This window comes from Streptomyces sp. GbtcB7 (assembly GCF_019091445.1).
Classification (GTDB): Bacteria; Actinomycetota; Actinomycetes; order Streptomycetales; family Streptomycetaceae; genus Streptomyces; species Streptomyces mirabilis.
In genome coordinates this window covers 56,924-114,058 of the sequence record NZ_JAGXJM010000005.1, presented here as the reverse complement: position 1 = coordinate 114,058, position 57,135 = coordinate 56,924, and the positions used below count along the sequence as shown (strand labels likewise).

General features: G+C 69.8%; 48 protein-coding genes and 2 pseudogenes (2 of these 50 only partly in view). 22 read left to right on the top strand and 28 right to left on the bottom strand.

Annotated elements, in window-relative coordinates; genetic code table 11:
* The 11 genes from KVT44_RS10825 to KVT44_RS10775 all read right to left on the bottom strand — a co-directional run.
* On the bottom strand, positions 1-653 hold the 5' end (the start) of the coding sequence (locus KVT44_RS10825; RefSeq protein ID WP_217566861.1) for an aldehyde dehydrogenase family protein. 787 nt of this gene lie to the left of the window's left edge; the window shows 653 of its 1,440 coding nt (coding positions 1-653); the start codon lies at positions 651-653; the stop codon falls past the left edge of the window.
* Between the two features lie 2 nt (positions 654-655).
* The gene (locus KVT44_RS10820) at positions 656-2,359 is read right to left on the bottom strand and encodes a thiamine pyrophosphate-binding protein (protein WP_217566860.1); all 1,704 of its coding nucleotides are present in this window, start codon (positions 2,357-2,359) and stop codon (positions 656-658) included.
* Entirely contained in the window at positions 2,356-3,282 is a 927-nt protein-coding gene (locus tag KVT44_RS10815; protein ID WP_217566859.1) for an SDR family NAD(P)-dependent oxidoreductase, read from the bottom strand. The genes KVT44_RS10820 and KVT44_RS10815 overlap by 4 nt, the downstream gene beginning before the upstream one ends.
* Before the next feature lie 44 nt (positions 3,283-3,326).
* Positions 3,327-5,153: an NAD(P)/FAD-dependent oxidoreductase gene (locus KVT44_RS10810; RefSeq protein WP_217566858.1), complete on the bottom strand. Its 1,827-nt coding sequence runs from the start codon at positions 5,151-5,153 to the stop codon at positions 3,327-3,329.
* Between the two features lie 63 nt (positions 5,154-5,216).
* The gene (locus KVT44_RS10805; RefSeq protein ID WP_217566857.1) at positions 5,217-6,572 is read right to left on the bottom strand and encodes an SRPBCC family protein; all 1,356 of its coding nucleotides are present in this window, start codon (positions 6,570-6,572) and stop codon (positions 5,217-5,219) included.
* 18 nt (positions 6,573-6,590) lie between these two features.
* Positions 6,591-7,436, bottom strand: a complete 846-nt coding sequence (locus tag KVT44_RS10800; protein ID WP_217566856.1) for an SDR family NAD(P)-dependent oxidoreductase — start codon at positions 7,434-7,436, stop codon at positions 6,591-6,593.
* On the bottom strand, positions 7,433-9,043 hold the full coding sequence (locus KVT44_RS10795; protein WP_217566855.1) for an SMP-30/gluconolactonase/LRE family protein: 1,611 nt from the start codon (positions 9,041-9,043) through the stop codon (positions 7,433-7,435). The genes KVT44_RS10800 and KVT44_RS10795 overlap by 4 nt, the downstream gene beginning before the upstream one ends.
* 109 nt (positions 9,044-9,152) lie before the next feature.
* The gene (locus KVT44_RS10790; protein ID WP_217566854.1) at positions 9,153-10,256 is read right to left on the bottom strand and encodes an acyl-CoA dehydrogenase family protein; all 1,104 of its coding nucleotides are present in this window, start codon (positions 10,254-10,256) and stop codon (positions 9,153-9,155) included.
* A complete protein-coding gene (locus KVT44_RS10785) occupies positions 10,256-11,509 on the bottom strand; it encodes an acyl-CoA dehydrogenase family protein (RefSeq protein WP_217566853.1) in 1,254 nt (417 codons plus the stop codon). Before KVT44_RS10785 ends, KVT44_RS10790 begins: the two co-directional genes overlap by 1 nt.
* A gap of 46 nt (positions 11,510-11,555) precedes the next feature.
* Positions 11,556-12,518 carry an acyl-CoA dehydrogenase family protein gene (locus KVT44_RS59995; protein WP_217566852.1) on the bottom strand — a complete coding sequence of 321 codons (963 nt, stop codon included), beginning with the start codon at positions 12,516-12,518 and terminating at the stop codon, positions 11,556-11,558.
* The gene (locus KVT44_RS10775; RefSeq protein WP_217566851.1) at positions 12,515-13,663 is read right to left on the bottom strand and encodes an acyl-CoA dehydrogenase family protein; all 1,149 of its coding nucleotides are present in this window, start codon (positions 13,661-13,663) and stop codon (positions 12,515-12,517) included. Before KVT44_RS10775 ends, KVT44_RS59995 begins: the two co-directional genes overlap by 4 nt.
* Before the next feature lie 192 nt (positions 13,664-13,855).
* Here KVT44_RS10775 and KVT44_RS10770 point away from each other — a divergent pair, with 192 nt between their 5' ends.
* The 3 genes from KVT44_RS10770 to KVT44_RS10760 are packed head-to-tail and all read left to right on the top strand — an operon-like array spanning position 13,856 to position 17,850.
* Positions 13,856-14,839: an MDR family oxidoreductase gene (locus KVT44_RS10770; RefSeq protein ID WP_217566850.1), complete on the top strand. Its 984-nt coding sequence runs from the start codon at positions 13,856-13,858 to the stop codon at positions 14,837-14,839.
* A 54-nt stretch (positions 14,840-14,893) separates the two neighbouring features.
* Positions 14,894-16,090 carry a MaoC family dehydratase N-terminal domain-containing protein gene (locus tag KVT44_RS10765; RefSeq protein ID WP_217566849.1) on the top strand — a complete coding sequence of 399 codons (1,197 nt, stop codon included), beginning with the start codon at positions 14,894-14,896 and terminating at the stop codon, positions 16,088-16,090.
* Positions 16,091-16,119: 29 nt separating this feature from the next.
* Entirely contained in the window at positions 16,120-17,850 is a 1,731-nt protein-coding gene (locus KVT44_RS10760; RefSeq protein WP_217566848.1) for a class I adenylate-forming enzyme family protein, read from the top strand.
* A 56-nt stretch (positions 17,851-17,906) separates the two neighbouring features.
* Here the strand turns inward: KVT44_RS10760 and KVT44_RS10755 are convergent, their stop codons facing one another.
* Genes KVT44_RS10755 through KVT44_RS10745 form a run of 3 tightly spaced genes read right to left on the bottom strand, consistent with a single transcriptional unit; the run spans position 17,907 to position 21,267 of the window.
* Positions 17,907-19,178, bottom strand: a complete 1,272-nt coding sequence (locus KVT44_RS10755) for an acetyl-CoA hydrolase/transferase family protein (RefSeq protein ID WP_217566847.1) — start codon at positions 19,176-19,178, stop codon at positions 17,907-17,909.
* The gene (locus KVT44_RS10750; RefSeq protein WP_217566846.1) at positions 19,175-20,068 is read right to left on the bottom strand and encodes a CoA ester lyase; all 894 of its coding nucleotides are present in this window, start codon (positions 20,066-20,068) and stop codon (positions 19,175-19,177) included. The genes KVT44_RS10755 and KVT44_RS10750 overlap by 4 nt, the downstream gene beginning before the upstream one ends.
* 20 nt (positions 20,069-20,088) lie before the next feature.
* Positions 20,089-21,267: a CaiB/BaiF CoA-transferase family protein gene (locus KVT44_RS10745; protein ID WP_217566845.1), complete on the bottom strand. Its 1,179-nt coding sequence runs from the start codon at positions 21,265-21,267 to the stop codon at positions 20,089-20,091.
* An 87-nt stretch (positions 21,268-21,354) separates the two neighbouring features.
* On the opposite strand from KVT44_RS10745, the gene KVT44_RS10740 reads away from it, so the two are divergent.
* The 4 genes from KVT44_RS10740 (at position 21,355) to KVT44_RS10725 (ending at position 25,303) form a co-directional block, all read left to right on the top strand.
* On the top strand, positions 21,355-22,929 hold the full coding sequence (locus KVT44_RS10740; RefSeq protein WP_217566844.1) for a class I adenylate-forming enzyme family protein: 1,575 nt from the start codon (positions 21,355-21,357) through the stop codon (positions 22,927-22,929).
* 34 nt (positions 22,930-22,963) lie between these two features.
* Positions 22,964-23,767, top strand: a complete 804-nt coding sequence (locus tag KVT44_RS10735; RefSeq protein ID WP_060899584.1) for a FadR/GntR family transcriptional regulator — start codon at positions 22,964-22,966, stop codon at positions 23,765-23,767.
* Positions 23,768-23,910: 143 nt separating this feature from the next.
* Positions 23,911-24,687, top strand: coding sequence for an SDR family NAD(P)-dependent oxidoreductase (locus KVT44_RS10730; protein WP_217566843.1), 777 nt, complete (start codon positions 23,911-23,913; stop codon positions 24,685-24,687).
* Positions 24,688-24,730: 43 nt separating this feature from the next.
* Complete coding sequence (locus KVT44_RS10725) at positions 24,731-25,303, top strand: TetR/AcrR family transcriptional regulator (RefSeq protein ID WP_054232974.1); 573 nt, start codon at positions 24,731-24,733, stop codon at positions 25,301-25,303.
* On the opposite strand, the gene KVT44_RS10720 is transcribed toward KVT44_RS10725, so the two are convergent.
* On the bottom strand, positions 25,278-26,444 hold the full coding sequence (locus KVT44_RS10720) for a CaiB/BaiF CoA-transferase family protein (RefSeq protein WP_217566842.1): 1,167 nt from the start codon (positions 26,442-26,444) through the stop codon (positions 25,278-25,280). The two genes, KVT44_RS10725 and KVT44_RS10720, sit on opposite strands and share 26 nt — an antisense overlap.
* A gap of 75 nt (positions 26,445-26,519) precedes the next feature.
* Here KVT44_RS10720 and KVT44_RS10715 point away from each other — a divergent pair, with 75 nt between their 5' ends.
* The gene (locus KVT44_RS10715; RefSeq protein WP_054232976.1) at positions 26,520-27,692 is read left to right on the top strand and encodes an acyl-CoA dehydrogenase family protein; all 1,173 of its coding nucleotides are present in this window, start codon (positions 26,520-26,522) and stop codon (positions 27,690-27,692) included.
* A gap of 12 nt (positions 27,693-27,704) precedes the next feature.
* Here KVT44_RS10715 and KVT44_RS10710 read toward each other — a convergent pair whose 3' ends face one another.
* Entirely contained in the window at positions 27,705-28,169 is a 465-nt protein-coding gene (locus KVT44_RS10710; RefSeq protein ID WP_190173326.1) for an HIT family protein, read from the bottom strand.
* Between the two features lie 159 nt (positions 28,170-28,328).
* Here KVT44_RS10710 and KVT44_RS10705 point away from each other — a divergent pair, with 159 nt between their 5' ends.
* Positions 28,329-30,545, top strand: coding sequence for an MMPL family transporter (locus tag KVT44_RS10705; RefSeq protein ID WP_217566841.1), 2,217 nt, complete (start codon positions 28,329-28,331; stop codon positions 30,543-30,545).
* A 60-nt stretch (positions 30,546-30,605) separates the two neighbouring features.
* Positions 30,606-31,232 (top strand): NAD(P)-dependent oxidoreductase, encoded by a 627-nt coding sequence (locus KVT44_RS10700; protein ID WP_217566840.1) that lies wholly within the window; start codon positions 30,606-30,608, stop codon positions 31,230-31,232.
* Between the two features lie 86 nt (positions 31,233-31,318).
* Here the strand turns inward: KVT44_RS10700 and KVT44_RS10695 are convergent, their stop codons facing one another.
* Complete coding sequence (locus tag KVT44_RS10695) at positions 31,319-31,543, bottom strand: hypothetical protein (RefSeq protein ID WP_217566839.1); 225 nt, start codon at positions 31,541-31,543, stop codon at positions 31,319-31,321.
* A gap of 192 nt (positions 31,544-31,735) precedes the next feature.
* On the opposite strand from KVT44_RS10695, the gene KVT44_RS10690 reads away from it, so the two are divergent.
* Together KVT44_RS10690 and KVT44_RS10685 are read left to right on the top strand one after the other, a co-directional pair.
* On the top strand, positions 31,736-32,521 hold the full coding sequence (locus KVT44_RS10690) for an MBL fold metallo-hydrolase (RefSeq protein WP_217566838.1): 786 nt from the start codon (positions 31,736-31,738) through the stop codon (positions 32,519-32,521).
* Between the two features lie 100 nt (positions 32,522-32,621).
* Positions 32,622-33,638, top strand: a complete 1,017-nt coding sequence (locus KVT44_RS10685) for a zinc-binding dehydrogenase (protein ID WP_217566837.1) — start codon at positions 32,622-32,624, stop codon at positions 33,636-33,638.
* Positions 33,639-33,688: 50 nt separating this feature from the next.
* Here KVT44_RS10685 and KVT44_RS10680 read toward each other — a convergent pair whose 3' ends face one another.
* From KVT44_RS10680 to KVT44_RS10665, 4 genes are all read right to left on the bottom strand, one after another.
* Positions 33,689-34,273, bottom strand: coding sequence for a TetR/AcrR family transcriptional regulator (locus KVT44_RS10680; RefSeq protein ID WP_217566836.1), 585 nt, complete (start codon positions 34,271-34,273; stop codon positions 33,689-33,691).
* Between the two features lie 53 nt (positions 34,274-34,326).
* Complete coding sequence (gene lpdA, locus KVT44_RS10675; protein ID WP_217566835.1) at positions 34,327-35,730, bottom strand: dihydrolipoyl dehydrogenase; 1,404 nt, start codon at positions 35,728-35,730, stop codon at positions 34,327-34,329.
* A 70-nt stretch (positions 35,731-35,800) separates the two neighbouring features.
* Positions 35,801-36,424, bottom strand: a complete 624-nt coding sequence (locus tag KVT44_RS10670; protein WP_099924432.1) for an isochorismatase family cysteine hydrolase — start codon at positions 36,422-36,424, stop codon at positions 35,801-35,803.
* A gap of 44 nt (positions 36,425-36,468) precedes the next feature.
* On the bottom strand, positions 36,469-36,954 hold the full coding sequence (locus KVT44_RS10665) for a PaaI family thioesterase (protein WP_067377836.1): 486 nt from the start codon (positions 36,952-36,954) through the stop codon (positions 36,469-36,471).
* A gap of 89 nt (positions 36,955-37,043) precedes the next feature.
* On the opposite strand from KVT44_RS10665, the gene KVT44_RS10660 reads away from it, so the two are divergent.
* The 4 genes and pseudogenes from KVT44_RS10660 (at position 37,044) to KVT44_RS61025 (ending at position 39,953) form a co-directional block, all read left to right on the top strand.
* Positions 37,044-37,523, top strand: coding sequence for a helix-turn-helix domain-containing protein (locus tag KVT44_RS10660; protein ID WP_217566834.1), 480 nt, complete (start codon positions 37,044-37,046; stop codon positions 37,521-37,523).
* A 465-nt stretch (positions 37,524-37,988) separates the two neighbouring features.
* Positions 37,989-38,179 (top strand): annotated as a pseudogene (locus KVT44_RS57955) (transposase); the annotation flags it as partial.
* Positions 38,180-38,708: 529 nt separating this feature from the next.
* Positions 38,709-39,764, top strand: coding sequence for a LacI family DNA-binding transcriptional regulator (locus KVT44_RS10650; protein ID WP_099924428.1), 1,056 nt, complete (start codon positions 38,709-38,711; stop codon positions 39,762-39,764).
* A gap of 30 nt (positions 39,765-39,794) precedes the next feature.
* Positions 39,795-39,953 carry a hypothetical protein gene (locus tag KVT44_RS61025; RefSeq protein ID WP_368857587.1) on the top strand — a complete coding sequence of 53 codons (159 nt, stop codon included), beginning with the start codon at positions 39,795-39,797 and terminating at the stop codon, positions 39,951-39,953.
* Between the two features lie 148 nt (positions 39,954-40,101).
* Here the strand turns inward: KVT44_RS61025 and KVT44_RS10645 are convergent.
* From KVT44_RS10645 to KVT44_RS10615, 7 genes and pseudogenes are all read right to left on the bottom strand, one after another.
* A pseudogene (locus KVT44_RS10645) lies at positions 40,102-41,049 on the bottom strand (carboxylesterase family protein); the annotation flags it as partial.
* Between the two features lie 255 nt (positions 41,050-41,304).
* Positions 41,305-42,561, bottom strand: a complete 1,257-nt coding sequence (locus KVT44_RS10640; protein ID WP_217566832.1) for an alginate lyase family protein — start codon at positions 42,559-42,561, stop codon at positions 41,305-41,307.
* 28 nt (positions 42,562-42,589) lie between these two features.
* Positions 42,590-45,931, bottom strand: coding sequence for an alginate lyase family protein (locus KVT44_RS10635; RefSeq protein ID WP_217566831.1), 3,342 nt, complete (start codon positions 45,929-45,931; stop codon positions 42,590-42,592).
* Positions 45,928-47,454, bottom strand: a complete 1,527-nt coding sequence (locus tag KVT44_RS10630) for a glycosyl hydrolase family 28 protein (protein ID WP_217566830.1) — start codon at positions 47,452-47,454, stop codon at positions 45,928-45,930. The genes KVT44_RS10635 and KVT44_RS10630 overlap by 4 nt, the downstream gene beginning before the upstream one ends.
* A gap of 75 nt (positions 47,455-47,529) precedes the next feature.
* Positions 47,530-48,387, bottom strand: a complete 858-nt coding sequence (locus tag KVT44_RS10625; RefSeq protein WP_217566829.1) for a carbohydrate ABC transporter permease — start codon at positions 48,385-48,387, stop codon at positions 47,530-47,532.
* Complete coding sequence (locus KVT44_RS10620) at positions 48,384-49,382, bottom strand: carbohydrate ABC transporter permease (RefSeq protein ID WP_217566828.1); 999 nt, start codon at positions 49,380-49,382, stop codon at positions 48,384-48,386. The genes KVT44_RS10625 and KVT44_RS10620 overlap by 4 nt, the downstream gene beginning before the upstream one ends.
* Entirely contained in the window at positions 49,379-50,728 is a 1,350-nt protein-coding gene (locus tag KVT44_RS10615; protein WP_217566827.1) for an extracellular solute-binding protein, read from the bottom strand. Before KVT44_RS10615 ends, KVT44_RS10620 begins: the two co-directional genes overlap by 4 nt.
* Before the next feature lie 344 nt (positions 50,729-51,072).
* Between KVT44_RS10615 and KVT44_RS10610 the strand changes: the two genes are divergently transcribed.
* From KVT44_RS10610 to KVT44_RS10585, 6 genes are all read left to right on the top strand, one after another.
* Positions 51,073-52,086 carry a hydroxyacid dehydrogenase gene (locus KVT44_RS10610; RefSeq protein ID WP_217566826.1) on the top strand — a complete coding sequence of 338 codons (1,014 nt, stop codon included), beginning with the start codon at positions 51,073-51,075 and terminating at the stop codon, positions 52,084-52,086.
* Between the two features lie 194 nt (positions 52,087-52,280).
* On the top strand, positions 52,281-53,369 hold the full coding sequence (locus tag KVT44_RS10605; protein ID WP_217566825.1) for a LacI family DNA-binding transcriptional regulator: 1,089 nt from the start codon (positions 52,281-52,283) through the stop codon (positions 53,367-53,369).
* Between the two features lie 307 nt (positions 53,370-53,676).
* Positions 53,677-55,011, top strand: a complete 1,335-nt coding sequence (locus KVT44_RS10600; protein WP_217566824.1) for an ABC transporter substrate-binding protein — start codon at positions 53,677-53,679, stop codon at positions 55,009-55,011.
* Positions 55,012-55,031: 20 nt separating this feature from the next.
* A complete protein-coding gene (locus KVT44_RS10595) occupies positions 55,032-55,919 on the top strand; it encodes a carbohydrate ABC transporter permease (RefSeq protein ID WP_217566823.1) in 888 nt (295 codons plus the stop codon).
* Positions 55,916-56,821 (top strand): carbohydrate ABC transporter permease, encoded by a 906-nt coding sequence (locus tag KVT44_RS10590; protein WP_190173309.1) that lies wholly within the window; start codon positions 55,916-55,918, stop codon positions 56,819-56,821. The genes KVT44_RS10595 and KVT44_RS10590 overlap by 4 nt, the downstream gene beginning before the upstream one ends.
* A gap of 30 nt (positions 56,822-56,851) precedes the next feature.
* Positions 56,852-57,135, top strand: the beginning of a protein-coding gene (locus KVT44_RS10585) for a family 43 glycosylhydrolase (RefSeq protein WP_217566822.1). The gene runs 1,297 nt beyond the window's last position; only the first 284 of its 1,581 coding nucleotides appear in the window; the start codon lies at positions 56,852-56,854; its stop codon lies off the right edge, out of view.

The window sequence follows — 57,135 nt, the reverse complement described above, 5'->3', positions numbered from 1 at the left end:
ATGTCGACGTCCGCGTGACCGGCGAGCGGCACCCCCACGCCGGGGCCGTCACCCTGGACGAGGTTGAACACACCGGCCGGAACACCCGCGGCATCCAGGATCTCGGCGAAGACCTGCCCGGTGAAGGGCGACTTCTCCGACGGCTTGAGCACCATGGTGCAGCCGGTCGCCAGCGCCGGGAACACCTTCACGGCTATCTGGTTCATGGGCCAGTTCCACGGGGTGATCAGACCGCAGACGCCGATCGGCTCCTTGACGACCAGCGTGGCGCCGCGTTGCTCCTCGAACACGAAGTCCTTCAGCACCGCGATCGCCGTGCTCAAGTGCCCGGCTCCGAGGCCCACTTGGAAACCGCCCGCGAGTACGGCCGGCGCGCCCATCTCCTCGGTCAGCGCCGCGGCGAGGTCACCGGCCCGCTTCTGGTACACGTCGAGGACGTTCTGGAGTACCTCGACCCGCTCCTCGCCCGTGGTCGTCGACCAGCCGGGGAAGGCCCGCCGGGCCGCCGCGACCGCCCGGTCGACGTCGGCCGACGAACCGAGGGCCACCTTGCCGCAGACCTCCTCGGTCGCGGGATTCACGACCACGAAGGTCCCTGCCCCGGCCGGATCGGTCCACTGGCCGTCGATGTAGAACTTCACGTACTCCCGCATGGTCACTGCGTCCCTTCCGCGTACCAGGTCCGGAACTCGTCGTAGCTCGGCATCTCTTCCGAATTCGCCTTGGGGTCGACCGCGACGTGCACGACTCCCGGCTTGCCACTGGCGTAGGCGCGCTTGATGGCGGGGGCGATGTCCTCGTCGCGTTCGACGTACTCGCCGTGGCAGCCGAAGCCTTCGGCGACCTTGTCCAGGCGCGTGTTCTTGCTCCAGTGCACGCCCGTCTCCAGCGATCCCTGGCCGAAGGCGCGCTTGTAGACGCCCACTTCGAGGCCCCAGGCGTAGTCGACGCCGACGACGCACACGAGCGGCAGGTTCAGACGTGCGGCCGTCTCCAGTTCGGCGATGTGGAACTGGAACGACGAGTCCCCGGTGATCAGCATCAGGGGCCGCCTGCCGCCCTCCGCCACCGAGGCGCCGATCGCGTAGGGAAGTCCCGTGCCCAGGTGGCCGAAGTTCTGGTTCCACATCACGTCATGGGGCTTGGCCTGCGAATACGTCCAGCCGAAGATGGTCGTGGCGCCGCCGTCGCGGACCATGATGCCGTCCTTCGGGAAGACCTTGGTCGCCTCGACGATCAGTCGTGCGGGATGCACGGGTGACATGCCGGAAGGGGCCGTCTCCGCGAGCTCCGCCAACTGGGCCGCGTCCTGTTTGATCCAGCCCGCGAGCTCCGGGGACGCGGTGCGCGGTGTGGCCTCAAGCGCGTCGACGAGCTGCGGGACGACCGCCCGCAGGTCGCCCACCAGCGGGACGTCGACCGAGCGGTTCACGCCGATGGCCTGGGGATCCTGCTCGACGAGGATCCACCTGCGGTTCGCCTCGTTCGCGACCCAGTGGCGCCCGCGTCCGTAGTGGACCGGCTCGCCGAGTTCGGTGCCGATGGCCAGACACAGGTCGGACTTCACCACCGCGTCGATCGCCGCCGCCGAGAAGCCGTAGGGGAACGTACGGTCCTCGAGCCCCGCGATGTACGAGGTGCCGCCCGACGTCTGGATGACGGGGCAGGCCATCGCCTCGGCGAGCGCCCTGACCGACTCCCCCGCACGGGAGGTGTGAACTCCGTGCCCCACGAGCAGAATCGGCTGCTTGGCCGCGCGGATGAACGCGACGGCCTCGGCGACCTTGTCCGGGCCGGCCGTCTGGCCCACCAGGCGATAGGCCTCGGGCGGCAACGCCGGGGGGACGTCGAGGTCTTCCTGGATCACATGGGAGGGGTACTCGATGTAGACCGGGCCCGGTGTCCCCGACAGTGCCTTGCGCAGGCCCTCGCGGATCACCTCGTCGGTCTGGTCGGCGTACTCGATGCTGGCGGAGTACTTGACCGAGGGTTCGAACAGGGCGGCCTGCTTGACGAACTGGATGCGGCCGCGGCGCACCCGTTGTTCCGTGATCCGGGCGCGCTGGCCGCCCAGGAAGACGACCGGTGAGTTCTCGACCTTGGCGCACATCACGGCGCCGGCCAGGTTGGCGACCCCCGGGCCCAGCGTGCCGATGCACACCGCGGCCTTTCCGGTCATGCGCGAGACCGCCTCCGCCATGAAGCCGGCGGACTCCTCGTGATGGGGGGCGACCACGTTCCAGCCGCGTTCCTCGGCAAGGTGGAACATGTGAACGAAGTTCGGGTCGGGTATGCCGAAGATGGTGTTGATGCCCTCGGCCTCGAAGAGCTCGAGAATGCGTGCGAAGACTTTCGTCAACGTGTTACCCCTTCACTGTGCCTGGCCATCGCGAAGCTGTTGCGGATGTGGTCGACATGGGCCGAGGGGACGACCGGCAGGATCCAGGGCTCTTTCGTGTCGCGGATGCCGGCGAGTTCCTCGCCGACCTGCTCGATCGACCACGAGGGCCGGTACACGCCCGGGGTCTCGGCGACGAAGGCCCGCGCCACCCGGCCGGCGATCGACACCAGCATCTCCCCGGTGATCGAGCAGGACTCGTGGGCCAGCCAGCCCACGACAGGAGCCGTCAACTCCGGTCCCATCGGCGGATAGGCCGAGGTGTCGATGCCCTCGGCCATCCTCGTCACGGCGCCGGGGACGATGACGTTGCACTTCACGCCCTCGGCGGCGCCCTCCAGGGCGACCACGTTGGACAGCCCGATCATCCCCGCCTTGGCCGTGCCGTAGTTGGCGACGCGGTGGTTGCCGTACAGGCCGCCGATCGACGAGGTCAGCACGACGCGGCCGTAGCCCGCCTCGCGCATCAGCGGGAACGCGGGCCGTACGACATGGAAGGCGCCCCGCAGATGGACGTCGAGGACGGCGTCGAAGTCCTCGTACGTCATCTCGGTCAGCGGCGCCGAGCGGACGATGCCCGCGTTGTGGACGAGGACGTCGATCCGGCCGTAGTGGTCGAGCGCCGACTCGACGATCGCCCGGCCGCCCTCGGCCGTCGCCACCGACTCGGTGCACGCGACGGCCTCACCACCGGCCGCCGTGATCTCCCGGACCACCTCGTCCGCGGGACCGGTGTCGCCGCCGTCCCCGGTCAGACTCCCGCCGGGGTCGTTGACGACGACCTTCGCTCCCTTCGCGCCGAGCAGCAGGGCGTAGGCGCGCCCCAGCCCCCGGCCGGCGCCGGTGATCACGGCTACGCGATCGTCGAATCTGAGTTCGGGCATGAGGTGTTCCTCTCGCGGGGCGCGCGGTGCGGGACGGGGGCTCGTCAGTCGTTCAGGACGAGGCCCCGCATCTCGCCCGTGTCGCGCCATGCCTGGAGCAGGTCCTCCAGGGCGTAGAAGCCGGGCCAGTAGGGCTCGCCCAGGTGCGAGCGGATCTGCTGCTCGCCCTCGTTGTTGTAGTAGCCGGGCGTGCACTCCCTCTGGAAGTTGGTGTTGTCGACCGCGGTCTCCCGGACGGTCGCGCACCACTGGTCCTGCGCTTCCTCGGTGGGCTCCACGGTCGAGGCGCCGCGCGCCAGGGTCTCCTTGATGATGTAGGCGATGTGCTGGGCCTGCTGTTCGAACATCGCCGTCGTGCTCGCGGTCACGCCGCCCTGGAGGAAGCCGGTGAAGAACTGGTTGGGGAAGCCGTGGCTCATGACGCCGTGCAGGGTGCGATAGCCCTTGGCCCAGTGGTCGTAGAGCGACAGCCCGTCCCGCCCGGCGAACGGCCGGATGCCGAGCCGCCGGTCGAGGTCGGTGGTGATCTCGAAGCCACTGGCGAAGATGACGCAGTCCACCTCGTGCTCGACGCCGTGGGCGATGATGCCCTTCTCGGTGATGCGTTCGACGCCCTTGGTGTCCGACACATCGACGAGGGTGACGTTCGGGCGGTTGAAGGTGGGCAGGTACTCGTCGTTGAAGCAGGGCCGCTTGCACAGGAAGCGGTAGTAGGGCTTCAGCGCCTGGGCCGTCCTCTCGTCCTCGACGACGGTGTCGACGCGGTCGCGCAGGCGCTGCATCGCCCGGTAGTCCTGGATCTCCCTGAGCTCCATGAACTTCTCCGGATCCGCCAGCGCGGCCCAGCCGTCCGTGGCGTCCAGGTGAGCGGCCAGATTGCGGCTGACCTCGGTCCAGCCGTCGCAGACCAGGTCCGGCTGGCCCGGCGCGAAGGCCTCGAACGCCGCGGTGTGGAAGTTGCGTTGCCGCTCCTTCTGCCAGCCCGGCTCCAGCGTCTTCACCCATTCCGGGTCGGTCGGTACGTTGCCGCGCTCGTCGATGTACGAGGGCGTGCGCTGGAACACGTAGAGATGCCGGGCGGAGCGGGCGAGGTGCGGGACCACCTGGATGCCGCTGGCTCCCGTGCCGATGACGGCGACCCGCTTGTCGGAGAGCTTGTCGAGCCCGCCGCTCATGTCGCCGCCGGTGTACGCGTAGTCCCAGCGCGCCGTGTGGAAGGTGTGCCCCCGGAAGTCCGTGATACCGGGGATTCCGGGGAGCTTCGGCCGGTTGAACGGGCCTTGGCACATGACGACGAAACGGGCGCGGATGTCGTCGCCCCGGTTGGTGCCGATCCGCCAGCGCCTGGTCGGCTCGTCCCACTCCATCGAGCGGATCAGGGTGCTGAAGATCGCGTGGTCGTAGAGCCCGAAGTGCTTCCCGATGCGCTGACAGTGCTCGAAGACCTCGTCCCCGAAGGAGTACTTCTGCTTCGGGATGTAGCCGACCTCTTCGAGCATCGGCAGATAGCAGTAGCAGTCCGTGTCGCACTGGATACCCGGGTAGCGGTTCCAGTACCAGGCGCCGCCGAAGTCGCCGCCGAGCTCGATGACCCGGAAGCCGGCGACGCCGGCCTGCTTGAGTCGCGCCGCGGTGATCAGGCCCGAGAGGCCGCCGCCGAGGACCGCCACATCGATGTCCTGGGAGATCGGGGGCCGGGGCACGACGGGCGTGTACGGATCGGCCTCGTAGTACTCCTCGAACTCGCCCTCGGCCTCCAGGTACTGCTTCTGCCCCTCGCCGCGCAACCGCTTGTCGCGCTCCAGCAGGTACTTCGCCCTGAGGGCCGCGTGGTCTGTCTGAGGCGTCTGTGTCGGTGCGCATTTCGGCATGCGAAGTCCTCGGCTCGGGCGGTCACTCGGGTCGTTCGTCCTCAGGACATACGGGGGCGGGATTCAGGCGAGGTCGCGGGGCTCGCCGGTACCCATGTAGGTCGCCAGGTTGTGGTGCAGGTTCACGATGCTGCGCTCGCGGTACGGGTTGGGCTTCGGGCCCGAGAAGCCGCGGGCCTTCATGCCCTTCTGGACGGCGGCCATGTTGGTGAAGTCCTGCGGCAGGACCGTGCGCCAGTCCGGGTCGTCCTGCGGCGTGTACACCCACTCGGTCTCCGGCTCCTCGCCGGGCGGGTACACCTCGTACACGGCCACCTCGAAGACGCACTTGTCGGGGTCGTAGCCATGGGGCCGGGCGCCGTAGCACAGCATGTTGTTCAGCGCGTGCCCGATCTGGAAGTTCGGGAAGATCTGCCAGGCGGTGCCGCTCTTCGCGACGTGCGCGGGTTCCACGGTCGGCCAGCTCACACCGCGCTCGGCGTCGGTGCGCCGGGCCGTGTCCAGCCAGTGCCTGAGCACGTCGGCGGCCGTGGCGTCCTTGGGCACTTCCTCGATCAGCCGGTTCGCCGCGTCGACCAGGGTCTGCGTGGTGTTGGTGTTCGCGTTCGCCCAGGTGAAGTTCTGCAGTTCGGCCGTGGACTCGCGGGGGTCGGTGCCCCCGCCGAGCCGTAGCTTCGCCTGGTTCTCGTCCAGGCCCTTGGGCGCGTCGTAGCCGATGTTGCTGTGCTTGCCCTGGGCCCTGGACCAGCCGAGGAAACTGCCGAACTTCATGAACTCCGGGTGGGTGTACGGCACATGGTAGGTCTCCATGAACGCCTCAAGGGCGGTCTTCCAGTTGCAGTCGAAGACGAGCCAGCGACGCCACCGGTAGCGCATGTTCTCCAGCTGGAAGGGGTCGAGCAGGGTGGCCGCGGGCTCCAGGTAGTCGCGCAGGGGTTCGCACTCCGGGTCCATGTTGATCCAGATCCAGCCGCCCCAGGTGTCGACCTCGACCCCGGTCAGGCCGGTGTTCCCGGCGGACAGCCCGCACGGCCAGTCCTCCCGTTCGGGCACATGGGTGCACCGGCCGTCCAGGTTGTACCGCCACCCGTGGAACCCGCAGACGAACTGCCTGCCGCGGCCGCGGGCGTCCCGCTTGCCCGGCGGGGTGTCGAGGAGGCGGCGCCCCCGGTGCGAGCAGACGTTGTGGTAGGCGTGGAGCGTGTCCGGCGCCGTGCGTACGACGATGATCGAGTCGTCGAGGATCTCGTAGGTGAGGTAGTCACCGACGTCGGGGAGTTCCTCGACACGCCCGACCTGTTGCCACACCTTGGTCCACAGCCTGTCCCGCTCGGCCCGGGCGTACTCCTGCGAGATGTACGCCTCCACACCGATCGTCAGCGGCTGCGACAGGGCTTCGTTCTCGGCGGTTTCGCTCATGACATTCTCCAGCCCGTGTCAGCGCGTCATTGCGGCTCGGAACGACTCGTCCTTGAGGAAGAGAGAGGTGTTGTCGGCGGCCAGGTGGGTCCATTTGAGGTTGAGGCCGCCGTCGACCAGCAGGGTCTGACCGGTGATGTACGTCGACAGGTCGGAGAGCAGGAAGAGGATGGCCCCCGCCTGTTCCTCGGGTCGGCCGCGTCGTCCCATCGCGATGGCGCGGCGGTCCCGCTCGGCGTCCTCGTCGACGTACGTCCCCGAGGCCGGGGTCTCGGTGACACCGGGCGCGATGGCGTTCACCCGGATGCCGTCCCCGGCCAGTTCGACAGCCATCGTGCGGGTCGCCGCGACCAGCGCCGCCTTGGCCGTGCCGTAACCGATGTGCAGGGGCGCCGAGTTCATGCCGCTGATGGAGGAGACCGAGACGATCGACCCCGGCCGGCCCTGCGACGTGAGCTCGGCGGCGACCGCCTGGCTCATGAAGAACATCGTCTCGAGATTCTGGGTGAACAGCGCGCGCCAGTCCGCCCGGGTCACCCGGGTCGAGGGCATCCAGGTCGAGGGTGCGGCGCCGCCGGCGACGTTCACGAGGCCGTGCAGGTCGCCGGCCCTCCGGCCGACCTCCTTCATCACGAGCGCGATGCCGTCGTCGGTGGAGGCGTCGGCCGCGACCGGCACGACCGACAGGCCCTCCGCCGCCAGCGGCGCGACATGCTTCTCCAGGTTCTCCGGAGAGCGGCTCACCGCGACGACGGTCGCCCCGGCTCGGGCCACCATGCGCGTCACCGAGGTGCCGATGCCCCCGCCCGCCGCGCCGCTGACGATGACGACGCGTCCGTCGAGGCCCAGGAACTCCTGCGTCATCGTGCGGTTCCTCCTGTCTCGCGCAGGGCCAGCACACTGCCGTCGGCGTCGGCGGAGACATAGAGCGTGCCGTCCGGTCCGGCGGCGATGCCGGCGAAGGGGCCCTGGGGCCCGGAGAACGGCGGCAGTCCCCGCAGCGGCTTGGGGGTCACGCCGGGCGGGGGGCCCACCGGCAGATCACGGGCGATGGTGTGCCGGGCCTTGCTCTCGAGATCGACGCCGATCACCGCCTTGGCACCGGTGTCGACGATGTAGAGCCGTCCGCCGCGCACCAGGATCCCCTGGGGTCGCTCCAGGCCGTCCACCACCGTGTCCACACCGGCACCGGTGACCGCGACGATCCGTCCGGCGCCCGATTCGGAGACGAGGCAGCTGCCGTCGGGCCCGAACGCCACACCGAGCGGCTGGTTCAGGCCGGAGGCGAGTTCCTCGACCTGGCCGGACCGGATGGACAGCACACGGCCGGTGCCGAACTCGGCGGTCACCACGGCCCCGTTCGGAGCGACCACCACGCCGTAGAGCTGGTCGAGGTCCTGGGCCAGTACCTCGCTCTCCCTGTTCCCGGGCGAGTAGCGCGCGACCTGGCCGCCCGAGGTGGTGACGATGAACTCGCCCCCACCGACGGCGGTCACCCCGCGGACGAAGCCCGGATAGCCGGGAGTGAAGAGCATCCCGAGCGTCTGCGGCTCACCGCCCGGGCGCAGGGCGTAGAAGAAGGTCCCGTCGGCCACGTAGAGGGTGCCGTCGTCGCCCACGGTCAGGTCCAGCGGCCAGTTGAGCCCGCCGGGCAGCGTGGTCCGGGTCTCGCCGCCGCCCAGGATCTCCGTGATCTCGCCGGTGAAGTTCGAGACGAACAGCCGGTCGCCGACGAAAGTGCAGTTGTCGAGACCGGGGTTCAGGGAGGCCAGCACCGTGCGCGCGCCGCTGCGCGGATCGATGCGCAGCACCTCGCCGGTCGCCACCTGGGTGGAGACGATGTAGCCCTCGGAGTCGAACTTCACGGAGTCGGGGACTCCGAGGTCCCCCACGATCCGTTCGGGCTCGCCGCCGTCCGGATGGATCCGCCAGATGTCGTTGGTGCCCATCACCGGGTAGTAGAGGAGGCCGTCGGGGCCGACCTCCATGGCGTTGGGCATCGCCACGTTCTCGAGCATCACGCGGGGTGCGCCGCCGTTCGGGTCGAGCTCCAACAGGCGCCCGCCGATGCGGCATTCGCCGATGAACAGGCGGCCCTGGTGCACCGTGATGCCGTTCGCGCTGGGGAGGTCGTCGCGCAGGACGCGGGTACGGCCGTCGGCTCCGCGCACGCTCACCCGGCCGTCCATGACCTCGGTGGCGTAGAGGTCGCCCTGCGGGCCGAAGGCCACGTCGTCCGGCGCGATGATGTCGCCGCCCTTGGCGCTGATGGTCTCCAGGTGGCCCGTGTCGACGTCGATCGCGCTGATCTGACTGCCGGTCACCTGCGCCACGTAGACGCGGCCGTCCGGACCGGTGCGCAGGCCATTGGCGCCGAACAGGCGGCTGGGTGGGGTGAGTCGTTCCAGACTCCAGCCCTCGGCGAGGCTTGTCGATGTGGCGCTGGTGTAGCGCGCTCCTGGCAGCAACATGGTGACGGACTCCCGGAGACCTCGTCGTTGAGGTGAATAAGCTTCTCCATATGGAGAATCTCACTCTCATTTCAATCTAGCGTTTGTTAGGGGCGCAGGCAATGGAAAGTCATCGGTACCGCCGGGCCAGCCGTCGGCGGTGGGCGGCCGGTGAGCCGAACAGCGACCGGTTGAGCGTGGCGCGCTTGAGGTGCACGTGGATTCCGCTCTCCCACGTGTAGCCCATGCCGCCGTGCAGTTGCATCGCCTTGCCGACGACGTCGACCGCGGCGGCGCAGACGTACGACTTCGCCATCGAGGCCGCGACTCCCGCCTCGACGTGGTCCGCGGCGATCAGGCGCACGGCCTCGGACACCAGGTGCCGGGAGACCGAGAGCCGTACCACCATGTCCGCGCAGGCGTGCTTCACGGCCTGGAAGGATCCGACCGGCCGCCCGAACTGCTCTCGGCCGCGGGTGTGTGCGACCGTCGCCTGCAGCATGGCCTCGGCGAGACCGAGGCTGTCGCAGGCCGTCGCGACGGCGGCCCGGTCGAGCAACCGGGCCACGGCGCGCCGCGGTTCGCCATAGAAGCGCAGCACGCATCCCGCGTCCGGGGCCACCGCCTCGGCACGCACCCGCGCGAACCGGCGGGTGGCGTCCAGGACCGGCTGCCCGGTCACCGTCAGCCCCTTGGCCCCTGGGGCGAGGAGGACGACGACCGGTGTGCCGGCCGGGTCGAGCGCCAGGAGCAGCAGCCGGTCGGCCTCGGCTGCGTCGGGCACGAAGCCCGCGTGACCGCTCAGCCGCGGTCCCGCCGGGGAGTCCTCGATCCGGAAGGGCACATCCGTGTCGTCGAAGGTGCCGGCGACCAGGCTGTCGTCGGTGGCGTCCACCAGGGCGGCGGTCAGGGCCTCCGTCCCGCTCGCCGTCCGGCGCAGCAACGCGTCCCGCTCGGCGGTGGGTTGGAGCGCGGTCAGTGTCCCGGCGGCCAGCACGGTCGTTCCGAAGTACCCGGTGCGGGCGGCCGCCCGGCCGAGCTCCTCCAGCACCACCGCCGTCTCCGCGAAGGTCACCCCCGCGCCGTCCAGCTCCTCGGGGACCTCCAGGCCGAGCCACCCGGCCTCGGCCAGTCGCCGCCGGGGCACCCCTTCGGACGCCTGCCCCTTCGCGAGCAACTCGCGGACGACTGCGCGCAGTTCGTCGCGCACCTCGGTCTCCGGCGCGGCGGCCATCAGGCGCCCACCGGCTCTCGGGGCAGTCCGAGACCGCGCTCGCCGATGATGGTGCGCTGGATCTCGCTCGTCCCGCCCGGGATGGTCCACTCCCACGAGCCGATGAAGTCGAGCAGCCAGGCGCCGGACTCCCAGCCGCCGGAGGCCGGCTTCGCCAGCACCGTGTGCCCGGCCGGTCCCGCGATCTCGACGCCGAAGTCCATGGTGCGCTGGAGCAGTTCGCTGTAGTAGAGCTTGACGATCGAGGCGTCGGCCGGGCCCACGGCGCCGACGGCGTGCCGCTCCACCAGGTCCCGGCACAGCGCCCGCAGGCCGGTGATCTCGGTCTCCAGGGCCGCCAACCGGTCGGCCACGCAGGGGTCGTCGAGGGGCCGCCGCCCGTGCGGACCGGTCCTCGCGCACGCCTCCACCAGCCACCGGAACCCGGCGTTGCCCAAGCGCTCTGCCAGTTCCAGCATCGTCGTGCCGCGCTCGGCGCCCAGCGTCCGCTGCGCGACCCGCCACCCTTCGTTCACGCGCCCGACCAGGTTGGCCGCGGGTACGACGACGTCGTCGAGGAAGATCTCGCAGAAGTGGGCGCCACCGGTGGCCTGACGGATCGGCCGTACGTCGATGCCCGGGCTGCGCATGTCCAGCAGGAAGTACGAGATGCCGTGCCGTTTCGGTGCCTGCGGGTCGGTCCGCGCGAGCAGCAGACACCAGTCGGCGTGCAGCGCGCCGCTCGCCCACAGCTTCTGGCCGTTGACGACGTAGCCCTCGCCCTGCCTGCTGGCCGTCGTGCGCAGGGCGGCGAGATCGGACCCGGCCTCCGGCTCGGAGAAGCCCTGGACCCAGATCTCGCCGTCCAGGATCGCCGGGAGGTGGCGTCGGCGCTGCGCGTCGGTGCCCGCGACGAGCAGCGTGGAGGCGGCGTGGTGGATCGCGACGAAGGCCAGGACCAGTCTGGGTGCGTCCCGCGCGGCCAACTCCTGGTAGAGCACGATCTGGTGGGTGACCGGCATCCCGCCGCCCCACTCCCGCGGCCAGTGCGGGACGGCCAGTCCGGCCCCCCGGAGCCGCTGGAACCACTCCTTCTGGAACGCGACGAACTCCGCCTCCGGCACGCCGGTCTGGCTCCGCCGCCACTGCGCGGGCACGTGCTCCCGACACCACTCCCGCACGGCGGCACGGAACTCGCCGAGGTCGTCCGGCCAGGAGGGGACGGTCGAGGACAGCCCAGGCCGGGAATCGGGTGAAGCCGACCGGTGTGCCATGGTCACCGCCCCTTCCGGAGCACCGCGAGCAGCCGCTGGTCGTACGTCACCATGTCGGCCGTCCGTGTGGGTCATCGGCGTCGTTGAACAGCCCGGTCAGGCCCCGCCGTCCCACCAGCCCGGCCAGCTGGTCGCGGGTGGCGGACAGGCCGAGCGGCAGTCGGCGTACCGGCTGGCTGTAGCGCGACAGCCAGGACAGGAACGCCTCGTCGCAGAATCCGGTGGCGCCCTGCAACTGATGGGCGACGCGGAACACGGTCTGGGCCGCCTCCAGCGCCGCCAGTCGGAGTGCGAGCGCGTCCGCGAGCGCGTCCGCGGGGCTGTCCCGCAGGCTCCACAGCGCGTACTTGGCCAGCATCTCGACGCCGCCGCGCTCGACTTCGGCGTCGGTGAGCTGGAACTGGACCGCCTGGAAGGCCGACAGCGGCCGGCCGAACTGGGTGCGGACGACCACGTGTGCGCGGGTGAGGTCGATCGCCCGGTCGAGCATCCCGAGCAGCGTCCAGCAGGGCAGGACCAGTCCGAGCACGGCGTCCGCCGCCCCGCCGCCGTCGATCCGTGTCAGATCGAGGTCGGCGACGAAGGCCGAGTGGCGGGGCGGCGAACTCCGCGGCAGGGCGAGGGCGTGGCTGCGCTCGCCGTCCAGAGTCACGGCCACCCAGCGCAGGTCGAGGTCGGCCACCGCACCGGCGGGGGCGTTGTCGCCGACGACGAGCAGCCCGTCGGCGTCGAGGTCGGCGGGCCGGGAGAGGCGCTCGGCCACCGGGTAGGCCAGGGCCCGGTAGCCGGCGGCCCGGCAGACCGCGGCCGCCGCCTCCAACTCGTCGGCGCTGCCCCGTACGTCCAGCTCCCACGCACCGAGCTCGGCCAGGACCGGCGCCACGAGTTTCTCGCGACGGTCCGGCTCCTCCTCGGCCTGCTGTACGAGCCGGTCGCCTCCGGCCGCCTCCAGGGCCCGCAGCACCTGACGGCCGTACTCCGTCGCCTCCCTGCTCAGGTCGATGTTCACGCGCCCGCCAGCAGGGCCCGGGCCAGCAGGATGCGCTGCATCTCGATGCTTCCCGACGCGACGGTGGACGCCTGCGCGTACCGCCAGTGGTCCTGGACCGCGCGCCGGAAACGGCGCCCGTCCGCATCGGCGAGCCGACCGTGCCCGACGATCTCCATGAGCACCTCGGCGCTGTCCTGGTCGAGTTGGGTGACCGCGATCCGGTAGGCGGCGGTGTCGGCCGGACTGACCCTTCCTTCGAGTTGGAGCGACAGCACGCGGTAGGCCAGCAGCCGGGCCCGCCGGCAGTGCACCAGCATCCCCGCCCATCGGCCCCGCAATTCCCCCGGCAGGGTGTCCCATTGCTCTGCGAGGGCGGTGGGTGCGGACCGCAGGAGGCGCTCGCAGCGCGCGTACCGGGCGATGCCCACCCGCTCGAACGCGAGTACCTCCCGTACGACCTTCCAGCCGTCGTCCACGGTGCCCAGGACGTCGGCCGGGCCGACCCGGACCTCGTCGAGGAAGACCTCGTTGAGGTGGTGCGGGCCGATCATGGAGCGGATGGGCCGGACCTCGATGCCCGCCCGTTCCATCGGCACGAGGAAGATGGTCAGCCCGTGCTGCTTCTTGGCCCCCCGCGAGGTGCGGGCGAGCAGGAAGCACCACTGGGCCATGGTGGCGTACGAGGTCCAGATCTTCTGGCCGGAGACCTGCCAGCCGTCCCCGTCCGGGCGGGCCGCCGTGCGCAGGGACGCCAGGTCGGATCCGGCGTCCGGCTCGCTGAAGCCCTGGCACCAGATCACCTCACCGCGTGCGATCGGGGGCAGGTGCCGGCGCTGCTGTTCGGGGGTGCCGTGCCGCATGATCGCGGGTCCCACCCAGTTGACGCCCATGTACTGCGCTCCCCGGGGCTCGTGGTGTGCCCACATCTCCTCGCGGACGACCGTCTGCTCCCACACCGAGGCGCCCCGGCCGCCGAACTCCTCGGGCCAGGCCAGGCACAGCAGTCCCCGGTCGGCCAGCAGCCGGCAGAAGCGCTGGGCGACCTCCAGATCGGCCGGGTCCTCGGTGAACGCGCCCAAGAAGTCGGCCGGGACGTGCTCGCGCACCATGCCGCGCAGCTGTGCCCGCAGCCTGGTGGCGCCCTCCCCCATCCTGAAGTCCATGCTGCCACCGTATTTCAATCCTTGTAATGATTGCTAGCCTTGCGAACGAACCAACCGAGGGCCTCCCAGCCGGTTGACGCCGACACGCCACCGTGCAAACATCATCCGCACATATGGAGAATGCCATTCTCAATCGCGAGATTGTGGTATGCATCAACATCTGAGGCGGCCGAGGTGAGGACGAGTTCTGCGATGTTTTCGGCACTCCTGATCGAGAAGGGCGAGACGGGTCAGACGGTCTCGCTCACGCGGCTGGACGAGGCGGATCTGCCCGACGGCGACGTCGGCATCGAGGTGGAGTATTCGACGCTGAACTACAAGGACGGCCTCGCCATCACGGGCGCCTCACCCGTGGTCCGCAGCTTCCCGATGGTGCCCGGCATCGATCTCGCGGGCGTCGTCACCGACAGCGCGCACAGGGACTGGCACAAGGGCGACCACGTCGTACTCAACGGCTGGGGCGTCGGCGAGAACCACTGGGGCGGCCTCGCCCAGCGCGCCCGCCTCGACGGCGACTGGCTCGTGCCCCTGCCCCCCGCCTTCACCGCCCGGCAGGCGATGGCCATCGGCACGGCGGGCTACACGGCGAGTCTGTGCGTGGGCGCCCTGCTGGAGCACGGGGTCCGCCCGGAGCAGGGCGAGATCCTGGTGACGGGGGCGACGGGCGGCGTCGGCGGCGTCGCGATCGCGCTCCTGACGAAGGCCGGCTTCAAGGTGGCCGCCGCGACCGGCAAGGCGTCGGAGGCCGAGTACCTCCAACGGCTCGGCGCCGTGACCGTGTTGGACCGCGCCGAACTCGCCGAGGCCGGCCGGCCTCTGCAGAAGGAGCGCTGGGCGGGTGTCGTCGACTCCGTCGGCAGCCACACCCTGGCCAACGCCTGTGCCCGGACGCGCTACGGCGGCACGGTCGCCGCCTGCGGCCTGGCCCAGGGCATGGACTTCCCCGCGTCGGTCGCCCCGTTCATTCTGCGCGGGGTGTCCCTGCTCGGGATCGACAGCGTGCGGGCACCGCGCACGGCACGGACGGCCGCCTGGGACCGGCTCGCGCGCGACCTGGACGTGGACGCGCTGGAGGCGATCGCCCAGGAGGTCGGCCTGAGCGACGCGATCGCCGCGGCGGGCCGGCTCATGGAGGGCGAGGTGCGCGGCCGCGTCGTCGTCGACGTCAATCGATAAACCGTTCAGTCGTTGAGCCGTTCAGCCGTTCAGCCGGGAGCATCGGGAGCAGGCGTGAGCAAGAAGTCCACGGAAGCAGAGATCACCGAACTCGACCTCTCCGACGTCGACCACCGCGTGGGCAAACCGGTCGGCGGCGGGCAGTTGTGGGACCCGTGCAGCACCTCCGACATCCGCCGCTGGGTGATGGCGATGGACTATCCCAACCCGCTCCACTGGGACGAGGAGTTCGCCCGCGACTCCAGGTTCGGCGGCCTCGTCGCACCGCAGTCCATCGCGGTCGGCCTGGACTACGGGCACGGCGCCCAGCCCGCCTGCGTGGGATACATCCCCGGCAGCCACCTGATCTTCGGCGGCGAGGAATGGTGGTTCTACGGCTGCCCCGTACGGGCCGGGGACAAGCTCTTCCAGGAACGGCGCTTCCACGACTACAAGGTGGTCGAGACGAAGTTCGCCGGACCCACGATGTTCTCGCGCGGCGACACCACCCACACCAACCAGCACGGCACGCTCGTGGCGCGCGAGCGCTCCACCGCGATCCGCTATCTCGCCCTCGAAGCGGAGAAGCGCGGCATGTACCAGGACCAGAGTCTGGTGGTGAAGCGCTGGAGCGACACCGAGCTGAACGAGATCGAGAAGCTGCGCCACGAGTGGCTCCTGTCGAACCGGCTGGGCGTCTCACCGCACTTCGAGGAGGTGCGCGTCGGCGACAAGCTGCCCCGGCGTGTCATCGGTCCGCACAGCATCGCCAGCTTCACCACCGAGTACCGCGCCTTCCTCTTCAACATCTGGGGCACGTTCCACTGGGTGGCGCCGCCCGGCGTCAAGGACCCCTGGATCAACCAGGATCCCGGCTGGGTGGACGGCTTCGGCTTCGACGAGGAGGGCGCCAAGATCGACCCGCGCAAGCGCGACGGGCTCTATGTCGGACCCTCGCGCGGCCACATCGACAGCGACAAGGCGAGCGAGATCGGCATGGGGCGCGCCTACGGCTACGGCGCCACGCTGGGCGCCTGGTGCACCGACTACCTCTCCTACTGGGCCGGCCACGACGGCATGGTGCGCCATTCCAGGGCCAACTTCCGCGGCCCCGCATTCGAGGGTGACGTGACCTATTTCGACGCCGAGGTCGTCGGCAAGGAGACGGAATCGACGTGGGGCGTGCCGCTCGTGCAGGTGAAACTGCGGCTCAGCGACCAGAACGGCGGCCTGCTGGTGGACTGCACGGCCGAGGTCGAGCTGCCGTACTAGCGCGACGAGGAGCTGTGGGGCGGAGAGCGATGGGCACTGAGACGAACGCCGAATCCGTACGGACCCTTTCGATCGTGTCGGGGCCGCCGCTGAGCGCCGAACCGGGGCTCGGGGAGCTCACGTTGCCCGGCTTCCTGCGCGAGGTGACGGCGCTGTACGGCGAGCGCGAGGCGCTGGTGATGCGTACGGCGGAGGGCACCACCCGCTGGACGTACACCGAACTCTGGGAGCGCGCCGTCGAGGTGGCGCGCGCCCTGCGGGCGTGCGGCGTGGGCAAGGACAGCCGTGTGGGCGTCCTGATGACGAACCGCGCCGAATGGATCGCCGCGGTGTTCGGCACCTCGCTGGCGGGCGGGGTGGCCGTCACGCTCAGCACGTTCTCGACACCGCCCGAGCTGGAGCATCTGCTCCAAGTGTCCTGTTTTTCCGTGCTGTTGTTCGAGCGAAGGGTGCTGAAGAAGGATCTCGCCGCCGTTCTCACCGAGTTGGAGCCGGAGATCGGCAAGGCGTCGCCCGGAACCCTGCGGTCGGCGAAGTTCCCGTTCCTGCGGCGGCTCGCCATGGTCGGGGACGCCCTGCCGGACGAGACGATCGACACCTGGGACGCCTTCCTGGCGCGCGGACACGAGGAGTCGCGTGAGCTGGTCGAGGCGACAGCCGAGGCGGTGCGGCCGAGCGACGCGGCCGTGCTCTTCTTCTCCTCGGGCTCGACGAGCAGGCCGAAGGGGATCCTGAGCGCACACCGCGGTGTCGCCATCCAGCTGTGGCGTTTCCGGCGCATGTACGGATTCGTCCCGCAGGACGACATCCGCTGCTGGACGGCCAACGGCTTCTTCTGGTCGGGGAACTTCGCGATGGGCCTCGGTACGACCTTGGCCAGCGGCGGGTCCCTGGTACTGCAGTCGACCTTCGCCGCCACCGAGGCGCTCGAGCTGATGCAGGCGGAGCGGGTGAACTTCCCCCTCGCCTGGCCGCACCAGTGGGCCCAGCTCGAAAGCGCGCCCAACTGGAGCCAGGTGGATCTGAGCAGCGTACGGTTCGCGGATTTCAGGACCCCGATCGCCCAGCACCCCACGGTGTCGGGCCAGTGGCACGAACCGGGAAGCGCCTACGGCAACACGGAGACCTTCACGATCACGACGTGCTTCCCGGCCAACACCCCGCCGGAAGTGACCGCGGGCAGCAGCGGCGAGCCGCTGCCGGGCGTGGCGGTCAAGATCATCGATCCCCTCACGGGCGCCGTCGTCGAACGTGGCGAGCGAGGCGAGATATGCGTCAAGAGCCCCACTCTGATGCTGAGTTACCTCGGCACACCGCTCGACGAGACGCTCGACGCCGAAGGCTTCTTCCCCACCGGCGACGGCGGGCACCTCGACGAGAGGGGCCGGCTCTTCTGGGAGGGCAGGCTCACCGACATCATCAAGACGGGCGGCGCGAACGTCTCGCCGCTCGAGGTGGACGAGGCACTCTCCGCCTGTCCGGGCGTCAAGGTGGCCCGCACCGTGGGCGTCGCGCACGAGACACTCGGCGAGGTCGTCGTCGCCTGCGTCGTCCCGCGCGAGGGGGCGGGCCTCGAACCCGGGGAGATCCTCGCCTTCCTGCGGGAACGTCTGGCGAGCTACAAAGTGCCGCGCCATGTGCTCTTCTTCCGCGACGAGGAGATCACCCTCACGGGCAGCGCGAAGATCAAGTCAAGCGATCTCCGCGAACTGGCCGCCGGTCGGCTGCGCGGACAGCCACCCACGCGGCGGTCCGGGTAGCCGTACGGCACGGCCCCTCTCCACCGCACGGCCCTCTCCACGGCAAGCTCTCGTGCTCAGAAGCCTCGCCGCTGGATGGTGTGGGCCGCCCGCGCCAGCTCTTCCTGGAAATCGGGGTGCGCGACGGCGATCAGACGCCGGGTGCGCTCGGCCAGGGTCTGCCCCCTGAGCTCGGCCGCGCCGAATTCGGTGACGATCACATCCACGTCGCTACGGGCCGTGGTGACCGGTCCCGACAGATCGGCGGTGATCCTGCTGACGGTGCCGCCCTTGGCGGTGGCGGGCAGCGCGATGATGGCGTGCCCCCCGGGCGAGCGGGCGCCGGCGCGAACGAAGTCCACCTGCCCGCCGGTGCCGCCGAGATAGGCCGGGCCGCTCTGTTCGGCGTTCACCTGACCGGTCAGATCGACCTCCATGGCCGAGTTGATGGTGACCAGTCGGTCCAACCGGGCGAGCACGGCGGCATCGTGGGTGTACGAGGTGGCGCACATGCGGATCCGCGGATTGCGGTGGGCGAATTCGTAGAGGCGCTTCGTGCCGATCAGGGCGCCGTTGACCGAGACCCCGCGGTCGATGCGTTTGCGCGCGTTGGTGACGACGCCCGCCTCCACCAGCTCGACCAGGCCGTCGCCCAGCATGCCGGAGTGCACTCCGAGGTCCTTGCGGTCGTGCAGCAGTCGCAGGAGGGCGTCCGGGACGGCGCCGACCCCGGTCTGGATGACCGAGCCGTCCTCGACGTAGGCGGCGGCGTGTCGCGCCATGGCCTCCTCCGTCGCGCCGATTCTCCCCGGTGGCACCTCCACCGGAAGGCGGGAGACCTGTACGGCCACATCGATCTCCGCCGCGGGCAGCAGTTCCCCGTGGGTGAAGGGCACCTGCTCGTTCACTTCCGCCACGACGACGCGCGCCTTCGTGACCGCGGCCCGCACATGGTCGCTGATGAGGCCGAAGCTGTGGTCTCCGTTCGCGTCGGCGGGACTGACCTGCACGAAAGCGACGTCGCAGCCGATGGTCCCGGCCTCGATCATCGGGGCGATCTGGCTGACATGACAGGGGATCACGCTGAGCCTGTGTTCCTTGGTCAGGGAGCGCAACGCGCCGATCGCCCCCATGCTGGCCAGGGAGAACCCGCTCACCGCCGCCGGGGTGAATCGTCCGGAGAAGCTGGTCGCTATGAAGGCCGAGAGGCCTCCGATGCCGGGGCTCTGTTCGATCAACGCCTCGACCAGCGTGGTCGGTTCACCGCAGGCCTGGCCCATGACGATGCGGTCTCCGGGGCGCAGGAACTGACTCAGGTCCAGGTCGCCGGCGTCGGAAAGGACCTTCACGCCCGTCCCCCTGAAGCCAGCAGCGCCTGTGCGCGGGCGAGGTGGGGCCGGTCGAGCATGGCGCCCCGGTGGCCGATGGCGCCGACACCGGGACGGGCGGCGAAGAGATCGACGATCTCCTGGGCCGCGGCCAGTTCCTGTTCCGTGGGGGTGAAGGCCGCGTTGATCACATCGACCTGGGCGGGGTGAATCGCCAGCATGCCCCGGTAGCCGTCACGGCGCACCCTCTCGGCCCGCTTTCGCAGTCCCTCCACGTCACGGAAGTCGCCCTGGATGGTCTCGACGGGGGCCACACCGGCGGCGGCCGCTCCCAGGAGGCACAGGCTTCTGGCCAACTCGTAGGTGAATCCGTAGCTTCCGTCGGGGTTGCGGTTCTCACTGGCGCCCACGGAATCGGCGAGGTCCTCCGCCCCCCAGGTCATGGCGACCATCCTCGGCGCGCCCTGATAGGTGCCGGTGGTGAACATGGCCTCGGCCGTCTCGGTCACCAGGACGATCACCTTCGTCGAGCCCCGCTCCCTCCCGGCGGAGACCTCCAGCGCGGACAGATAGTGGTCCAGAAGCTCCACATCCGCACGCCCGCGCGCCTTGGGAAGCATGATGCCGCCGGGCCCCGCGGGGATCACCGCCGCCAGGTCCGCCAACGCGTGGGCGCCGTCCAGGGGGTTGATCCGCACCCACAGCCGGCCTCTCTCCTCGGGCGACCGGTCCGCCAGGAAGGAGGAGATCATCGCTCGGGACTTGGGCTTTCCCTCCTCGGCCACCGCGTCCTCCAGGTCGAGGAGCACGATGTCCGCCGGACCGGCGGCCGCCTTTTCCATCTTCCGTTCACTGTCGCCGGGGGCGAACAGCCAGGAGCGTGCGCTGAAGGGTTCCGCGGTACTGGTCACTGCTTCTCCGACTCCCTCACTCAGGTGTCTGCCCTGCCGAGGTCGGCCATGATCTCCTCGGTGTGGGCGCCGAGCCGAGGGGCAGGACCGGCGACACGACCGGGAGTTCGTGAGAACCAGGCCGGCATGCCGGGAAAACGGACGGGGCCGTTCGGACTGTCCACCGTCTCGAAGAACCCCACTTCGTTCAGATGCGGGTGGTCGAACAGTTCGTCGAGGGTGCGGACCGGCGCGACGGGAATGTCCAGGGACTTGAGCAGGTCCAGCCAGTCCTGCGTCGTACGCTCCAGGAAGGTCTCTCCCAGCAGGGCGTAGACGGTGTCGATCCGGCGGGCGCGTTGCTCAAGGGTGGCGAAGTGCTCCCCCGCCCACGTCGGCTGTACGGCGTTCACGAAGGCCGACCACTGCTTGTCGTTGTAGACCAGCGCGGAGAGGTGGCCGTCCTTGGTCCGGTAGGGCTTCCGGTTGGGCGCCACCGCGCGGGGGTAGGCCGCTGAGCCCAAAGCAGGGCTGAACATCGCGCCGTTGGCGTGCTCGACCAGCATGAACGCGGCCATGGTTTCGAACATGCCGACTTCCACCTCCTGGCCCTCACCGGTCCGCTCGCGGTGGAACAGCGCCATCATGGTGGCGTACAGGGCGGTCAACCCGGCCACCTTGTCCGCCATGATGGTGCCGACATAGCCGACCTGACCGGTCAACTGCTGCTGTGCGAACGGCAGACCGCACTCCGCCTGAATGGTGTCGTCATAGGCGGTGAGATCCGCGTCGGGGCCGCGGCGGCCGTAGCCGTAACAGTTGGTGTAGATCACCGCCGGATTGACGGCGGCCACTTCTTCGTAGCCGAATCCGAGTCTGGCGATCGCCTTCGCGCGCATCGAATGGATGAACACATCGGCATTCCCGACGAGTTCGCGCAACGCGTCCCTGCCGTCGCCGGAGCGCAGATCCAGCACCATGCTGCGCTTCCCGCGGTTCACATTGACGAAGACGCCCGCCATGCCCGGTTCCGGCCCGACCGATATATAGCGGGTGTTGTCGCCGTCGGGGGGCTCGACCTTGATGACGTCCGCCCCCATGTCGGCCATGATCTGGGTGCAGTAGGGGCCCATGACCATCGCCGTCAGATCGACCACACGCACTCCCGACAGCGGGCCGGTGTGTGTCGTCGGGCTGAGCCGCGGCGCGCCTGCCTTCACGTGTCGACCACTCCTCCGTCAGCGGACCCGGCCTCCGACCCGAGCCTATAGGATGAATCCTTACAAGGATAGTGATAATAAGATGGCATGAGTCGTACCGATACCGGTGGCACACCGCAGTACGCACATGAGGGTTCCCAGGGACTGACGTCCGGTCAGGGAAGTGCCGTCCCACGGAGCATCGCCGAGGTACTGGACGCCTCGCTCTCCGCCCGCCCGCACGCGACGGCGATCGAGGCGGTCTCCGGCGCCTGGTCGTACGCCGAACTCGACGACCGGGCCGGACGGGCGGCCGGCGCGCTGTGGTCGCTCGGCGTACGCCCCGGCGACCGCGTCGCCGCCTGTCTCCCCAACGACCTCGACATCGTCGCGGCCTTCCACGGCGCGCAGCGGATCGGAGCCGTCTGGGCGGGAGTCGGCGAAGCGCTCGCGGCAGGCGAGCAGCGGGAGTTGTACGAGCTCTGCGAGCCGACGGTCGTCCTGGCCGGACCGCGCTGCCGACTGAGCTCGCCCGACTGTGTCGACCCCGATCGATGGTCCGGGCTCGTGGCGAGCGCCGAACCGGCTCCCCGGGTCGAGCCGGCCCTCGACGCCCCGGCCGGCATCGCGTTCACCAGCGGTACGTCGGGACGCCCCAAGGCGGTCGTGCACAGTCAGCGCAACCTGCTCCTGCCCGGCGCGGCCCTGGTCGCCACCCGCGGCTGGGGCCCCGAACTGCGCAAGGGCGACAGCTTCCCACTGACGATCCTCAACCTCATGGTGCTGTCGACCCTGCTCACCGCACAGTCCGGGGGATGCTCCGTGGTCATGGACCGGCGTGACGTCGACGGGGTCGCCGACTGGATCTCCGCGCGGCGCGTCACGGTGTGGAACGGCGCCCCCGCCCAGCTCTACGACCTGGCCGCGCGCCCGCACCTCGACCTCGGTCCACTCCAGGAGGTGTGGAGCGGGGGCAGCGACACACCGGACGCGTTGCGGCGGGCGTTCACCGAGGCGCACGGGCTGGTCCCCCGGGTCACCTACGGCCTGACCGAGGCACCGACCGTCGTGTCCATCGACCCACCCGGCGACGAGTGGCGCCCCGGCACGAGCGGGCGGGTACTGCCGCACTACGACGTCGCGGCGTACGACGACGAGGGGCGCCGCCTGCCGGCCGGGGAGCTCGGCGAGTTGCGGCTGAGCGGGGCCACTGCGGGGCCGTGGGCCGACACATGGCGGCCGATGCTCGGGTTCCGGGAGCGCGGCGGCGTCCGGCCGCCGGACCCCGGCCCGGTCCCCACCGGTGACGTCGGCACCGTCGACGGCGAGGGGTGGCTGACGGTGCTGGACCGCAAGAAGCTCGTCATCATCCGGGGCGGCGCGAACGTGTACCCGTTGGAGGTGGAACGGGTCATCGCGACGCACCCGGACGTCGCCGCGGTCGCCGTGTGCGCGGTGCCGGACGACCGACTCGGACAGCGGGTGGCCGCGGTGGTCCGGAGCGCCGGTCCCCCGCTCGACGTCGAGGCGCTCACCGCGCACTGCCGGCGCGAGCTCTCCCCGTACAAGGTTCCGGAGATCTGGTCCCAGGTCGACGCCCTGCCGTTGAACGCCATGGGCAAGGTGCAACGCGCCCGGCTGGCCGAGCTCGTGGACCCGCGACGGCGCCCCGGAACAGCCTGAAGTCCCCTCACGTATCACTGCTAGCCTTGCAATCATGGAACGTACAGGGTCCGAGCACACCAAGATCGGGCAGATGCGCATGGCGGAGCTGGTGGCCGCCGCGCTGCGCGACCGGATCCTCGCGGGCGGCATCGGTGACGGCTCCACGCTCCCCAAACAGGACGAACTGGTCTCGGAGTTCGGCGTCAGCTACCCCTCGGTGCGCGAGGCACTGCGGATCCTGGAGACCGAGGGCTTCATCACCGTGCGCCGTGGCAACCGCGGCGGCGCCACGGTGCACGCCCCCGACATCGGGACCGCCGGCTACGCCCTCGGCCTGACGCTCCAGGCGATGCAGGTCGGGGTTCCCGACCTCGGCGCCGCCCTCGCCACCCTCGAACCGCTGTGCGCGGCTCACTGCGCGCAGCGGGCGGACCGCGAGCGCGTGGTGGTGCCGCGGCTGCGGGAGTTGCTCGCCGCGAGCGAGAGCTGCATCGACGACGGTGCGGCGTTCACCCGGGCCTCGCGCGAGTTCCACGACGTCGTCGTCGGGTTCGACCCCAACGCGACCCTGCGCGTCGTCGTGAAGAGCCTCACGTCGCTCTGGTCGGTCCAGGAGGAGGCCTGGGCGGACCTCCAGGTCTCGCGGGGCGACTACCCCTCGCGCGCGGACCGTGCCCTCGCGCAGCGGGCGCACGAACGTCTCGTGACGAGCATCGAGCAGGGCGACGCCGACGAGGCGGCGCGGATCGCGGAGGAGCACCTCACGGCGACCCAGCGCTGGGTGTGCCGCACGCTCAAGAACCGGGTCATCGACGCCGCGTCCGCCCGCAGCCGTATGCGGTTCCGCCGCGGCTGATGCCGGGGGCCATGGAGCCAGGGACCCAGTAAAGTCGTAATCCTTGTAAGGATGGAGCGCCCGACTTAGGATGCCTGCCGGGCCGGTCCGCGATCAGCGCCGCAGCCGCCCTCGACACGCCCTGCCGTCGAAGGGAGACCCGCGTGGCACCCGACCCCGATGTCGCCGCACGGATGTTCGGCCTCGATGGCCGGGTGGCGGTCGTGACCGGTGCCTCGTCGGGTCTGGGAGCGGCGGTGGCGCACGCGCTCGCCTCGCTCGGCGCCCGGGTCGCCGTGGTGGCCCGCCGTCACGACCGGCTGGCCGAGCTCGCCCAGGGGATCGACGGCCTCGCCGTCCCCTGCGACCTGTCCGACCTCGACCGGATCGGCTCCGTGGTGCCCACGGTCGTCGAGAAGCTGGGACCGCCGGAGATCCTCGTCAACGCCGCCGGGAACATGTTCACGACCGAGCGCGCCGAGTCCGAACCGCTCGACGCCGTCCGCCGGACCATGGACCTCAATCTGCTGGCCCCGTTCCTGCTCGCGCAGGCCGTCTTCCCCCACATGCGCGCCCTGGGCCGCGGCGCGATCGTCAACGTCTCGTCCATCAGCGGCCGGGTCGGCATCCCCGGCATCCCGCAGGCCTCGTACGCGGCGAGCAAGGCCGGTCTGTCCGGCCTGAGCGCCGAACTCGCGGTGCAGTGGGCGCGGCATTCGATCCGGGTGAACACGGTCGCCCCCGGCTTCTTCCGCAGCGAGATCACCGGCCCGCTCTACGAGGGTGAGCGCGCCGCCGAGTACCTGCGCCGCAACACCCCGCTGCCCAAGGAGGGGACCGCCGACGACATCGTCGGCGCGGTCCTGTGGCTCGTCGGCGACGCCGGAAGCTATGTCACCGGACAGACGGTCGTCGTCGACGGCGGCTGGACCGCCCGCTGACAGCACCTCCTGCCGAGTAAAGGGAAACGGCTACGCTGAGGTCATGCCGTCCACACGTCGCACAGCGCGCCAGACCGACCTGCTCGAAAGGCTGGTCGCCCTGCTGGCGGCGGAAGGTTTCGCCTCGTTCACGCTCGACGAGCTGACCGAACGGCTGCGCTGCTCGAAGACGACGTTGTACCAACTTGCGGGCAGCAAGCAGGAGTTGGTCCGCGAGGCCGTGAAGCACTACTTCCGGAGCGCGGCCGAGGCCATCGAGAAGCAGGTGGCGGACACCTCGGCGCCCGCGGAGCGCGTGGTGGTCTACCTGAACGCGGTCGCCCAGCAGTTGAGGCCGCTGTCCCGGCGATTCCTCGACGACATGGCCGGATTCGAACCGGCCCGCGAGGTGTACGAGGCCAACACCCGCCTGGCCGCGGGCCGGATCAGACAGCTGATCGCGGACGGCGTCGCCGCCGGCGCGTTCCGTGACGTCCACGCGGCCTTCGTGGGCGAGGTCGTCGCCGCCACCATGCAGGAGATCCAGCGCGGCGAGGTGTCCGCGCGCACGGGGCTGACCGACGCGGAGGCGTACGCCGAGTTGGCGTCGCTCATCGTGCACGCGGTCTCGCCCTGACCGCGGGGGTGGCGGCCGGGGAGCCGACACCCCAGTCCCGCAGCACCGACTCGGTGTCCGCGCCCGGCGCGCCCGGGGCCGAGGGCCGCCGGTTGGGCGTGCGCGAGAAGCGCGGGGCGGGGGCGGCCTGGAGGATGCCGTCGACCTCGATGAGGGTGCTCCGGGCCACCACGTGCGGATGCGCTCCCGCCTCCACGAACGTCAGCACGGGGGTGACGCACGCGTCCGTGCCGGCGAAGTGCGCGGCCCACTCGTCGCGCGTACGGGAGGCGAACCGCCGCGCGAACCGGGCGCGCAGCGCGGGCCAGCCGCCGCGGTCGCCCTGGGCGGACGGGTGGGCCCCGGCGATGCCCAGTCCCTCCAGCAGCGCCGCGAAGAACTGCGGTTCGAGTGCGGCGACGGCCACGTACTTGCCGTCGCCGCACTCGTAGGTGTCGTAGAAGGGGGCGGCCCCGTCGAGGAGGTTGGCGCTCCGCTCGTCCGACCACTCGCCCATGCCGCGCAGCGCGTACGTCATCTGACCCAGTAGGGCGGTCCCGTCGACCATGGCGGAGTCCACGACCTGCCCGGCCCCGGAGCGTGCGCGCTCCCAGAGCGCGGCCAGGATGCCGATGACCAGGAGCATGGACCCACCACCGAAGTCTCCGACCAGATTGAGCGGCGGGGGCGGTGGATCACCGGCACGGCCCATCGCGTGGAGCAGCCCGGTGAGACCGATGTAGTTCAGGTCGTGGCCGGGATCCTGGGCGAGCGGGCCGTCCTGACCCCAGCCGGTGACGCGTGCGTAGACGAGCCCCGGATTGTCCCTGCCGCACTCCTCGGGGCCGACGCCGAGGCGCTCGGCGACGCCCGGCCGGAGGCCCTCGATCAGCACATCGGCCCGGGCGGCCAGCGCCCGTACCAGCGCGCGCCCCTCGGACTCCTTGAGATCGGCGAAGACCGACCGGCGGCCGCGCCGCACGATGTCGGTCGCGTCCTCCGGGCCGAGCCGCAGCGCTCGGCCTAAGGGCCGCTCGACGCGCACCACGTCGGCGCCGAGATCGGCCAGCACCATGGCCGCGTGCGGAGCCGGCCCGAGTCCCGCGAGTTCGAGGACGCGTAGGCCGACGAGGGGACCGGCGGATCCATCGCTGGACTGCATGGCATCACGGTACCAAAAACGATACTGTTGTATCGCTCGCCGTATCATTGCTTTCGGAGCGACCGAGGAAATCCCATGCCAGCTACCCGCACGCTTCCCACCCCGGAAGCAGTCGACCTGATCGGCCTGACCCGTGAGCTCGCCGAGAAGGAGCTCGCGCCACGCGTCGTCGAGGCGGAGGCCGAGGAGAAGTTCCCCCGCGAGGTCTTCCGCACGCTCGGCCGGGCGGGTCTGCTGAGCCTGCCCTACGCCGAGGAGTACGGCGGCGGGGACCAGCCCTACGAGGTCTACCTCCAGGCCCTCGAGGAGATCGCCGCCGTGTGGGCCAGCGTCGGGGTCGGCGTCTCGGTGCACGCGTTGTCCTGCTTCGCCCTCGCCGCCTTCGGCACCGAGGAGCAGCGCAAGGAGTGGCTGCCCGACATGCTCAGCGGCGAGCTGCTCGGCGCCTACTGCCTGTCCGAGGCCCACGCCGGTTCCGACCCCGCCGCGATGCGCACCCGGGCCGTCAGGGACGGCGACGACTACGTCCTGAACGGCGCCAAGGCGTGGACCACGCACGGTGGGCACGCGGACTTCTACACGATCATGGCGCGTACGTCCGACGCGGGCTCGGGCGCGATCTCCTGCTTCCTCGTCCCGGCCGACACCCCCGGCCTGATAGCCGATCCACCCGAGCACAAGATGGGTCTGACCGGGTCGGCCACCGCGACCATCCGTCTGGAGGACGTGCGCGTCCCGGCGGATCGCCGGATCGGCGAGGAGGGCCAGGGACTCAAGATCGCCTTCGCCGGGCTGGACTGCGGACGACTGGGCATCGCGGCCGTGGCCACGGGCCTGGCCCAGGGAGCGCTGGACCACGCGCTGCGCTACTCGCGCGAACGCGAGACCTTCGGCCGCCCGATCATCGAACACCAGGGCCTGGCGTTCGTCCTCGCGGACATGGCCGCGGCGGTCCAGGCCTCCCGGGCCACCACGCTCGCCGCCGCCCGGCTCAAGGACCAGGGGCTCCCGTTCGCCTGCGAGGCGTCCATCGCCAAGCTGATCGCCACGGACAACGCCATGAAGGTCACCACGGACGCCGTCCAGGTCCTCGGAGGCGCCGGCTACACCCGCGACTTCCCGGTCGAGCGCTATATGCGGGAGGCCAAGGTCATGCAGATCTTCGAGGGCACCAACCAGATCCAGCGCCTGATCATCGGTCGCGCGCTGCGGGAGAGCGACCGGGGCACCCTCCGGGTCCAGAACTAGGGCCTGCGGACCCTAAGAGTGCGGGAGCCCGTGAAGCCGGGCTCGTAGGGCGCGGGCCATGCGGTCCGCGCCTTCCGCTGTCACCCCCTCCGACTCCGGGCGGTCCAGGAGCCCGAAGATGCCCGGCCCACGGTGTGCGGCGGGCAGATCCGCCATGCGCGGCACGATGTGGAAGTGCACGTGCGCGAAGCCCTCGGACTCGGCGAACTGGACGACGTAGGTCTTGAGGCAACCCGTCACCCCGCGCAGCGCCCTGGAGAGCCCGACCTGCCACACCCCCAGGGCCCCGGCCTCGGCGTCGGTGAGTTCGTGGACGGCCGTGACGTGCCGCCGCGGCAGCAGCACCAGCCAGCCGGGCACCGCGGTGTTGAAGCTGTGAGCCACCCGCCAGTACTGGTCGAACGCGATGCGTTCGCGTGGCGGCAGTTCGTCGAACCGCGCTTCCTTGCCGCATGCGTAGCAGGGGGGAGTCGTCATGCCCCCGGATCGTAGAACGGCCACCGCGCGCACTCCCCATCCGACGCAAGTTACCGCCCATGGTTATTTTACATTCGATGGTAACTATGCCTTAGGATGCAGAACGTTGCGGCCCGGAGGAGCACCCGCGGGCATTCGCAGGACGGAAGGAAGACGGACATGGCGTCACGCCTGTACGCGTTGGGGCGCTGGACGGTCCGCCGCCGGGGTCGGTTCACGGCGGTCTGGTTGCTGCTGCTCGCCGTGGTCGGCGGCCTCGGGATCACCGTCCACGGCAAGGTCGCCTCGGACTTCACCGTGCCCGGGATCGAGTCCCAGCAGGCCCAGGACCTCCTCGAAGCCAAGTTCCCGGCCGCGGCCGGCGGTGTGATCCGCGTGGTGTACGCCGCCCCGGCGGGCAGTACGCTCACCGCGCCCAGGGCCGAGGCCGCCGTCGAGGCCGGCCTGGCGAAGGCCGCCGGGATATCGGGCGTCGTGCAGGTCACCGATCCGTTCACGACGAAGGCCCTCTCGGCGGACCGGCGGATCGGCTACGCCGACGTCCGCTTCCGCCAGGCCGCCGCCGATGTGACGCAGGAGTCCAAGGACGCCCTGTCCCGTGCGATGACCCAGGCCCGGGACGCCGGGCTGCGGGTGGAGTACGGCGGGTCGGCCATGAAGGCGGCGACCAAGGTCGGCGGTCCTGCGGAACTCGTGGGTGTCGTGATCGCCTTCGCCGTCCTGGCCCTCACCCTCGGCTCGCTGGTCGCGGCGGGGCTGCCGCTGATCACAGCGTTCGTTGGGGTGGCGATCGGCGTGCTGGGCATCAAGTTCGTGTCCCGCTTCGTGGAGATGACCGGGACCTCCACCGTGCTCGCCGTCATGATCGGCCTCGCGGTGGGCATCGACTACGCGCTGTTCATCATCGCGCGCCATCGCGAGCAACTCGCCGACCCCGACACGGACGTCGAGGACTCGATCGCGCGCGCCGTCGCCACGGCCGGCAGCGCCGTCGTCTTCGCCGGAGCCACCGTGATCATCGCGCTGGCCGCGCTGTCCGCCACCGGTATCCCGTTCCTAGCCGTCATGGGCCTGTCCGCCGCCGCCACCGTGCTGGTCGCCGTCCTCATCGCCGTCACCCTCGTACCCGCCGTGCTCGCCCTGGCCGGCGAGCGGCTGCGACCCCGCAACGCGAGTTCCCGGACCAGGCGCCCACGCCCCGGCCGACGCGAACGCACCCCCGGCGCCTGGGGCCTGGCCTGGGCCCGCGCGGTCACCCGCAGGCCGCTGATCGTCCTGCTGGCGGGCGTCGTCGCGTTGCTCGCCCTCGCGCTGCCCGCCCGCAATCTGCGCCTGGGGCTGCCCAGTTACGCCTCGGAGCCGACGGCCGGCACCCAGCACAAGAGCTACGACCTGCTGACCGAAGGCTTCGGGCCCGGATTCAACGCCACCCTCACCGCCGTCGCCGACACCAGCCGCGTCCCCGCGGGCGAGCGCGTCGCCACCGTGACCGACCTGCGCACCGCCCTGGCCAAGGACACCGGCGTGGCAGCCGTCTCCCAGCCGGTTCCCAACGCCGACCGCACGGTGTTCGTCATGGCCGTCGTCCCGAAGACCGGACCCGACGCCCGGGCCACCACCGACCTCGTACACCGACTGCGGGACAACGCGCCCGCCGTCGCCAAGACGGGCGGCATCCTCTACATCGCCGGTATGACGGCCGCCGCCATCGACGTCGCCGGAAAACTGTCCGGTGCCCTGCCGGGGTTCATCGGGATCATCGTGGTCCTCGCCCTGATCCTGCTGACCCTCGCCTTCCGCTCCCTGCTGGTCCCCCTCAAGGCTGCCCTCGGATTCCTGCTCTCGATCGCCGCGTCCATAGGAGCCACCGTCTGGGTCTTCCAGTACGGCCATCTCGACGGACCCCTGTCGATCCCGTCGGCCGGACCGGTCACCAGCTTCCTGCCCGTCCTGCTGATCGGCGTCCTGTTCGGACTCGCCATGGACTACGAGGTCTTCCTCGTCAGCCGCATGCGCGAGCACCACGAGAACACCCGGAACCCGGCCGAGGCCATCGTCCACGGCGTGGCCCGCAGCGGACGGGTCGTCAGCGCCGCCGCGCTCATCATGGCCGCGGTCTTCGGCGGCTTCGTCTTCAACGAGGACCCGGTGATCAAGTCCATCGGTTTCGCGCTCGCCTTCGGCGTCCTGATCGACGCCTTCGTGGTCCGCATGACCCTCGTGCCCGCTGCCATGGCCCTGCTCGGCCGCCGCGCCTGGAGCCTGCCCCACTGGCTCGACCGCGCCCTGCCCGACGTCGACATCGAGGGCGCCGGCCTGCCCGACCCGGGCACGCCCGAGCGGAACGAAAGACGCCACGAGGTCGCCGCGCACTGACCCCCTGCCCCGCAGCCATCACGAGCGGCGGCATCAACCGCACACAAGAAGGAAATCCCCATGCACCTCACTCTTCTGGGCGCCACCGGCCCCACCGGCCAACTCGTGCTCCAGCAGGCTCTGAAGGCCGGTCATCGGGTCACCGCCCTGGTCCGTGACCCCGCCCGGCTCCCCCAACGTGACGACCCCGACGTCACCGTGGTCACCGGCGACGCCACCCGCACCGAGGACCTCACCCGGGCCATGACCGGCAGTCAGGCGGTGGTGTCCGCGCTCGGCGCGGGCAGCGCCCGCACGTCCGATCTCGCCAGCCGCGCCGCCCAGGCGCTCGTCCCCGCCGCCCGGGCCACCGGCGTCCAGCGGATCGTCGTCCTGTCCGCCTTCGGTGTGGGCGACACCCTCCAGCACTACACCGCCGTCCCGAGAACCTTCGTCAGGCTGTTGCTGCGGGGCGTCTTCGGCGACAAGGCCGTCGCCGACGAACTCCTGCGCGGCAGCGGCCTCGACGTGACCCTCGTCTACCCCACCATCCTCACCAAGGGCCCCTACACCGGCACCTACACGGTGATCGAGACCCCTGGGAAGAAGATCGGCGGCCGCATCAGCCGCGCCGATGTCGCCGACTTCATGCTCCGCCAGGTCGACAGCGAGGAGTGGTCACACCGCACCGCCATCCTCACCCACTGAACCCACTGAGCCCGCTGAGGTCACTGAAGCCACTGAAGCCACTGAAGCCACTGACTCGACGAACACAGCGGCCCCCGGCCGGTCCGTCAGCCGCCCGCCTCGACCCGGCGGCGCACCGCGCCGAGCAGCATCTCCAGGCCGAACTCCATCTCCGCCTCGTGGTCGCACACGGCCAACTCGGCCGCTACGGCCGCCACGGCGGGGAAGCCGCTGTCGACGAGGTCCTGCTCCCTGGAGGCGATGATGCCGGGAATCGCTCCGGCGTACGTGGGGGCCGAGCCCACCTCACGTGCGAGGGTCCCGAAGCGCATCTCTACTTCGACACCCTGACACTCCTCAAGCAGCTGATCGGCGGCCTCGACCTGAGGAATCCGAGGAACTGGGTACTGGCCGCCCGGTGCGTCAGGGGACTTCTCAAGACGTCCGGCGACAAGCCCCACCCCGCGCTCACCCGCACCACTCCCCCCGCCTTCGCCGACTGAGTCACCGAGGACACGTCCGCCATGAAAGTTCACCACCTCAACTGCGGCACCATGCGCATGCCCACCGCGCCCATGGTCTGCCATGTCCTGCTCGTCGAGACGGCGGGCGGCCTGGTCCTGGTCGACTCCGGCTACGGCCTGGCGGACATCGCCGATCCCGGGCGACGGGTGGGCCCGGCCCGCCACTTCGTCAGGCCGGTCCTCCGCGCGGACGAGACCGCCGTCCGCCAGGTCGAGAAGCTCGGCTTCGACCGCACGGACGTCCGCCACATCGTCCTCACCCACTTCGACGCCGACCACATCGGCGGTCTCTCCGACTTCCCGCACGCCCAGGTCCACGTCACGGCCGCCGAGGCGCTCGGAGCGGTCCACGCCCCGTCCCGGCGGGAGAGGATCCGCTACCAGGCAGCCCAGTGGGCGCACGGCCCGAAGCTCGTCGAACACAGCCCCGACGGGGAGAAGTGGCGCGGTTTCGCCGCGGCGAGGGAACTCGGCGCCATCGCCCGCGGAATCGTCCTGGTCTCACTGCCGGGCCACACCCGGGGACACGCCTGCGTCGCCGTCGACACCGGCACCCGCTGGCTGCTGCACAGTGGCGATGCCTTCTACCACCACGGAACCCTGGACGGGCGCACCCGGGTGCCCGCCGCCCTGCGTGCCATGGAGAGCATCATCGGGTTCGACCTGAAGAAGGTGCGCGACAACCACGCCCGGCTCGCCGAGCTGCACCGGCGCGCGGAGCCCGACCTGACGATCGTCAACGCCCACGACCCGACCCTGTTCGAGAGGATGCGCGCCGGATCGTAGCGGCTGCCGGGCACACTTCACAGTACGGATCACGGCACAAGTCACGGCACAGGTCACGGCACAGGTCACGGCACAAATCACTTCCAGAGAGGAAGCCGTCATGGCTGTCATGCGCGCAGTGCGTCTGCACTTCCCGTCCCACGAGCTGCGGGTCGAGGAGGTCGACCGGCCCACCCCCGGTGCGGGAGAGGTCCTCGTCAAGGTGGAAGCGGCGGGGGTGTGTCTGTCCGACGTCCACCTGATCTCCGGAGAACTCGGCGGCACACCCGCGCTGTTACGGGGCGACACGGTGACCCTGGGCCACGAGGTGGCCGGCACCGTCGCCGAGCCGGGTCCGGACACGGACGGCTGGGCGGTCGGCGACCGCGTCGTCCTGCAGGCCGGCGAGTACCGCGACGGGCGTGGCTGGACCCGCGGTGTCGACTACGACGGAGGCTGGGCCGAGTTCGCGCTCGCCCGGATCGACACCCTGGTCCCGCTGCCGGACTCGATCCCCTTCGAGCAGGGAGCGGTCATCCCCGACGCGGTCTCCACCCCGTGGGGCGCCATCACCGACACCGCGGGCATCCGCCCCTGCCAGGCGGTCGGGGTGTGGGGCATCGGAGGTCTGGGCGCACACGGGGTGCAACTGCTGCGCATGGTGGGCGCCTGCCCCGTCATCGCCGTCGACCCCTCCCCCGCCGCCCGCGACCGCGCCCTCGCCTTCGGAGCGGACCTCGCCCTCGATCCGGCCGACCCCGCTCTGGCGGACAAGGTCGCCGCCGCCACCCGCGGGGCCGGCATCGAGGTCGCCTTCGACTTCGCCGGCGTCACCCCGGTGCGCGAGCAGGCCCTGTCCGTGCTGGCCGACGGCGGCAAGCTGGTCCTCATCGGGTTGAGCGGAAAGCCGGTCACCATCGCGGACAGCACCACCTTCAGTACCCGCGAGCTACGGCTCCTGGGCCACTACGGCTCCGGCGCGAACGCGGTGGCGCAGCTCATCCACCTCGCCGAGAACGGGCGGCTGGACTTCTCCCGCTCCGTCTCGGACGTACTGCCCCTGGAACAGGCGGCCGAAGCCGTCGAACGGCTGGAGCACAAGAAGGGCGATCCGATCCGCCTGGTGCTGCGCCCCTGAGCGGTACCACGTCACCATCCGCCGGCCCCCGCGTACGGGCGCGGAGAAAGTCAACGCGGGGGCTGCGCGGCGGGCGTCAGGGTGTCGAGCCCGGCGCGCAGGAAGGTCATCGCCGCCTCGATGTCGGCTTCCTCACGACGGTGCACCACTTCGCCGACGACCGCTGCCGCGGCGGCGGCCGCGATGCGCGGGCCGAAGTCGCCCGGGGCACTGCCCTGCTCCTCGGCGAGGATGCGGGTGGCGTCCTGGACGACCTCGGCAAGGCGGGCGCCGGCCACCGCCCTGAGCTGCGGGTTGAGCTCGAGCATGCGGTGCGTGAGGTCGTCCAGGTCGCCTCGGTGGGCAACCTCCTCGCGCAGCCAGTGCTCCAGCGCGTCGAGGGCCCCCCATCCCTCCTGTCGCTCGCGCATCGCGGTGGCGAGCCGGTCCGCGAAGGCCTCGGGGCGCGACAGCGCGAGCTCCAACTTGGAGGGGAAGTAGAGCGTGACGGTCCGCGGCGAGACTTCGGCGGCCGCGGCGATGTCGGCGATCGTCGTCGCGTCGAAGCCTCGCTCGGCGAAGAGCTCGTACGCCGCCCGGACGATCGCTTCCCTGCGCCGGGCCTTGCTCCGCTCCCGCAGACCATCGCTCATCATGCCCGCACTTTACCATCCTCAGCTAATTTACACTGGACTGCAAAAATACCGCCTCAGAAGTTGATCATGTGTCCGGCCAGGCCGTGCACGGCTTCCTTCACCGCTTCACCCAGGGTCGGGTGGGCGTGGACATTGCGGGCGACCTCGTGCACGGTCAGGTCCCACTGCTGCGCCAGCGTCAGCTCCGGGAGCAATTCCGTCACGTCCGGACCGATCAGATGCCCACCGAGGAGCTCGCCGTACTTGGCGTCGCTGATCAGCTTCACGAAGCCGACCGTGTCACCCAGGCCGTGCGACTTGCCGTTGGCCGTGAAGGGGAACTTGGCGACCTTGACGTCGTAGCCCCGCTCCTTCGCCTGTTCCTCGGTGTAGCCGAAACTGGCGATCTGCGGCTGGCAGTACGTGGCACGCGGGATCATCACATAGTCCAGCTCCATGGTCTCCGCGTCCGCGATCGTCTCGGCCGCGATGATCCCCATGGACTCGGCGTTGTGCGCGAGCATCAGCTTCGCGGTCACATCCCCGATCGCGTAGATGTGCGGTACGGACGTACGGCAGCGGCCGTCGACATCGATCGCGCCGCGCTCGGTGACCCGTACACCCGTGGCCTCCAGGCCGTACCCGGTGACGTTCGGCGCGAAGCCGATCGCCTGGAGGACCTTGTCGGCCTCCAGCACCTTCTGCGCACCGTCCTTGCCGGTGACCGTCACCCGCACCTGCGGGCCCGACTCGTCGATCGACTCGACACGCGTCGAGGTGAGTACGTCGATGCCCAGCTTCCGGTACTGCTTGGCGAGTTCGGCGGAGACGTCCGCGTCCTCCAGCGGGGCGACCCGGTCCAGGAACTCGACGACCGTGACCTTCACGCCGTAGTTGTGCAGGACGTACGCGAACTCGATGCCGATGGCCCCGGCGCCCGCGATCACGACGGAGCGCGGCAGCTCCTCGGCGAGGATCTGCTCCTCGAAGGTGACGACACGGTCGCTGCGCCGGGTGCCGGGCAGCAACTTGGGGGTGGCGCCCGTGGCGATGATGCAGTCGTCGAATCCGACCGTCTTCGTGGTGCCGTCGGCGAGGGCGACCTGGAGCGTGTGGGCGTCGAGGAAGGTGCCGCGGCCGTCGATCTCGGTGATCGCGTTCTTCTTCATCAGGAAGTGGACGCCCTTGACACGGCCGTCCGCGACCCGGCGGCTGCGCCGGTACGCCTCGCCGTAGTCGAAGGAGACCTCGCCGTCGACCTTGATGCCGAAGGTCTTCGCCTCCCGCGTGAAGATGTGCGCCAGCTCGGCATTGCGCAGCAGCGCCTTCGTGGGGATGCAGCCGACGTTCAGACAGACACCACCCCAGTACCGCTCCTCGACGACCGCGACCCGCTTGCCGAGTTGCGCGGCGCGGATGGCGGCGACATAGCCGCCCGGTCCTGCTCCGAGTACGACCACGTCGAAGCGCTCGTCCATGAGTGGATCCTTCCGGTGAAGCCCGGCTCAGAGCCGGTCCTACATCCTCTGCAAATCTGACCCTGTGACCTTATGTCTTCAGTGCCGCTACGGCGCTTTTCGTGTCCGTGATGACATGCGCGAAGGTCGGACCGTTCAATTCGTGGGCGGCCCTCATGAGTTCGCTCGAGTACGCCGCGGTGGCGTCGGTCACCAGCGACACATGGAATCCGAGTTCCATCGCGTACTTGGCCGTGGTCTCGATGCAGGTGTTCGCGAGCAGTCCGATGACGATCACGTGGTCCACGCCGCGCTGACGCAGGCGCATCTCCAGGTCCGTGTTGGCGAACCCGCTCTGGGCCCAGTGCTGTACGACCACCGTGTCAGAGGGCTCGGGCCGCAGGGGCGGGTACCAGTCCCCGCCGAACGCGTCCTGGGCGAAGAGCTGATGCTTGTCCACGGAGCGTTGTGACGGGTTCGGGTGGGAAAAGGACTCGTACAACCCCGGTGTCCAGCGGTGATGCGGAACGTAGAACACCGGCACGCCGACCTCACGAGCGGTGGACACCAGTTCGGACAGATGGGCCCGCAGGTCGACTTCCCGCGCGACCTCCGCGATGCGCGGCCAGAGCTTGCCCTCGTCGGCGAGGAAGTCGTTCAGCGGATCGACCAGCAGAACCCCCGTCCGGCGCCGGTCGTAGTCGTACACCGTCATGGCCGCCTGCCTTCCGTACGTCGTGCTCCTGTGCGGGCGGCCGCTCAGACGGGGAACAGCAGACAGCTGCTGGTGGTGTGCGCCAGCAGCCGGTTCCCGGAATCGAAGAGCTCGGCCTGCGCGAGGGCGGTACGACGTCCGCTGTTGAGGACGGTGCCCACGGCACGGACCTTGCCGGTGTCCACGGTGACCGGGCGCAGGAACTTCACATTCAGGTCGAGTGAGGTATACCCCATCCCCTGCGGCAGGACCGACTGCACCGCGCAGCCCGCCGCCGAATCGAGCAGGGTGGCGTACACACCGCCGTGGACGCTTCCGATCGGGTTGTAGTGCTCCTCGCCCGGGACGAGGGCGAAGACGACCCGGCCGTGCTCGACCTCTTCGAACGTCATCCCGAGGGTCGCCGCGATCGGCGCGGCGGGGAGCCGTCCGGCCTGCACCTCGCGGAGGAAGTCGAGACCGCTGTACTGCCCGACGGCGGCGGCGGAGACTGCGGGGTCCTCCCAGTCGTACGTGCGTGACCTGCCCATGTCTCTCCCTCGATGATCTGGATGTGGAATTCGAAGCTAGCCAGCACGAGGTCTGGATGTCAACGTCGAAGCCAGCCTACGATGGCCACATGACGTGGCTGGAGACAAGCACCGAGAACTGCACGGTCCAGCGGACTCTCGACCTGGTGGGCGAGAAGTGGTCGCTGCTGGTCCTGCGGGACGCCATGAACGGCGTACGGCGCTTCGACGACTTCCGCCGGCACGTGGGGCTGTCCGAGAGCGTGCTCGCGGACCGGCTGCGCAAGCTCGTCGCGGCGGGGATCCTGGACAGCGTCCCCTACAACGAGCCCGGCAGTCGTACCCGCCACGAGTACCGGCTCACCCGCAAGGGCTGGGAGCTGTGGCCGGCGATGATCGCCCTCAAGCAGTGGGGAGACCGCCATGCGGCGGATCCGGAGGGCCCGCCCCTGGAGGTCACGCACGCCGGCTGCGGCGCACCGGTCGAGACCGTGGTCGTCTGCTGTGCGGGACACGGCGCCCTCGTCCCGCCGGAGGCACGCACCCGCCCCGGCCCGTCGGCGAAGGCCTTGGACCTCACCACTCATTAGTACTCCAGTTGTAGATCGCTCTTGTGGTGGTGGGGTCTATGTTTTCCGCGGCTTGCGCGGCCTGCCCCAGCTGCCGTGCGGCCGGTTCCGGTCCTGGGCCAGCGTCGCCGCGTCGAACTGGGTCTTGCTGGTCGCTGCTCGTGGCTCAGATACGAGCGTGGACGCCGTCGATCGCCATGGGACAGCCGAGGCCCAGCCGACCAGGGGCATGGTCTCGTCGCAGTGTGGAGCGAACTGGTTCAACCTCGCAGAGATCCGAGCCCGGTGAGCACCGCACCGTGCGTGCACGCGCCCCGGTCGCCTTCGTACGATCCGGATACGCGAATGCCTCCGGCTCGGCTCTCAGGGCCAAGTGAATTGATGCCGAACCGGGCGCCTCGCCCGATCCGAGGGACAGTGCCGAGTTGAGATCACGGGTTTGGCTGTTTCGCCGTCCCGGCCGGGCCGGGACGGTAGACAGGCGGGATGACCCGAGGCGATCTCACGGACGACGAGTGGACTGTGTTCGAACCGCCGCTGCCGCTGGGCGAGCGCGGTCCCATTCCTGACCACTGCGTAGGCTCGTCAACGGTGTGATGTGGCGGTTCCGTACGGGCAGTCCGTGGCGGGACATGCTCGAGCGGTACGGGCCCTGGCCCACGGTCTACGGGCGGTTCCACCTCTGGCACTGTGGCCCGGGCCCACCACCACGCCGCCGGGATGACGGTCGATGCGGAACTGCTCGAGGCCCTGGAGAAGGCCGTCGCCGAGGAAAAGGGGCTTCGCCAAAGGGGCATAACGCCCCGGTAGCCGAGCCGGACGAGCAGGCGGAGGCCGCCCGCGAGGAGCGACGGCGTCTGCGCCGACGCCGCAAGGCCCGGTTCCGACCCGCCGAACTGGGGCGTTCACGCGGCGGGTTGTCCAGCAAGGTGCACCTGTCTGCGGACCGCCGCTGCCGCCCGCTGTCCTTCGTCCTCACCGCCGGCCAGGCGGCCGACAGCCCCCGCTTCACGGCGGTCCTGGAGCGCATCAAGGTCCGGGGCCCGGTCGGCCAGCCCCGCACCGTCGCGCCCACGCGGCGGAGCCGCATATTGACACCGTCCCGCGCCCTTTGGGGCGTTGGCCTCGCCGTTGGGAACCGGTTGCCGTACCGTTTCCACCGTTCCTGAGGGGTGGGCGCAGGCCCGGGAGAGGGGCGAGGCAAGAATGACGAGGAAGAGCGAGGACGACAGCCGGAGCACGATCCGGGATGTCGCGGCGCGTGCCGGCGTGTCCGCGTCGACCGTGTCGCGGGTGCTCGGCGGGGTGTATCCGGTGAGCGCGGCGACCCGGACGCGGGTGATGCGAGCCGTACGGGAGATGGACTACGTCGCCGACGCGCGCGCCAAGGCGATCGCCGGCGTCGGCACGCCCACGCTCGCGTTCGTCCTGGAGGACATCACCGGGCCGTCGTTCGCGCACATGGCGTACGGCGTGGAGCGGGAGGCGACCCGGCTCGGCCATCTCTGCCTGGTGTGCAGCACGGAGGGCGACGTACGGCACGAGCTGGAGTTCGTGGAGATGATGCGGGCCCAGCGTGCCGCCGCCGTAATCCTGGTGGGCGGCGTCGCCGACACCCCCGAGTACCGCGAGCGCACCCGCCGTATGGCCGACTCGCTGACGTCGGCCGGTTCGCGCCTGGTGCTGTGCGGCCGGCCGCCGCTGGGCACCGGCGCCCCGGTGACGGTCATCGAGTACGACAACGAGGGCGGCGCCTACGCCCTGGTCGCCCATGTCCTCGCCCAGGGCCACCGGCGCGTCCTCTTCCTCGGCGGCAAGCCCGACCACACCACCGCCCAGGGTCGCGAGCGCGGCTACCTCGCCGCCCACCGCGCCCGCGGCCTCGAACCCGACCCGGCCCTCCTGCTGCACGGCGACTTCACCCGCGACTCGGGCCACCGCCTGATGCGCGAAGTCCTCAAGGAGGGGCTGCAGTTCACGGCTGTGGTCGCCGCCACCGACATGGTCGCGGCCGGCGCGCTGACCGCCCTGCACGAGGCCGGCCTGGACGTTCCGGGCGATGTCTCGCTGGCCGGTTACGACGACATCCCGTTCGCCCGCGATCTGCACCCGGCCCTCACCACCGTCCACGTCCCCTACGAGGAACTGGGCCGCCTCGCCGTCCGCACGGCCCTGGGCCGCACCCCGGAGGCTCCGAACGAGCACCTGCTGCTGGGTACACATGTGGTGGTACGGGACTCGGTGGCGGCAGCTGAGCAGTAGCCGCCCCCTTGTCGGCACCCACCCCGTTTCCTGAGCTCACGCGCACGGAAAACGGTTTCCCCCCGGAAGGTCACTGCCGACGGACGGATCCGGGGAGCCGAAGACGTCGTACGACTGACCGCAGTTCCGAACCGCGCGTGGGCGAACCGTGGTCCGGGTCCGATGTGGGTGTGGATTCCGGAGGTGTGAGGGCGTCGGCCGCCCACAGCGCCAGCTCGGCGTCGCGCGGGCCGTGGGTTGTGCGCGGCTGGTCCGCGTCGATGATCCGCACCGGATGGGTGTCGTCCCAGCGCTGCCAGCCGGGGTCCCCGTCGACGGCGAACCGCACCCACGCCGAGTGCATCGCCTCGGCCAGCTCGTGCGGGGCGCCCTCGCCGGCCAGTTTCCGCGATTCCGGTAGGTCGCCGGTGTCGAAGACGAAGCCGAGTTCGAGGGCGTGGCAGGCACCGAGGTCGGGGAGGCTGGAGGGCCAGGCGAACTCGTAGACGTGCGAGGTGTCGGGGCGGACGTCGGCCAGGCGGTGCAGCGGGATGCGCAGCAGGCGGTCGGTGATCATCTGGCCGACGATCTCGGCGGTGCCGGCGTCCGGGTGGAGGGCGCGGTAGCCGCGGGGTACCTCGGTGCCGCAGTGGCAGCGGGCCATGGCGCCGGCGAGGGCGACGGCGCCGAGCCGGTCGACGCGCTCGACGAGGCCGCCGGGGACGAGCCAGAGGCGGTACTCGTCGCTGGTCCAGCCCAGCATCAGGTCGACGTCCTTCGCCGCGTCGCCGTCGACCAGGGCCTGAAGCGGGTCGCGCGGGACGAGGTCGCCGTCGACGACGATGCCGAAGGAGGGGCCGCCGAGCACCGGGCTGCTGAGCCGGCCGACGTCGGCCTGGGTGCGCAGCAGCAGGTCACGGTCGACCTCGGCGAAGGCCACCGCGGTGGCGGGGATCCTCAGCCGGGTGGCCATACGGCGCACCATCCGCCGCACCTTGTCCCGTTCGAAGGCCTCCGGCCGCCCGCTCTGCAGGACCGCCCGCCGTACCAGCCCCTGCACCTGCGGGGCGGCCAGCAGGGCGCCGGTACTGATCGCGCCCGCCGACTGGCCGGCGAGGGTGATCCGGTCCTGATCACCCCCGAAGGCCGCGATCGACTCGTGCACCCACCGCAGGGCGGCGAGCTGATCGCGCAGGCCGGGGTTGACAGGGGCGTCCGGGAACAGGCCGTAGCCCTCGACCCCGAGCCGGTAGTTCACCGAGACGAAGACGACGCCGTCCCGCGCCAACGTCCGCCCGTCGTGCACCGGCACGGCGGAGGAACCCCTGGTCAGGGCGCCGCCGTGCAGCCACAGCGATGCCCCGGAAAACCGCGGTCCCCTGCAAGTACCGACCGCGTACCGCCCCGTACGGCGTGCTCACCACGGGGCCCGCCCGGACTGCTGCCGTCATACGCCCACCAGCCTCCTCACCGCACTCGTGTACCGGTAACAACAGAGCATCACAGAACGCTCCGGCATTCCGGTTCAGAGCGCGATTGGGGGACTACTTGGCGTAAACGGTCACTTGGCGTACATCAGCGTGCCGAAGCCGAGCTGGTCGTAGCCGCCGCTGTCGGGGCCGTAGTCACCTCCCCCACCCTCGGGAGCGATGGAGTAGTACATCGAGGAGATGTATTTGTCGTCCAGGTTGATGCGCCGGTTGTAGTGGAAGTGGAGCATCGCCCACACCGGGCGGACCTGGCCGCGGGAGGCGGAGGAGATCGCCGTCTGGGACGACTGGGCGCAGCTCTGCCCGGTGCCCCAGGTATAGGTGGTGTAGGGCACGTCGTTGCCGAGGTTGTACTTCGCGACGTACTGGGCGGCCTTCATGAAGCGGCGGCTGTCGTACGAGTACAGGTCGTCGCCCTGGTTCCAGGCCATCTCGCAGATCGCGCCCATCTGGCCCATGCCCATGACGGTGTGCCCCTGGTCGCGGCCGGACTCCTGCCACTGCCCGAGGGTGTAGCCGGCGGAGTCGGTGTACAGGTACGGCACCGCGTGCGCGATGGAGCCGTTGCCGGCACCCGACTTGAAGTAGGTGACGGCCTGGTCGTACTTGGCGCTGTCCTCGTTGAGGATCCCGATGGCGAGGATCGCGGCCATGTTGCACAGGTCCCAGTTGGCCCAGTAGTTGGTGATGCAGGCGTCGTTGTGGTTGGTCAGGAAGCTGTTGTTGAGCGGGTAGAAGACCTTGGCCAGCATCTCCTGGGCGGCAGCGAGGTCGAAGTCGCCGTAGTCCCGCATCAGTTCGCAGGCGTTGGCGAACTGCCAGCCGTAGAGACCGGAGGCGAGGAAGCGGTCCGCGTTGCCGGTGACCGAGGTCAGCGTCGTCGACCAGGCGTTGAGGATCCTGGCGGCGCATGCGGCGTTGGCCTCGGTGCCGCCGACCTTCCAGCGCAGTGCGTTCTGGTAGGCGGCGGCGATGTCGTTGTAGAGCAGGCCGTAGTTCTGTCCGGTGCCTCCGCGGACGATCGTCGCGGTCGCCCGGTTCGTCCAGGTGGACGCGGAGTGGGAGTTGGCGGTCAGCTTGTTCCAGCCGGACAGCCAGGGGTCGGTTCCCGCCGCGACCCTGACCTTGGCTCGGTTGATGTCGCCGGCGTTGTGCAGCATGCCGGGGTGGGTCCAGGTCGACGGGGCCGCGCTGGCGGTGTTGCCCGCCAGCGCGGCCACGGACCCTCCGAGGGCGAGTGCGGCTCCGAGCCCGCCTGCAGTCCTCAGTAGACCTCGGCGGCTCAACTCGTCGTTCTCGGAAGGCTGGTGGGGGGAGATGCGGCTCATTTCGGTGCGACTCCAATCCGTGGGGGGATCAGTCGGGGTTGATTCTCACCTCGTCGAACTCGGTGGTGCCGAGGGCCAGCGGGTTGCGCGAGCAGACCACCAGGCCCACGTGGTAGGAGGCGTCACCGAAACCGGGGATCTCGCCGGAGGCGAGGTCGGTCCAGGTGGCGCCGTCGGTGGAGACGGTCGCGGCGAAGGCGGTCCCGGTGCGCTTCAGCCGCAGCAGTAGGGGGAGTCGGATGGAGGTGCCGGTCGCGGTGCCGGAGAAGGCGGAAGCACCGGCGACGGTCTTGCGCAACATCAGCTGCGCGCTGGTCCCGCCGGTGACGATCACTCCGGCGGCCTGGTCGAAGGGCGACAGCGACTTGGCCATCAACAGGCCCACCCGGTCGGCGGTGGCGCCGGTGCGGGAGACCAGCCGGGCGGTGACGGTGCAGTCGCCGGTTACCGGCTGCCGTACGAACTGGCCTGTCATGCCTTGGCCGTTGACGGTCAGATCGACGCCCGCGCCACGCACCGTGAACGCCCCGTCCTCGTACGACGTGCTGCCCGGGGTACGGATCGCGACCACGCCGAGCGTCCCGTAGGCGCGGTCGTCGAGGATCACGTCGCCGAGGTCGCCGTAGGTCCAAGGGGCGGGCGGGGGTGTGCCGACGGTGAGGGTGAGGGTGGCGGTGCCGTCACCGGTCGCGTTTCCCGCGGTGGTGGAGACGGTGAACTCCCCTGCGTTGTTCGGCGTTCCGGAGATCAGGCCGGTGCGCCTGTCGATGCGCAGGCCGTCGGGGAGGCCGTCCGCACTGAAGCGTACGGGCTCGTGCGTGGCGCGCAGGAGGTGCTGGAAGGGGACGCCCTTGTTCGCGAACACCGTTGGCGCAGACGTGAGTTGGGGCGTCGTCGGGCTGGGCATCTGGGCGGCCGACGGTTCCGAGAGCGGGCCACGCCCACCGGCGTTCGTCTTCGCGACGACGTAGTGGTACGGCGTTCCGGGGGCGCCCGTGGCATCCGCGTACCGGATGCGGGTGCCGAAGCCGACGGGGCCGATACCGGTCGCGAGGGTGTGGTAAGGGCCGTCGACGCCCGTGGCGCGCAGCACCTTGAAGCGGGCCGAGGGGTCCGGGTCGGTCCAGGTCAGCTCTACGGCGTCGGCACCGGTGGCGGCCCGCAGACCGGTGGCGGCACCGGCGGGACGCCGCACGGACCACACCTCTCCGGAAGCGGACGAGGTCACGGTGACGTTGTCGAAGGCGCCGGTGCCGGTCTCGGCGTAGTCCTCGTCGACGCCGAGGCAGGAGGAGAGGACGAGCCCGGCGTACGCGGTGCGCCCCAACTCGACCTCGGTGGAGCCGACTTCGGTCCAGCGGATGCCGTCCGGGGAGATCGCCCCCGTGCAGCGGCGACCCTTCCTGGTCACCCGGACCCAGTACGGCGCCCGTAGCCGGTAGCCGTCGCCGGCGCCCTCGACGTAGGGGGCCTCGAGCGGGGTCGCGGATTCGGGCAGCGTGCCGAGACCGGAGATCGGGAAGGCCGCGTTCACCGTGATCGCGTCCTGCTGGGCGCGCGGCACGGGCGTGCTCCCGGTGGCGGAGATGGCCGCCCCGGCCGCCGACCGCACGCTCCACACGCCGCTCCAGGTGTGCAGCGGCAGCCCCTGGATCAGCATGGCGGCGTGGGCCGCGTCCGCGTCGAGGGAGGCCCGGACGGTGACGCCGATCTTGGAGTACTGCGAGCTGAGCGGCCACACGATCCGCGCGGTTACCGTCCCGTCGCCGCGCAGGGGAAGGTGGGCGAGGCGGCAGGTGTCGGCGGTGCCGCTCGCCTCCAGGACGAAGCGCTCGCCGTCGAAGGCCGCGGAACCGGGGATCCGCACGGTGCCGAGGTCCTGGGTGGACCAGGGGTCCGGAAGGCCCGCGGTGGCGGAAGCGGTGCTTGAATCACCGCTGTTGCCCAGCGAGTTGAGGGCAGTGACCGTGTAGTGGTACGTCCGCCCCGGGCGCGTGTCAGCGTCGGTGTACGTCGGCTTGTCGAGGCCCCGGGCGATCTCCTCGTACGGGCCCTCGGGCTTGGTGGCCCGGCGGACGGTGTACGTGCTCGCCCACGCGGAGGGCAGCCAACTCACGTTGATGAGCCGGGAGTTGCCCACCACCGTGACGCCCGCCGGAGCCGTTGGCACGCTCGCCGCGGGGGCCGTCGTGCCAGCGTACGCGAAGGTGCCCCAACTGGGCAGGTCGTCGTTGCTGCCCTCGACGACGCGGGCGCCACCCGTACCGCGGAAGACGGCGGCCTTGGTGTACGGGGCGTCGAGGCCGCGGACTCCGGTGTAGTGGGCGTAGGCCATCTCGTAGATCGGTGGGAGGGTGCCGCGGCCGGTCGCGGAGACGGCCGTCCTGATGTACTTGCCGGTGCGGTCGAGGTCGGGGGTGAAGGGGACGTCGTTTCCGAGGTTGTAGCGGGCGTCGTACTCGAAGTTGGCGAGGACGCGATGGTCGTCGAAGCCCCACAGGTCGACGCCCTGGTTCCAGGCGACCTGGGCGATGTCGCCGGTCAGACCGACGGCGAGCTGTTCGTGGCCCTGGTCGCGGCCGGACTCCTGGCCCTGTCCCGCGTCGGTGACGATGCGGTTCATGATGCTGCCGTTGCCGGCGCCGGCCGCGGCGAAGCGCAGGGCGTCCTCGAAGAGGACGGGCTCCTCGCAGAACACACCGATGGCCAGGATGGTCTGAAGGGCCGTCAGGTCCCAGTTGCCGTTGGCGTAGAGCATGTAACCGGAGACTGCCGGATACCAGACGTCAAGGAAGGACCGCTCGCAGCGCGCGACGTCCGAGTCCGCCCATCCGTCGTAGTCACCGTGCCGCAGCAGCTCGGCCGCGTTGACGAACTTGAAGGCCTGCAGGCCCGCGCCCAGCGGGCCGTCGGCACCGGTGACCGTGGTGAGCGAGGCCGACCAGGCGTTGAGGATGTCGCGGGCCTTGTCGGCGTGCGCGGTGTCGCCGGTGACGGCCCACAGCAGGGCGTTCTGGTAGGCGGCGGCCGAGTCGGCGACGGCCTGGTTCTGGAAGTTGGTGGGACCGCGGCCCCAGGAGGTGATCTGGCCCGTGTTCTGGATCGTGTACGTCGACTGGGAGCGGGCGTGGGCCGCGAGGGCCAGGTAGCCGTCGTAGACCGGGGACTGCTTGGCCGCCACGGCCGCTTTCATACGGGCGAGGTCGGCGGCGGTGTGCAGGAGCCCGGGGTGGGTGAAGGCTCTGGTGCCGGTGGCGCTCTCGGCGGCTTGCGCGGCGTGGGGCAGGAGCAGTCCGCTCATGCCCGAGGCCAGCAGCAGGGCCGCCGTGCCGCCGAGGAAGCCCCGGCGGCTGGTGGCGGGGGTCGTCATGACGCGGCGGCCGCCTCGGCCTCGGCGGTCGTGAGGAACTTCAGGTTCGTCACGTGCTCGTTGTAGTACCACTGGATCGCGTCCGTGGTGTAGTACCACTTCGGCTTCTTCATCGAGTCGGCGATGACCATGCCGTTGATCACGAGGTTCTCGAACGTGACGTTGTCGATGGCGTGGTCGGCGTCGTAGCCGAGGAAGAGCGACGGGTTGGCGTGGGTGCCCGTGTAGCTGAGGTTCTTGACGTAGACGTCCTGGATACCGCGGCCGACCGAGGTGTTGTACTTCGTGTTGTACATGACCTTCATGTAGATGACCTGGCCCCAGCGGAAGTCCTCGATCCGCACGTCCTCGATCCGCACGGTCTTCAGCAGGTTCGAGTCGCCGACGTTGAGGGCGATGCAGCCCTGGTAGTTCATCTGGGGTTCGCGGTGGTCGAGGATGTCGATGTTCCTGATGACCAGGTTCTCGATCGTCTCGGGAGCGTCGGTGTTGCCGTGCGTGCCGACGTTGATGGGATGGGCGACGTCGGCCCACAGGGTGCAGTTCTTGATGGTGATGTTCTTGGTGTCGCCGTAGTAGTCCCAGCGGTGGGCGTAGACCGCGATGCAGTCGTCGGAGTTGCGCAGGAAACAGCCGTCGAGGGTGACGCCCTGGGAGGAGAAGATGTCGATGCCGTCGCCGTTGCCGCGCGAGCTGAACCCGCGGACCTTCTGGTAGTGGACCTTCTCGCTCTGGCCGATGGTGGAGACGTAGCCGCCCCTCGGGTTGAGGACGATGACACCCTCGGCACTGATGTTCCGGCTGCCCTCGACGAGGATGCCGTTGGAGGGACTGGCGATCACGCCGTGTCCCCTGATCTCGGCCTTCTCGACGTCCTTGAAGTACACCTGGGCGGTCAGGACGGCGCCGCCCGCCAGGTAGACCGTCTTGCCGCTGGGCACGTTGAGGACGTTGCCGGTTACGGTGTGCACGCCGGGGCCGAAGTAGATGACGTCCGGGTCGTCCTCGGCGGGCGCCTTGTTGTCGACGCGGTTGGTGATGATGTGCAGACAGTCGAAGATCTCGTCGTTGATCTGGACGACGACGTCCTTCGGCTCGTCCAGGGTGAACCGCAGGGTGTCGCCGAGGAGTTCGGGCGTGAGGCCGTACGAGTCCGGTCTCACCCGGGCCTTGGTGGTGCCGCCCTTGAGGTAGGTGACCTCCAGCTCGACGTCGCCGCGGAAGTCGAAGTACACCATCGAGGAGTTGTAGACCTTGCCGGAGCCGGTGGTGGCGTTGATCTCCTCCAGCTGCGGCCGGTAGATGTCGAGGGTCTGCCAGTCGCCGTCGGGGGCGGTGCGCACCCGCACCTTGAAGCTGGTGTTGGTGGGCATGCCGGACGGGAGCGGGTAGGTGACCAGCGTCGGCTTGGAGCTGTCGTCGTCGGCTCGGGCGGCCGTGGCCGTCAGATTGGTGAGGCCGGCGGCGAGCACGGTGGCGCCGGCCGCCTGGAGGGCACCGCGGCGTGACAAAGACGGGGTCATACTCGGCTCCTTGCGAAGTACAGGGGAGGGATGAGAGATACGGAAGGTCACTGGAGACAGGGCACTCGAGGCGGGTCACTTGAGACCGGAGGTCGCCACCCCGGCGACGAAACCGCGCTGGGCGACGAGGAAGATCAGCAGGATGGGGACGACGTACATCACGGAGGCGGCGGCCTGGAGGTTGGTGACGGGCACCCCGGCCCCGTTGACATAGGTGGTCATGAGGGCGACCGCGAGGGTGGTGCGGTCGCTGGACAGGAGCAGTTGCGGGGCGATGTAGTCACCCCAGGTCCAGGTGAAGGCGATCACGAAGCTCGCGGCGAGGACCGGCCAGGACTGAGGCAGGAAGATCCGCCAGAAGATCCCGGCGTAGCCGCAGCCGTCGACGATCGCGGCCTCCTCCAGCTCGCGGGGCAGCCCTGCGAAGAACTGCCGGAAGAGGAAGACGAGATACGGCGCGGACGCCAGTCCCCACAGCACCCACGGCCAGTACGTGTCGACCATGCCGAGCCTCGCGAAGACCAGGTAGGTCGGCAGCAGGGTGATCATCTGCGGCAGCATCATCGAGCCGAGCAGGATACCGAACAGCGTTTTCTTGCCCGGTGCGGTCAGTCGGGCGAATCCGAAGCCGACCCAGGCGGAGCTGAGGGTGACGAGGGTGGCGTAAATGGTGGCGATGATCAGGGAGTTGCGGGCGTAGCCGAGGAAGTCGATGAGGTGGTAGGCGTCGGCGAAGTTGTGCCACTGGATGTGTGTGGGCAGCCAGTGCACGGGTGAGGCGGCCAGTTCGGCCGGGGTCTTCAGGCCGCTGATGACCAGCCAGCCGAAAGGACCGAGGAACAGCCCGGTGAGAGCCACGAGGACGGTGTAGAGGACGAGGCGGTTGACCCGTATGCGGGGTGCGGACTTGGGGGGCAGACTGGTGGCGGTCACTTCTGCGCCTCCGGGTCGACGTTGTAGAACACCACGCCGGACGTGAACTTGAAGATGAGCCCGGTGGCGATGAGGATCAGGACGAAGAGCACCCACAGCAGCGCGGAGGCGTAGCCGTAGCGGCCGAACGCGAAGTACTCCACGAGCACGTGCATCATGTACTGGTAGTTGGACTGCGGGATCGCGGTGGCGCCGCCCAAGGTGGCGTCGGGCGACAGCAGCAGCGGCAGGATGGTCTGCACCGAGGCGATCACGCCGGTCACGGTCTGGAAGAGCAGAACCGGGGACAGCAGTGGCACGGTGATGCTGCGGAAGCTGCGCCAGGCGCTCGCGCCGTCGATGCGGGCGGCCTCGCGGAGCTCGCGGGGGATGTCCTGGAGCCCGGCCAACGAGATGATCATGATGTTTCCGGCGCCCCAGAGCACCGCCATCAGCAGCACGTAACGTGCGTAGGGGTCGGCGAGCCAGCCGAGGGCGTTGATGCCGAAGATGTTCAGGACCCCGTTGGCGGCACCGGAGTTCTGGTCGAAGAGCTGCTTGAAGGCGAGGGCCGCGCCCACCGGCGGCACCACGGCCGGCAGATAGAGCAGCGTGCGGAACAGGCCGCGTGCCCTGATGGGCCGGTTGACCAGGACCGCGAGCCCCAGTCCGGCGATGATCGACAGCGGCACCGAGGTCACCGCGAACAGGCCCGTGCGGCGCAGGGCGTCCCAGGTCTGCGAGTCCGAGAACAGCTCGCGATAGTTGCCGAGGCCGACGTACCGCCAGTTCGGCGAGATGCCGTCGAACGTGGTGAAGCTCAGCCACAGCGCGTATGCCATCGGGAAGATGGTCAGCAGCAGGAAACCGATGATCCAGGGCGAGGCGAACATGTAGAACGCCCGGTGCCTGCGCGAGGTCATCGAGGACCGCGGACGGTCCGCGGTCCGTATGCGGTCGGCGGTCGCGGCCGAGTCGGGCCGCGTCGCGACCGAGGACATCTGGTCGGCCGTCATCCCACCTGCTCCTTACCACGCTTGAGCTGCTCGTTCATGGCCGAGTTCAGCCGCCGCGCCAGGGTGTCGATGGACATCCCGCCGTTCATCGCTGCTGGCGCGATCTGGTTGAAGAGGGCGTAGAGGGAGTCCGCCGTGGCGTAGGGGGTGAAGGCGATCACCGAGAAGTGCTTCAGCTCGGCCTCCTGTACCTTCAGCTCCCGCTTCTGGTAGTCCTCCTGGGCCGGCATCAGCGAGCGCAGCGACTTCAGCGTGGGGATGCCCCAGCCGCTGGAGGCGCGGGCCTTGGCCGGTGCCTCGCCGAAGAACCACTCGAAGACCCGCCAGGCTGCGTCCTTGTTCCGTCCCTTCCTCGGCATCCACAGGCCGGTGCCTGCCTGGCAGGGGCTGACCCGTCTGCCGCCCGGGAAGACCGGAGCGGGGGCCAGACGGGAGAGCGGCGCCAGCTTCTTGTCGGCGTTGATCAGGCCGCCGAGCCAGTAACCGTTGCCCGACATGGCCATCCGGTTCGCCTGGTAGGTGGGGCCGTCCCAGGCGTTGGGGTCGGGCTGGACGATGCTGGGCCCGACCTTGGTCCTGCCGTAGTCGATGTACCAGCCGAGCGCCTTGCGGGCCTCGGGAGTGGTGAAGTCGACCCGGGTGTAGTCGTCGCTGAACAGACTTCCTCCGGCGGACACGGTCAGGCTCACCAGGAGGTTGGGGGTGAGCACGCCGTTGTAGCTTCCGCCGAAGACGGCCGTCTGGCCGTTCTTGCGCCGCGTGAGCCGCTTGGCGCTGTCCAGCCACTCCTCGAACGTGACCGGCTCGAGCTCCGGCGGGTAGTCGACCCCCACCTTGTCGAAGAGCGCGGTGTTGTACCAGTACATGGAGTCCTGGGAGAAGTCCTTCGCCATGCCGTAGCGCGGGCCCTTGCCCTGGGTGTGGCCGTCGTAGCGCCACAGGTCGTTGACCGGGTCCAGGTCGTCGAGCTTGAGGACGCTGCTCCTGGCGAAGTACGGATCCAGCTCCTCCATCACGTCGCGCGCCGCGAAGTACGGCGCGTCCGTGGCGCCGACACCGCGCACCAGATCCGGCGGCTCACCGTTGGTCATCATCGCGACCAGCTTGCTGATGCTGTAGTCGACCCTGACGATCTTGATGCCGATGTCCTTCTGGGCCTGCTTGATCAATTCCGGGGAGAGGTCATCGGCCTTGGCCATCAACGTGACGGTCTCGCCGGAGCCGCTGACCCCGGTGGAGACCTGCATCGCACAGCCGCCCAATGACGCCGCACCGGCCGCGGCGCCGGCTGCCGAGAGGGCGAGAAGGCGGCGGCGGCTCACGGGAGAACCGGCCTGGGAGTGCATGAACTACCCACTCTCTTCGCTGAGATGGATGACGGGACACGAGCACGCGGCGAGCGAGGTGGTGCGGCGTGCGTGCTTCGGGAACCGGTTGCTACAGGCGGTGGAGGGAGCTTCCGTCGGGGAGGACGGCACGTCAAGAGGCCTGACCAACTTTCGAAAACTGTGGGCCGACCCGGCGGAAGGGGGTTGGAGTGCCTACGTTCCTGGTCAACTAGACAACCGGTTGCTTTTCCCATTGACCGCCGCTTCTCGAGAGATCTACGGTAGAAGACGCTTTCTGAAACAGTTACTGCACTGCCCATCCACTGCTTCTCCCCCATGTCATTCAGCGCGTCAGGAGAGCCATGCCCAACCCTCACCCCCCAAGGGCCGTGTTCGCGATGGACCCGGTGCACCTCCCCCTGCTCTTCCCGCCGCCCCTCATGGCCCGGCTGAAGCAGGCGTCCGACCTCGACCCGGCCCTCGTCGTAAGGGACTTCACCGACCCGTCGGCAGCGAAGGCCCTCGCCGAGGCCGAGGTACTGATCACCGGCTGGGGCTGCCCCCACCTGGACGAGACACTCCTGACCGCCGCCCCCCGCCTGCGCACGGTCCTGCACGCCGCGGGCTCGGTCCGCTCCTTGGTCGGCGAGCCCGTGTGGGAACGCGGGATCACGGTTTCCAGCGCCGTCACCGGCAACGCGGTCCCGGTCGCCGAGTACACCCTCGCGATGATCCTGCTCGCCGGAAAGGACACCTTCGCCCACCGCGAGCGCTTCCGCTCCACCCACGCCTATCCGACCAGCGCCGAGACCGCGCACACCGGCAACGTGGGCCGCCGCATCGGCGTCATCGGCGCCTCCCGCGTAGGCCGCCGCCTCCTGGAACTACTGCGCCCCTTCGACTTCACGGTGCTGCTGCACGACCCGTACGTCAGCCCCGCCGAGGCGGCCGCCCTGGGCGCCGAACTCCTCCCGCTGGACGACCTGTTGAGACACAGCGACGTCGTGTCCCTGCACGCCCCGGACATCCCCGAGACCTACCGCATGCTCGACGCGCCCCGGCTGGCCCTCATCCGCGACGGCGGCGTCCTGATCAACACCTCCCGGGGCGCCCTGGTCGACCCGGACGCCCTCACCGACGAACTGGTATCGGGCCGCCTGCACGCGATCCTCGACGTGACCGAACCGGAGCCCCTCCCCCCGGGCTCGCCCTTCTACCGACTCCCCAACGTGTTCCTCACACCACACATCGCCGGCTCACTGGGCAACGAGCTGGAGCGCCTCGGCCGCATCGTCGCCGAGGAACTGGAGCACCTGGCGTCCGGAGACCCCCTGACGCACGAGGTGCGGCACGCAGACATGGCCCACGTGGCATGACTGCAACGGCAAGAGCCCACCAACCTCCACCATGCCTACGACACCGCCCCCGAAGGCGACAGAGCCAAACATTCAGCACCCCGGCTACAAGGCCTTCGCCACCTCCCACACCCCCGCCCTCCACACCCCGGCACCCGGCACCGGAGGAAACAACTTGGGATACGGTTCCTGCAACCACCCACTAAGGAGCCCCGGTGAGTCACCGCAAGCCCTCCAGTGACACAACCCGGGCCACCATCCGCGACGTAGCGGAACAGGCCGGCGTCTCCGTGGCCAGCGTCTCCCGCGTCCTCTCCGGCAACTACCCGGTCTCCGACGACCTGCGCCGCCGGGTGATGAAGGTCGTCGGGGACCTGGACTACGTCACCAACGCCCACGCCCGCTCCCTCGCCGGTGGCGGCACACCGACCGTCGCCATCCTCATCAACAACATCACCGGCGCCGCGTTCGCCCACGTGGCGAAGGGGGTCGAGGGCGCCGCGACGCTCCGCGGCTGGCTGTCCCTGGTCGGCACCACCGGCGACGACCCGGAGCGCGAACTCGCCCTGGTCAACCTCATGCGCCAGCAGGGCGTAGCGGCGGTCGTCCTGCTGGGCGGTGCCTACGACTACGACGAGTACCAGCTCCGGATGGCCCGTTTCGCCCGTTCCCTGGACGCGGCCGGCTCCCGTCTGGTCCTGGTCGGCAGGCCGCCTCTCGAGGGCGACGTCCCCGCCACCACGGTCGACTACGACAACGAGGGCGGCGCCTACGCGATGGCCAGCCACCTCCTGTCGGCCGGCCATCGCAGGGTCCTGATCCTCCCCGGTCCCGCCGAACTCACCACGGCTCAGGGCAGGTTGAGAGGTGCCCGACGCGCCTTCGAGGCGTACGGCGTCCCCTTCGAACAGGGCCTGGTGCGGCACGGACCGTACGACGACGAGCACGGTTACGGCGCCGTCGAGGCCGCGCTGCACGAGATACTGGACTTCACGGCCGTCCTTGCGGGAACGGACGTGGTGGCCGCCGGCGCGATGCAGGCCCTGCGCGCTGCCGGCCTACGCGTCCCCGAGGACGTCTCGATCGTCGGCTACGACGACATCCCGCTCGCCTCCCAGCTCACGCCCCAACTGACCACCGTGCACGTGCCGTACGAGGAGATGGGCCGCGTCGCCCTGCGCGCGGTGGCGGACCGGCGTGAGGGCGACGCCGCCCGCCGTAGGAGCGCCGACGGCGACCACCTAGTGCTGGGCACCCATGTCGTCGTACGCAACTCCGTGCAGCCACCGCCCACGAGGCGCTGACTACGCGCACCGACTGCGCCGCACCCGCCGCAGCATCCCGACCGCGCCACAAGGAAGGCGATCGTTTCGTAACCGTTTTCCAGCGGCTACCAGCACATTTCCCAACGTGACGCAATTAGTTGCGGCATACCTCTTGCTACCGCCACACCCCTCGGCCTACCGTCTCGGCAACCGGTTTCTACAGCTTCCGCTTGGCCGGTTCCCCGCAACCGCGAGCCGATGGTTGTCCGGCCGCCGTTCTGGCCAATGCCCCGAGCCTCCGTCCTCTCCTTCTGAGAACGCCCAATCCCCTAAGGATCACGGTCAGATGAACTTCATCAGCTCCCGGAGAAGGTTCGCCCACGTCGCCGTCGCCTCTGTCGCGCTGACGGGTCTGCTCTCCGCCTGCGGCGGATCGAACTCGGGGGACGACGCCAAGTCGTCCGGCCCGGTCACCCTCCCCTTCTGGGGCTGGGCCAACGGCCAGGACGCCGTCGTCAAGGCGTTCAACGCCGCGCACAAGGACGTCAAGCTGAAGTACACCAAGGTCACCGACCAGTTGACCATGCAGAAGCAGCTGACCAACGCGGTGAAGGCGGGCAACGCGCCCTGCCTGGTGCAGAACACCGCCGAGTACGTGACCAGCTGGGTCGCGCAGGGCGCGCTCGCCGACATCTCGCAGTACGTCTCCGCATCCAAGGACAAGTTCAACGCCGGTTCCTGGGCGAGCGCGCAGGTTCAGGGCAAGAGCTACGGCGTCCCCACCAGCTCAGCCCCCAACTTCACCGTCTACCGCACCGACATCTTCCAGAAGTACGGCATCAAGCCCCCCACCACCTGGGACGACTTCATCGCCGCCGGCAAGGTCCTGAAGAAGCACGGCATCAAGATAACCAACTTCGCCGGTGAGGACCCGAGCACCCTGGAGGTGCTGGCCATGCAGGCCGGCGCCCATTGGTACTCGATCGACGGCAACTCCTGGAAGGTGGACTTCCAGGACGCGGGCACCCTGAAGGCCGCCAAGGTGATCCAGGAGATCATCGACAACGACCTGAACTCCAAGCTCTCCTTCGCCGACTACGCGGCCGTGCAGCGCAACTACGACAACGGCGGCACGGCGACCCGGCAGATCTCCACCTGGCAGATGGCCGGCATGGTGCAGAACTTCACCAAGTCCTTCGGGAAGTGGGCGCTCTCCCCCTGGCCGACGTACACCCGCGAGGCCGCCAAGACCCCGGCCGGCACCAACCTCACCAGCAGCGTGACGCTGGTGACGAAGCAGTGCAAGGAAACGAAGCAGGCCGCCGAAGCCGCGCTGTGGATGTCCACCAACACCGGCGCGGTCAAGACGATGGCGAGCCCCACGACCGGTAACGGCGTGATGCCCGCACTCGCGGACAGCAACTCCTACGTCGGCGACGCGATCTCCGACAAGCTGCTCGGCAAGAACTACCAGCCCGCTCAGAAGGTCGTGATCGACAGCCTGAACACGGTGACCACCGACTGGACCTTCGGCCCGGACTGGACCGCCATGTTCACGGAGATGCAGGCCGGTTGGGCCAAGGTCGTCAACAAGCAGGAGAAGGTCACCGACCTGCTCGCGCACATGCAGCAGTGGACGGTCAAGGACCTGAAGTCCCGCGGCATCAGCGCCAAGGGCTAGAGGACTGAGGGCGAGAACCGATGACCCGCTCCCTGCGTTGGAAGGGCGCCGCCTTCACGGTGCCCTTCCAGCTCGGCTTCGTCTTCCTGTACCTGCTTCCGATCGGGTACGCGATCTACCAGTCGCTGTACCGCTCGCAGTCGTCCGGCCTCGGTCTCGGCGGCACCACGGACAAGTTCTCCGGGCTGGACAACTACCAACAGGGCCTGACCGACTCGGCGTTCATGGGCTCGGTTTTCCGAGTCGTGCTGTTCGCCTGCGTCCAGATCCCGGTGATGCTGCTGATCAGCCTCGTACTGGCCCTGTTCCTGGACGCGTTGACCTCCAAGACCGCGGGCCGCTTCCGCATCCTCCTCCTGGTGCCGTACATGATCCCCGGGGTGGTCGCCGCCCTCGTGTGGATCAACCTCTACAGCCCGGACGTCGGCCCGCTGACCCCGCTCGGCAGGGTCTTCGGCTTCGACTGGAACTTCTTCGCCCCATCCATGGTCTGGCCGTCCATCGGCAACCTGCTCACCTGGCACGGGGTCGGCTACAACATGGTGATCATCTACTCGGCGCTCCAGGGCGTCCCGCGTGAGCTGTTCGAGGCCGCCCGCCTCGACGGCGCTTCCGAAAGCCGCATCGCCCTGAGCATCAAAATCCCCTTCGTGCGGGGCGCGTTGGTGCTCACCGGCATGCTGTCGATCATCCAGATGCTGCAGATCTTCAACGAGGCCGCCCTGTTCCGGAACATCACGCCACAGACGGTCAGCGACAGCTTCACCCCGATCATGATCATCTACAACCAGGCCTTCAACGCCGGCAACTACCACTACGCTGCCGCCCTTTCGGTCCTGCTCGCCCTGATCCTCGGCATCGCCTCCTTCCTCTTCTACCGGCTGACCTCGAAGGAGGCCGACGCATGACGCTCACCGAAGAGCGCGCCAAGCCGCACACCGTGCGCCGCCTGACCCGCCCCGATCCCACCTCCCGCACCCGCGGCGGCCAGCGCTTCCTCCTCGTCGGCCTGGCCCTGGCCAGCATGTACAGCCTCTTCCCGGTGTGGTGGCTGACGGTCTCCGCCACCAAGGACCGTGTCGGCCTCTACCAGAGCAACGGCCTGTGGTTCTCCGGCTGGCACCTCTGGGACAACCTGCACCAGCTGTTCAGCTACGAGCACGGCATCTTCCTGCGCTGGACCGCCAACTCGCTCCTGTACGCCGGAGTCGGCTCCCTCGGCGGCACGCTGCTCGCCCTGGCGACCGGCTACGGCCTCGCCCGCTTCCAGTTCCCGGGCCGCAACCTGGTGTTCGCGTGCGTGGTCGGCTCGTTCCTGATCCCGATCGCGCTGCTCACCCTCCCCCTGTACCTGCTGTTCTCGCAGATCGGCCTGGTGGACACGCCCTGGGCGATGCTGATCCCCTGCCTGATCAACCCGTTCAGCGTGTACCTCGCGAAGGTCTACACCGAGTCCACCATCCCGTACGAGCTCCTCGAAGCGGCCCGTATCGACGGCGCCGGCGAGCTGCGCATCTTCTTCAGCATCGTGCTGCGGATGATGACGACGGGTGGCGCGACCGTCTTCCTGCTGGCCTTCGTCAACACCTGGAACGCCTTCTTCCTGCCCCTCACCGTCCTGCGCGGCGAGGAGAACTGGACCCTCAACATCGGCCTGTACAACTGGTCCGGCAAACGCCTCGAGTCCGGCGTCGACCTGACCAGCCTCGTCCTGACCGGCGCCCTGCTCTCCATCGTCCCGATGGCGATCATGATGGTCGCGATGCGCCGCTACTGGCGCACCGGCGTCACCCTGGGAGCCCTCAAGTGACCAACCTTCAGGACATGATGGAGCTTTGAAGTGACGATGCTGCACAACCCCGTCATCCGCGGCTTCGCACCGGACCCCTCCCTGGTCCGGGTCGGCGACTGGTACTACGTGGCGACGAGTTCCTTCGAGTGGTTCCCGACCATCCCGATCCACCGCTCCCGCGACCTCGCCCACTGGGAGTACGCCGGCCATGTGCGCGGCGCCGCCCCCGGTGACTCCCTGGCCGGGGTGCCCGACTCGGGCGGCATCTGGGCGCCCTCGCTGAGCTGGGACGGCGAGCGGTTCTGGGTGGTGTACGCGGTCGTGCGGTCGGT

Excerpts from the sequence above, each read along its gene's own strand:
- KVT44_RS10725 (WP_054232974.1), top strand. The coding sequence starts at position 24,731 with ATGCCGTCCACACGTCGCACAGCGCGCCAGACCGACCTGCTCGAAAGG.
- KVT44_RS10790 (WP_217566854.1), bottom strand. The coding sequence starts at position 10,256 with ATGGCCGCCGCGCCGGAGACCGAGGTGCGCGACGAACTGCGCGCAGTC.
- KVT44_RS10740 (WP_217566844.1), top strand. The coding sequence starts at position 21,355 with ATGAGTCGTACCGATACCGGTGGCACACCGCAGTACGCACATGAGGGT.
- KVT44_RS10680 (WP_217566836.1), bottom strand. The coding sequence starts at position 34,273 with ATGATGAGCGATGGTCTGCGGGAGCGGAGCAAGGCCCGGCGCAGGGAA.
- KVT44_RS10670 (WP_099924432.1), bottom strand. The coding sequence starts at position 36,424 with ATGACGGTGTACGACTACGACCGGCGCCGGACGGGGGTTCTGCTGGTC.
- KVT44_RS10775 (WP_217566851.1), bottom strand. The coding sequence starts at position 13,663 with ATGGACTTCAGGATGGGGGAGGGCGCCACCAGGCTGCGGGCACAGCTG.
- KVT44_RS10815 (WP_217566859.1), bottom strand. The coding sequence starts at position 3,282 with ATGCCCGAACTCAGATTCGACGATCGCGTAGCCGTGATCACCGGCGCC.
- KVT44_RS10710 (WP_190173326.1), bottom strand. The coding sequence starts at position 28,169 with ATGACGACTCCCCCCTGCTACGCATGCGGCAAGGAAGCGCGGTTCGAC.
- lpdA (WP_217566835.1), bottom strand. The coding sequence starts at position 35,730 with ATGGACGAGCGCTTCGACGTGGTCGTACTCGGAGCAGGACCGGGCGGC.
- KVT44_RS10610 (WP_217566826.1), top strand. The coding sequence starts at position 51,073 with ATGCCCAACCCTCACCCCCCAAGGGCCGTGTTCGCGATGGACCCGGTG.
- KVT44_RS10595 (WP_217566823.1), top strand. The coding sequence starts at position 55,032 with ATGACCCGCTCCCTGCGTTGGAAGGGCGCCGCCTTCACGGTGCCCTTC.
- KVT44_RS10700 (WP_217566840.1), top strand. The coding sequence starts at position 30,606 with ATGCACCTCACTCTTCTGGGCGCCACCGGCCCCACCGGCCAACTCGTG.
- KVT44_RS10660 (WP_217566834.1), top strand. The coding sequence starts at position 37,044 with ATGACGTGGCTGGAGACAAGCACCGAGAACTGCACGGTCCAGCGGACT.
- KVT44_RS10715 (WP_054232976.1), top strand. The coding sequence starts at position 26,520 with ATGCCAGCTACCCGCACGCTTCCCACCCCGGAAGCAGTCGACCTGATC.
- KVT44_RS10665 (WP_067377836.1), bottom strand. The coding sequence starts at position 36,954 with ATGGGCAGGTCACGCACGTACGACTGGGAGGACCCCGCAGTCTCCGCC.
- KVT44_RS10590 (WP_190173309.1), top strand. The coding sequence starts at position 55,916 with ATGACGCTCACCGAAGAGCGCGCCAAGCCGCACACCGTGCGCCGCCTG.
- KVT44_RS10640 (WP_217566832.1), bottom strand. The coding sequence starts at position 42,561 with ATGAGCCGCATCTCCCCCCACCAGCCTTCCGAGAACGACGAGTTGAGC.
- KVT44_RS10805 (WP_217566857.1), bottom strand. The coding sequence starts at position 6,572 with ATGAGCGAAACCGCCGAGAACGAAGCCCTGTCGCAGCCGCTGACGATC.
- KVT44_RS10760 (WP_217566848.1), top strand. The coding sequence starts at position 16,120 with ATGGGCACTGAGACGAACGCCGAATCCGTACGGACCCTTTCGATCGTG.
- KVT44_RS10685 (WP_217566837.1), top strand. The coding sequence starts at position 32,622 with ATGGCTGTCATGCGCGCAGTGCGTCTGCACTTCCCGTCCCACGAGCTG.
- KVT44_RS10785 (WP_217566853.1), bottom strand. The coding sequence starts at position 11,509 with ATGGCACACCGGTCGGCTTCACCCGATTCCCGGCCTGGGCTGTCCTCG.
- KVT44_RS10600 (WP_217566824.1), top strand. The coding sequence starts at position 53,677 with ATGAACTTCATCAGCTCCCGGAGAAGGTTCGCCCACGTCGCCGTCGCC.
- KVT44_RS10620 (WP_217566828.1), bottom strand. The coding sequence starts at position 49,382 with ATGACGGCCGACCAGATGTCCTCGGTCGCGACGCGGCCCGACTCGGCC.
- KVT44_RS10770 (WP_217566850.1), top strand. The coding sequence starts at position 13,856 with ATGTTTTCGGCACTCCTGATCGAGAAGGGCGAGACGGGTCAGACGGTC.
- KVT44_RS10630 (WP_217566830.1), bottom strand. The coding sequence starts at position 47,454 with ATGACCCCGTCTTTGTCACGCCGCGGTGCCCTCCAGGCGGCCGGCGCC.
- KVT44_RS10795 (WP_217566855.1), bottom strand. The coding sequence starts at position 9,043 with ATGTTGCTGCCAGGAGCGCGCTACACCAGCGCCACATCGACAAGCCTC.
- KVT44_RS10695 (WP_217566839.1), bottom strand. The coding sequence starts at position 31,543 with ATGCGCTTCGGGACCCTCGCACGTGAGGTGGGCTCGGCCCCCACGTAC.
- KVT44_RS10720 (WP_217566842.1), bottom strand. The coding sequence starts at position 26,444 with ATGCAGTCCAGCGATGGATCCGCCGGTCCCCTCGTCGGCCTACGCGTC.
- KVT44_RS10705 (WP_217566841.1), top strand. The coding sequence starts at position 28,329 with ATGGCGTCACGCCTGTACGCGTTGGGGCGCTGGACGGTCCGCCGCCGG.
- KVT44_RS10735 (WP_060899584.1), top strand. The coding sequence starts at position 22,964 with ATGGAACGTACAGGGTCCGAGCACACCAAGATCGGGCAGATGCGCATG.
- KVT44_RS10635 (WP_217566831.1), bottom strand. The coding sequence starts at position 45,931 with ATGACGACCCCCGCCACCAGCCGCCGGGGCTTCCTCGGCGGCACGGCG.
- KVT44_RS10615 (WP_217566827.1), bottom strand. The coding sequence starts at position 50,728 with ATGCACTCCCAGGCCGGTTCTCCCGTGAGCCGCCGCCGCCTTCTCGCC.
- KVT44_RS10800 (WP_217566856.1), bottom strand. The coding sequence starts at position 7,436 with ATGACGCAGGAGTTCCTGGGCCTCGACGGACGCGTCGTCATCGTCAGC.
- KVT44_RS10810 (WP_217566858.1), bottom strand. The coding sequence starts at position 5,153 with ATGCCGAAATGCGCACCGACACAGACGCCTCAGACAGACCACGCGGCC.
- KVT44_RS10690 (WP_217566838.1), top strand. The coding sequence starts at position 31,736 with ATGAAAGTTCACCACCTCAACTGCGGCACCATGCGCATGCCCACCGCG.
- KVT44_RS10650 (WP_099924428.1), top strand. The coding sequence starts at position 38,709 with ATGACGAGGAAGAGCGAGGACGACAGCCGGAGCACGATCCGGGATGTC.